This window comes from Streptomyces sp. NBC_00223 (genome assembly GCF_036199905.1).
GTDB lineage: Bacteria > Actinomycetota > Actinomycetes > Streptomycetales > Streptomycetaceae > Actinacidiphila.
In genome coordinates this window covers 1,833,962-1,891,632 of the sequence record NZ_CP108109.1, presented here as the reverse complement: position 1 = coordinate 1,891,632, position 57,671 = coordinate 1,833,962, and the positions used below count along the sequence as shown (strand labels likewise).

Annotated in this window: 44 protein-coding genes (2 of these 44 running past the window's edge); 22 read left to right on the top strand and 22 right to left on the bottom strand. The window is 72.4% G+C overall.

Translation table 11 applies throughout. From position 1 onward, the window contains the following. From OHA30_RS07930 to glnA, 10 genes are all read left to right on the top strand, one after another. Window positions 1-382 carry the end of an MCE family protein gene (locus tag OHA30_RS07930; RefSeq protein ID WP_328913093.1) on the top strand. 650 nt of this gene lie to the left of the window's left edge, so only the last 382 of its 1,032 coding nucleotides appear in the window; the start codon falls outside the window, past its left edge; the stop codon is at window positions 380-382. A gap of 65 nt (window positions 383-447) precedes the next feature. Next, window positions 448-1,527: an MCE family protein gene (locus OHA30_RS07925; protein ID WP_405786141.1), complete on the top strand. Its 1,080-nt coding sequence runs from the start codon at window positions 448-450 to the stop codon at window positions 1,525-1,527. After that, complete coding sequence (locus OHA30_RS07920; RefSeq protein ID WP_328913091.1) at window positions 1,524-2,648, top strand: MCE family protein; 1,125 nt, start codon at window positions 1,524-1,526, stop codon at window positions 2,646-2,648. Before OHA30_RS07925 ends, OHA30_RS07920 begins: the two co-directional genes overlap by 4 nt. Continuing rightward, entirely contained in the window at window positions 2,645-3,907 is a 1,263-nt protein-coding gene (locus OHA30_RS07915; protein ID WP_328913090.1) for an MlaD family protein, read from the top strand. Before OHA30_RS07920 ends, OHA30_RS07915 begins: the two co-directional genes overlap by 4 nt. Further along, window positions 3,907-5,202: an MlaD family protein gene (locus OHA30_RS07910; protein WP_328913089.1), complete on the top strand. Its 1,296-nt coding sequence runs from the start codon at window positions 3,907-3,909 to the stop codon at window positions 5,200-5,202. The genes OHA30_RS07915 and OHA30_RS07910 overlap by 1 nt, the downstream gene beginning before the upstream one ends. Next, complete coding sequence (locus tag OHA30_RS07905; protein WP_328913088.1) at window positions 5,199-5,732, top strand: hypothetical protein; 534 nt, start codon at window positions 5,199-5,201, stop codon at window positions 5,730-5,732. The genes OHA30_RS07910 and OHA30_RS07905 overlap by 4 nt, the downstream gene beginning before the upstream one ends. A 14-nt stretch (window positions 5,733-5,746) precedes the next feature. Continuing rightward, window positions 5,747-6,376 (top strand): hypothetical protein, encoded by a 630-nt coding sequence (locus tag OHA30_RS07900; RefSeq protein ID WP_328913087.1) that lies wholly within the window; start codon window positions 5,747-5,749, stop codon window positions 6,374-6,376. 20 nt (window positions 6,377-6,396) lie between these two features. Next, entirely contained in the window at window positions 6,397-6,978 is a 582-nt protein-coding gene (locus OHA30_RS07895; RefSeq protein ID WP_328913086.1) for a hypothetical protein, read from the top strand. 27 nt (window positions 6,979-7,005) lie between these two features. Continuing rightward, complete coding sequence (locus OHA30_RS07890; protein ID WP_328913085.1) at window positions 7,006-7,812, top strand: hypothetical protein; 807 nt, start codon at window positions 7,006-7,008, stop codon at window positions 7,810-7,812. A gap of 165 nt (window positions 7,813-7,977) precedes the next feature. Further along, complete coding sequence (gene glnA / locus OHA30_RS07885) at window positions 7,978-9,339, top strand: type I glutamate--ammonia ligase (protein ID WP_328913084.1); 1,362 nt, start codon at window positions 7,978-7,980, stop codon at window positions 9,337-9,339. Between the two features lie 45 nt (window positions 9,340-9,384). On the opposite strand, the gene OHA30_RS07880 is transcribed toward glnA, so the two are convergent. Then, on the bottom strand, window positions 9,385-9,600 hold the full coding sequence (locus tag OHA30_RS07880; RefSeq protein WP_328913083.1) for a DUF4287 domain-containing protein: 216 nt from the start codon (window positions 9,598-9,600) through the stop codon (window positions 9,385-9,387). 844 nt (window positions 9,601-10,444) lie between these two features. Here OHA30_RS07880 and OHA30_RS07875 point away from each other — a divergent pair. After that, window positions 10,445-13,522, top strand: coding sequence for a bifunctional [glutamine synthetase] adenylyltransferase/[glutamine synthetase]-adenylyl-L-tyrosine phosphorylase (locus tag OHA30_RS07875; RefSeq protein WP_328913082.1), 3,078 nt, complete (start codon window positions 10,445-10,447; stop codon window positions 13,520-13,522). 118 nt (window positions 13,523-13,640) lie between these two features. Here OHA30_RS07875 and OHA30_RS07870 read toward each other — a convergent pair whose 3' ends face one another. From OHA30_RS07870 to OHA30_RS07840, 7 genes are all read right to left on the bottom strand, one after another. After that, window positions 13,641-14,537, bottom strand: a complete 897-nt coding sequence (locus OHA30_RS07870) for a phosphatase PAP2 family protein (RefSeq protein WP_328913081.1) — start codon at window positions 14,535-14,537, stop codon at window positions 13,641-13,643. A gap of 37 nt (window positions 14,538-14,574) precedes the next feature. Then, window positions 14,575-15,666: a LacI family DNA-binding transcriptional regulator gene (locus OHA30_RS07865; protein ID WP_328913080.1), complete on the bottom strand. Its 1,092-nt coding sequence runs from the start codon at window positions 15,664-15,666 to the stop codon at window positions 14,575-14,577. A 34-nt stretch (window positions 15,667-15,700) separates the two neighbouring features. After that, window positions 15,701-17,458 (bottom strand): glycoside hydrolase family 13 protein, encoded by a 1,758-nt coding sequence (locus OHA30_RS07860; protein ID WP_328913079.1) that lies wholly within the window; start codon window positions 17,456-17,458, stop codon window positions 15,701-15,703. A gap of 67 nt (window positions 17,459-17,525) precedes the next feature. Then, complete coding sequence (locus tag OHA30_RS07855) at window positions 17,526-18,440, bottom strand: sugar ABC transporter permease (RefSeq protein WP_328913078.1); 915 nt, start codon at window positions 18,438-18,440, stop codon at window positions 17,526-17,528. Between the two features lie 13 nt (window positions 18,441-18,453). Continuing rightward, window positions 18,454-19,452, bottom strand: a complete 999-nt coding sequence (locus OHA30_RS07850; RefSeq protein ID WP_328913077.1) for a carbohydrate ABC transporter permease — start codon at window positions 19,450-19,452, stop codon at window positions 18,454-18,456. 165 nt (window positions 19,453-19,617) lie between these two features. After that, window positions 19,618-20,919, bottom strand: a complete 1,302-nt coding sequence (locus OHA30_RS07845) for an extracellular solute-binding protein (RefSeq protein ID WP_328913076.1) — start codon at window positions 20,917-20,919, stop codon at window positions 19,618-19,620. Window positions 20,920-21,217: 298 nt separating this feature from the next. Beyond that, window positions 21,218-21,754, bottom strand: a complete 537-nt coding sequence (locus tag OHA30_RS07840; RefSeq protein ID WP_328913075.1) for a hypothetical protein — start codon at window positions 21,752-21,754, stop codon at window positions 21,218-21,220. Window positions 21,755-22,068: 314 nt separating this feature from the next. Between OHA30_RS07840 and OHA30_RS07835 the strand changes: the two genes are divergently transcribed. The 3 genes from OHA30_RS07835 (at window position 22,069) to OHA30_RS07825 (ending at window position 30,014) form a co-directional block, all read left to right on the top strand. Further along, window positions 22,069-23,646, top strand: a complete 1,578-nt coding sequence (locus OHA30_RS07835) for a N,N-dimethylformamidase beta subunit family domain-containing protein (RefSeq protein WP_328913074.1) — start codon at window positions 22,069-22,071, stop codon at window positions 23,644-23,646. A gap of 204 nt (window positions 23,647-23,850) precedes the next feature. After that, complete coding sequence (gene pulA, locus OHA30_RS07830; protein ID WP_328913073.1) at window positions 23,851-29,307, top strand: pullulanase-type alpha-1,6-glucosidase; 5,457 nt, start codon at window positions 23,851-23,853, stop codon at window positions 29,305-29,307. 218 nt (window positions 29,308-29,525) lie between these two features. After that, window positions 29,526-30,014, top strand: coding sequence for a GNAT family N-acetyltransferase (locus OHA30_RS07825; RefSeq protein WP_328913072.1), 489 nt, complete (start codon window positions 29,526-29,528; stop codon window positions 30,012-30,014). 76 nt (window positions 30,015-30,090) lie between these two features. Here the strand turns inward: OHA30_RS07825 and OHA30_RS07820 are convergent, their stop codons facing one another. The 5 genes from OHA30_RS07820 to OHA30_RS07800 all read right to left on the bottom strand — a co-directional run bounded on the left by OHA30_RS07820 (window position 30,091) and on the right by OHA30_RS07800 (window position 39,300). Continuing rightward, window positions 30,091-35,070 carry a tetratricopeptide repeat protein gene (locus OHA30_RS07820; protein WP_328913071.1) on the bottom strand — a complete coding sequence of 1,660 codons (4,980 nt, stop codon included), beginning with the start codon at window positions 35,068-35,070 and terminating at the stop codon, window positions 30,091-30,093. Window positions 35,071-35,118: 48 nt separating this feature from the next. Then, window positions 35,119-35,478: a hypothetical protein gene (locus OHA30_RS07815; protein WP_328913070.1), complete on the bottom strand. Its 360-nt coding sequence runs from the start codon at window positions 35,476-35,478 to the stop codon at window positions 35,119-35,121. Between the two features lie 240 nt (window positions 35,479-35,718). Next, window positions 35,719-37,638 (bottom strand): hypothetical protein, encoded by a 1,920-nt coding sequence (locus OHA30_RS07810; RefSeq protein WP_328913069.1) that lies wholly within the window; start codon window positions 37,636-37,638, stop codon window positions 35,719-35,721. A 235-nt stretch (window positions 37,639-37,873) separates the two neighbouring features. Continuing rightward, window positions 37,874-38,893 (bottom strand): glutamine synthetase, encoded by a 1,020-nt coding sequence (gene glnII, locus OHA30_RS07805; RefSeq protein WP_328913068.1) that lies wholly within the window; start codon window positions 38,891-38,893, stop codon window positions 37,874-37,876. A gap of 104 nt (window positions 38,894-38,997) precedes the next feature. Next, the gene (locus OHA30_RS07800) at window positions 38,998-39,300 is read right to left on the bottom strand and encodes a hypothetical protein (protein ID WP_328913067.1); all 303 of its coding nucleotides are present in this window, start codon (window positions 39,298-39,300) and stop codon (window positions 38,998-39,000) included. A gap of 290 nt (window positions 39,301-39,590) precedes the next feature. Between OHA30_RS07800 and OHA30_RS07795 the strand changes: the two genes are divergently transcribed. Beyond that, a complete protein-coding gene (locus tag OHA30_RS07795; protein WP_328913066.1) occupies window positions 39,591-39,929 on the top strand; it encodes a hypothetical protein in 339 nt (112 codons plus the stop codon). A 74-nt stretch (window positions 39,930-40,003) separates the two neighbouring features. Here OHA30_RS07795 and OHA30_RS07790 read toward each other — a convergent pair whose 3' ends face one another. Further along, window positions 40,004-40,315, bottom strand: coding sequence for a hypothetical protein (locus tag OHA30_RS07790; RefSeq protein WP_328913065.1), 312 nt, complete (start codon window positions 40,313-40,315; stop codon window positions 40,004-40,006). Between the two features lie 77 nt (window positions 40,316-40,392). Here OHA30_RS07790 and OHA30_RS07785 point away from each other — a divergent pair, with 77 nt between their 5' ends. The 5 genes from OHA30_RS07785 (at window position 40,393) to OHA30_RS07765 (ending at window position 44,576) form a co-directional block, all read left to right on the top strand. Further along, the gene (locus tag OHA30_RS07785; RefSeq protein ID WP_328913064.1) at window positions 40,393-40,998 is read left to right on the top strand and encodes a hypothetical protein; all 606 of its coding nucleotides are present in this window, start codon (window positions 40,393-40,395) and stop codon (window positions 40,996-40,998) included. Window positions 40,999-41,007: 9 nt separating this feature from the next. Next, window positions 41,008-41,382, top strand: a complete 375-nt coding sequence (locus tag OHA30_RS07780; protein WP_328913063.1) for a 5-carboxymethyl-2-hydroxymuconate Delta-isomerase — start codon at window positions 41,008-41,010, stop codon at window positions 41,380-41,382. An 8-nt stretch (window positions 41,383-41,390) separates the two neighbouring features. After that, window positions 41,391-42,311: a Gfo/Idh/MocA family protein gene (locus OHA30_RS07775; protein WP_328917775.1), complete on the top strand. Its 921-nt coding sequence runs from the start codon at window positions 41,391-41,393 to the stop codon at window positions 42,309-42,311. A 213-nt stretch (window positions 42,312-42,524) separates the two neighbouring features. Next, window positions 42,525-43,532, top strand: a complete 1,008-nt coding sequence (locus OHA30_RS07770) for an NADPH:quinone reductase (RefSeq protein WP_328913062.1) — start codon at window positions 42,525-42,527, stop codon at window positions 43,530-43,532. 258 nt (window positions 43,533-43,790) lie between these two features. Then, complete coding sequence (locus OHA30_RS07765) at window positions 43,791-44,576, top strand: ArsR/SmtB family transcription factor (RefSeq protein WP_328913061.1); 786 nt, start codon at window positions 43,791-43,793, stop codon at window positions 44,574-44,576. Here the strand turns inward: OHA30_RS07765 and OHA30_RS07760 are convergent. The 3 genes from OHA30_RS07760 to OHA30_RS07750 form a co-directional block, all read right to left on the bottom strand. Next, window positions 44,573-45,043 carry a Clp protease N-terminal domain-containing protein gene (locus tag OHA30_RS07760; RefSeq protein ID WP_328913060.1) on the bottom strand — a complete coding sequence of 157 codons (471 nt, stop codon included), beginning with the start codon at window positions 45,041-45,043 and terminating at the stop codon, window positions 44,573-44,575. The two genes, OHA30_RS07765 and OHA30_RS07760, sit on opposite strands and share 4 nt — an antisense overlap. A gap of 7 nt (window positions 45,044-45,050) precedes the next feature. Next, window positions 45,051-45,245: a hypothetical protein gene (locus tag OHA30_RS07755; protein ID WP_328913059.1), complete on the bottom strand. Its 195-nt coding sequence runs from the start codon at window positions 45,243-45,245 to the stop codon at window positions 45,051-45,053. A gap of 286 nt (window positions 45,246-45,531) precedes the next feature. Continuing rightward, window positions 45,532-46,902: a serine hydrolase gene (locus tag OHA30_RS07750; protein WP_328913058.1), complete on the bottom strand. Its 1,371-nt coding sequence runs from the start codon at window positions 46,900-46,902 to the stop codon at window positions 45,532-45,534. Window positions 46,903-47,184: 282 nt separating this feature from the next. Between OHA30_RS07750 and OHA30_RS07745 the strand changes: the two genes are divergently transcribed. Next, a complete protein-coding gene (locus tag OHA30_RS07745; protein WP_328913057.1) occupies window positions 47,185-49,170 on the top strand; it encodes a discoidin domain-containing protein in 1,986 nt (661 codons plus the stop codon). 122 nt (window positions 49,171-49,292) lie between these two features. Here OHA30_RS07745 and OHA30_RS07740 read toward each other — a convergent pair whose 3' ends face one another. The 3 genes from OHA30_RS07740 to OHA30_RS07730 form a co-directional block, all read right to left on the bottom strand. Next, on the bottom strand, window positions 49,293-50,516 hold the full coding sequence (locus OHA30_RS07740; RefSeq protein ID WP_328913056.1) for a serine hydrolase domain-containing protein: 1,224 nt from the start codon (window positions 50,514-50,516) through the stop codon (window positions 49,293-49,295). A gap of 210 nt (window positions 50,517-50,726) precedes the next feature. Continuing rightward, window positions 50,727-51,257 carry a hypothetical protein gene (locus OHA30_RS07735; protein ID WP_328913055.1) on the bottom strand — a complete coding sequence of 177 codons (531 nt, stop codon included), beginning with the start codon at window positions 51,255-51,257 and terminating at the stop codon, window positions 50,727-50,729. A gap of 432 nt (window positions 51,258-51,689) precedes the next feature. After that, entirely contained in the window at window positions 51,690-54,101 is a 2,412-nt protein-coding gene (locus OHA30_RS07730) for a DEAD/DEAH box helicase (RefSeq protein WP_328913054.1), read from the bottom strand. A gap of 226 nt (window positions 54,102-54,327) precedes the next feature. On the opposite strand from OHA30_RS07730, the gene OHA30_RS07725 reads away from it, so the two are divergent. After that, entirely contained in the window at window positions 54,328-55,185 is an 858-nt protein-coding gene (locus tag OHA30_RS07725) for an NAD-dependent epimerase/dehydratase family protein (RefSeq protein WP_328913053.1), read from the top strand. A gap of 37 nt (window positions 55,186-55,222) precedes the next feature. Here the strand turns inward: OHA30_RS07725 and OHA30_RS07720 are convergent, their stop codons facing one another. Both OHA30_RS07720 and OHA30_RS07715 read right to left on the bottom strand, forming a co-directional pair. After that, complete coding sequence (locus tag OHA30_RS07720) at window positions 55,223-57,130, bottom strand: ABC transporter ATP-binding protein (RefSeq protein WP_328913052.1); 1,908 nt, start codon at window positions 57,128-57,130, stop codon at window positions 55,223-55,225. After that, window positions 57,127-57,671 carry the 3' portion of an ABC transporter ATP-binding protein gene (locus OHA30_RS07715; protein ID WP_328913051.1) on the bottom strand. 1,300 nt of this gene lie beyond the right edge of the window, so 545 of the gene's 1,845 nt are visible here — the last part of the coding sequence; the start codon falls outside the window, past its right edge; it ends in the stop codon at window positions 57,127-57,129. Before OHA30_RS07715 ends, OHA30_RS07720 begins: the two co-directional genes overlap by 4 nt.

Genomic DNA, 57,671 nt, shown 5'->3' with positions numbered 1-57,671 from the left:
CGGCTTCAACGACCTGATCACCACCCTCCAGGAACTCGTCACCGGCTTCTCCGGCGACCGCGAGCCCATCGGGCAGTCCGTCGCGGCGATCTCCCGGCTCACCACGAGCACCGCCGGGCTGCTCGACGACGGACGGCAGCCGCTCAAGGACTCCATCGCGCAGCTCGGCCGGGTCTCCACCACCCTCGCCGACGGCACACCGCAGCTGGAGAACTTCCTGACCAGGACCCCGCAGAAGTTCCGGGCCGTCGGCCGGCTGGCGTCCTACGGCTCCTGGCTCAACCTCTACCTCTGCCAGGCCACGCTCTCCGGCGCCACCACCGCGGACGGCAGCGCCCCGCCCACCGGCATAGCGATCACCGAAGCGAGGTGCCGGTCATGATCCGCCCCCGTCTGCCCCGTCTGCCCCGCCTGTCCCGTTCCGGCGTCCCGGCCGTACGGACACGGTTGCGCGCGCCCGACGGCCGCGGGCTGTTCCGGCGCGCCCCCGCCCGCCGCGGCCGCCCGCTCTTCCGCCCGACGCGCGAGCGCGACCCGGTCGCCGTCGGCGCCGTCGGCCTGCTGCTGCTCGCCCTGATCAGCGTGGTCGTGTACAACGCCGAGGCGCTGCCGCTGATCGGCGGCGGCACCACGTACTCCGCGAACTTCACCGAGGCCGCGGGGTTGCGCGGCGGCGACGAGGTGCGGGTCGCGGGCGTCAAGGTCGGCAAGGTCACCGGGGTCGCGCTGGACAGCGCCCAGGTGAAGGTCACCTTCAAGGTCCGGCACACCTGGATCGGCGACGCCAGCACCGCCGCCATCGGCATCAAGACGCTGCTCGGCGAGAAGTACCTCGCCGTCGACCCGCTGGGCAGCCGCCCGCAGGACCCCGGCCGGCGCATCCCCAGAAGCCGCACCACCTCGCCGTACGACGTCACCCAGGCGTTCGACGGGCTCGGGCAGACCCTCGGGGCGATCGACACCCGGCAGCTCGCGCAGAGCTTCCAGACCATCTCCGACACCTTCCGGAACACCCCGGCCTCGGTGCGCAGCGCCGCCACCGGACTGGCGGCGCTGTCCAGGACGGTCTCCAGCCGGGACACCCAGCTCGCCGACCTGCTCACCGGCAGCCGGCAGCTCACCAAGACCCTCTCCGACCAGAACGGCCGCTTCCAGACGCTGATCTCGGACGGCGACCTGCTCCTCGGCGAGGTGCAGAAGAGGCGGGACGCCATCCACGCGCTGCTCATCGGCACCCAGGATCTCGGTACGCAGCTCAGCGGCCTGGTCGCCGACAACACCCGCCAACTGGCCCCCACCCTGGACGCGTTGGACCGGGTCACCGGCGTTCTGCTGGCCAACCAGTCCAGCCTGGACCAGGTGCTGGCGCTCGCGGGCCCGTACTACCGGCTGGTCGGCAACACCCTCGGCAACGGCCGCTGGTTCGACAGCTATCTGTGCGGGCTCGTCCCCAAGAGCTATCTGCCGCCGGGCACCCCGCCGGCCACCGGCTGCATGCCGCCCAAGGCGACGGGAGGGCACTCATGAGGCGTCTGCGCACCGCGCTCAGCGGCTACGGACTCCGGCGGCTCGCCGTCCTGGTCACCGTCCTGGCCGTGGTCGCCGGGGCCGCCGTCACCGCGGGCCTGGTCGTGCTCGGCGGCCCCGACGGCAGCCGCGTCACCGCCTGGTTCGACCGTACGGTGGGTGTGTACGCGGGCTCCGACCTGCGGATACTCGGCGTCAAGGTCGGCCGGGTCGACGCCGTGACCCCGCGGGGCAAGCAGGTCGAGGTGACGCTCACCCTCGACCACGGGGTGAAGGTGCCGGCCGACGCGGGGGCCGTGGTGGTCGCGCCCAGCGTCGTCGCCGACCGCTACATCCAGCTCACGCCCGCGTACACCGGCGGCCCCCTGCTCAAGGACCACGCCGTCATCCCGGCGAGCCGCACCGCCACCCCGGTCGAGATCGACCAGCTCTACGACAGCGTCACCAAGCTCAGCGACGCCCTCGGCCCCAACGGCGCCAACGCCACCGGCGCTTTGTCGGATCTGCTCGACACGGGCGCGCGCAACCTCGACGGCAACGGCAAGGCGATCGGCGACAGCATCGACCAGCTCGGCCAGGCGTCCAAGACCCTCGACGGCCACAGCGACGACCTCTTCGCCACGCTGTCCTACCTCCAGTCCTTCACCACGATGCTCAAGGACAATGACGGCAAGGTGAAGGCCGCCGCCGACCAACTCTCCACGGTCACCGGCTTCCTCGCCGAGGACAAGCAGAACCTGGCCGGCGCGCTCAGCCAACTGTCCACCGCGCTGGGCCAGGTGAAGACCTTCATCCAGGACAACCGGGCCCGCCTCAAGAGCAGCGTCACCCGACTCGCGCCGATCACGCAGACATTGGTCGACCAGCGCGCCTCACTCGCCGAACTCCTCGACACCGCGCCCCTGGCCGCCGACAACCTCCTCAACGCCTACGACCCCAAGCACAGCACCCTCGACGGCCGTACGAACATCAACGAGCTGAGCACGGTCGGCGATACCGGTCCCGCTGACCTCACCCCGGTCACGGCGGGCGAGCGGTCCCTGCCACTGCCACTGCCCGCCGTCGGCACGGTCTACGGCGGCGCCCCGGACGCCGACCAGCCCGAGGGGGCGGCCCGATGAGGCTCCGACACGCGGCGACCGCCGCCCTGGTGGCCCTGCTGGCCACCGGCTGCTCCTTCACCGGGGTGCAGGGCATCCCGCTGCCCGGCGGCGCCGACCTCGGCGGCCACCCCTACACGGTCAAGGCCCGCTTCGCCGACGTCCTCGACCTCGTGCCGCAGGCGTCCGTACGCGTCAACGACGTGGCCGTCGGCCGGGTCACCAGGATCGGCCTCGCGCCCGACGGCTGGTCGGCGCTGGTCACCATGAAGGTCAACGGCAAGGTCCGGCTGCCCGCGAACGCGTACGCCCATCTGGCGCAGTCCAGCCTGCTCGGCGAGAAGTACGTGGAGCTGTCCGCGCCGCCGGGGACGGGGACGGGCGGGGGTACGGGTACGGAGGCTGCGACGGCTGCCGTGACCGGCTCGGGCCCTTCCGCGCCCGTGCCCGCCGCCGACACCCCCACCGGGCGGCTCGGCGACGGCGACGTCATCCCGCTGTCCCGCACCGGCCGTGACCCGGAGGTCGAGGAGGTCTTCGGCGCCCTGTCCCTGCTGCTCAACGGCGGCGGCGTCCAGCAGCTCAAGACCATCAGCGTCGAGCTGAACAAGGCGCTGACCGGCAACGAGCCGCAGATCCGCGACATGCTCACCCAGGTCGACACCCTCGTGACCGATCTCGACGGCCACAAGCAGGACATCACCGACGCGCTCGACGGCGTCGACCGGCTCTCCGCCACCCTCGCCGCCCGCGACCAGAAGATCGGCACCGTGCTGACCGACCTCAGCCCCGGTCTGAAAGTCCTGGAGCAGCAGCGCGGTTCACTCGTCACCATGCTCCGCTCGCTCGACACCCTCTCCGGTGTCGCGGTGGACACCGTCGACCGGAGCAAGGACGACATGGTCGCCGACCTCAAGGCCCTCGCGCCCACCCTGCAACGGCTCGCCGACGCCGGGAGCGACCTGCCGGACTCGCTCCAGGTGCTGCTGACCTACCCGTTCACCGACGAGGTGCTCAACGGCGTCAAGGGCGACTACCTCAATGTCTATCTCGATCTGACGGCCGCCCCCGGTACCCGGCTCATCCCCGAGATGCCCGCCGACGAGAACGTCTACCCGCCGCCCAGCGACGATCCTTCCGACCCGGGCGGCAGCGCGGCCGTCGCCCGCAGCGCCCGTACCGCCCGGGACCGGCTCGACAGCAAGCTCGCCAAGGCCGGAGTCCCGCTGCCACTGCCCGCCGTCACCGGCACCGAATCCGTCCGCGCGGGAGGCCGCTGATGCTGACCCGGGCCACCGTCGTCAAGAACATCGCCTTCCTGGTCGTCGCCGTGCTCGTCCTCAGCTTCATCGGCGTCCGATACGCCGACCTCGGCCGCTATGTCGGGCTGCGCGGCTACTACACCGTGAAGGTCGAACTCCCCGAGGCCGGTGGGCTGTTCGAGCACGCCGACGTCACCTACCGCGGGGTCTCGGTCGGCCGGGTCGGACCGATCCGGCTCACCGGCGACGGCGTCGAGGCGTCGCTGCGGATCAACGACTCCGCACCCCGTATCCCCTCCCGCCTCAAGGCCGTTGTCGCCAGCCTCTCGGCGGTCGGCGAGCAGTACATCGACCTCCGGCCGAGCACCGACCAGGGGCCGTATCTCAAGGACGGCTCGCACATCGACGAGGCCGACACCCACACCCCGGCGCCCGTCACCAACCTGCTGACCAGCGTCGACAATCTCGCGGGCTCCGTACCGCTGGACTCGCTGCGAACGGTGGTGGACGAGTTCGGGCAGGCGTTCGCCGGGCAGGCCGACAACTTGCAGTCGCTCCTCGACACCAGCGGCCGGCTCCTCGCCACCGCCGACGCCAATCTGCCGGTCGACACCACGCTGATGATCGACGGGCGGACCGTGCTGCGCACCCAGGCCGACGAGGGCGACGCCATCACGTCCTTCGCCGACAGCGCCAATCAGCTCGCCGCCCGACTCGACTCCTCCGACACCGATCTGCGCCGGCTGATCACCGCCGCGCCCGACGCGGCCGGACAGGTCAGCGCGCTGCTGCGCGATGTCGGCCCGCAGTTGAGCGTGGTGCTGGCCAATCTGCTGACCACCTCGGACATCGCGGTGACCCGGCAGCGCGGTATCCAGGAGTACCTGGTCAAGGCGCCCGCAGTGGCCGCGGCCGGGTCGACGGCGGTCGACCGGAGCGGGGTGCACTTCGGGATGGCGGTCACCTTCTTCGCCCCGCTGCCCTGTACTTCCGGCTACGGCGGCACGGCGTACCGCAACGGCCTCGACACCAGCGCGCCCGCGACCGCCTTCAACACCGCGGCCCGCTGCACGGCCCCGGCCTCCTCCGGCACCGACGTACGCGGCTCGGCCCACGCGCCGGGCGGCGGCGGGGTGCCGGAACCGGCGCGGCCCGGGTCCGTACTGCCGACCACGACCGCCCCGACCGACACCCCGGCCGCCGCCACGGGTGTCTCCCCGGCCGCGCTGCCCGGCGCCCTCGGGCTGCCCGCGCTCGCACCCGGCGGCCCCACCACGATGGCGGCCCTGTTCGGTCTGGAGGACGCGCGATGAGTTTTCCGACAAGCCTGCTCCGGAGCGCGGCCGGGCGCAGGACGGCCTGGGCCACGGCCTGGGTGCTCGCCGTCGTGCTGTGCGCGCTGGGAGCCCGGTCGTACGCCGACGCGCGCGGCGACGGCTCGCTGGGCTACGGCAAGGCGCGCGACACCGTACGGGCCACCGGGCAGCGGGAGATCGCCCGGCTGAACACCGTGGACGCCGCCCACGCGGCCCGCGACCTCACCGGGTGGCTGGACGCGACCACCGGCCCGCTGCACGACCAGCTGTCCCGTACCCACACCGCCGACGAGTCCGCGCTCACCGGTTCTGGCACCTCGACGCGCGGCACGGTCACGGACGCGGCGGTCACCGAACTCGACACCCGGGCCGGTACGGCGAAGCTCATCGCGACCGTCCAGGTACGGGTGGCCCCGAAGAGCGGTTCGGCACGCGTCGACCGCAAGCGGTTCGAGGCGAACCTGTCGCGCACGTCCGGTGGTTGGAAGCTCTCGGCGCTCACCGCGGTGCCGGTGGGCGCGAGTTGAGGGGGGAGACGGACATGGCGACGACGGACACGGGGGCCGACCAGAGCGCCGACCAGGACGCCGAGTCGGGGGCCGAGTCGGATGCGGTGGCCGTCGAACCGGTGGCGGCCCGGCGTCCTTCGCGGCTGCGCCGGCCCGCCTGGGCCCATGGCCGTCGGCGGGTGGTGAGCGCGGGCGTGCTGCTCGTCCTGCTGCTCGCGGCGGGCGGACTGCGTGACGCCGCACAGGAGTTGCGCGACCCCGCCGCGACCGCCAACCACGCGCTGACCGACACCGACGCCACCGACCAGGTCACCGGCGACATCAGCAGCGCGCTCAGCCGGATCTTCGCCTACACCCCCGACGACACCGAGTCCACCGACCGGGCCGCCCGCGAACTGCTCGACGGCACCGCCGCCGGCCAGTACCAGGCGCTGTTCGCGCAGATCAGGCAGCACGTCACCGAGCAGCGCCTCACCCTGACCACCCGGGTCGTACGAGCCGGGGTCGTCTCGCTCACCGCCGACCACGCCCGACTGCTGGTCTTCCTCGACCAGACCGCCCAGCGGGCCGGCGCACCCGCCACGGACGCGGCCGCGCAACTCGCGGTGACCGCCGAGTACAAGGCCGGACGGTGGCGGATCACCGACCTCAAGGCCCTTTGAGAGGAAGGAAGTTGACCCGTATGCCGTTCACCGTCCCGCGTCCGCGCCGCCCGCTGCTCGCCGTGGCCCTCGCTCTCGCGCTCGCCGCCGTCTGCGCCGCCGCCTGGACCGGCTGGTCCTGGTACGGCGCCGCGCACGACGACGACACGGCCTTCGCCCGCGCCCGCGACACCGTACTGGCCGCGGGGGAGCAGGCCGTGCAGAACATGAACACCCTGGACCACGACGACCTCGACCACGGCCTGGACCGCTGGGAGTCCTCGACCACGGGCGATCTGCACTCCCAACTCGTCCAGGGGCGGGCGGACTTCGAGAAGCAGGTACGGCAGGCGCAGACCGTCAGCACGGCGCAGGTGCTCTCCGGCGCGGTGACCGAGCTGGACACCAGGACCGGGCGGGCGAGCGTGATGATCGCGCTGCGGATCACCGTACGGGCGCCGAAGGCCGAGCCGTCGGTCAAGGAGAGCCGGCTGCTGGGCGAGCTCACCCGGACGGGCGGCGGCTGGAAGCTCAGCGCGCTCGGTCAGGCGCCGATGGGGGACAGCGCGGCGCCCGATGACCCTTCCGCTTCCGCCTCCCCGCAGCCCACCGCCGGCCGCTGACGCCGTACGCGAGAGGACGCCGTAGCCATGTCGACCACCCGTTATCTGATCAACCGGCAGCGCAGGCTGGCCGCGGCCGGAGGGCGGCGTACGGCCGTCCGGTCCGCGGCGCCCGTCGTCGAGCCGGACGCTGTGGGGCCGGACGTCGTGGAGCCGGACGTCGAGGAGCCGGACGCCGTGGAGCCGGACGCTGTGGAGCCGGACGCCGTGGGGCCCGATGTCCTGGAGTCGGTGGCCGTCGGGCCGGTGGCCGAGCCCGCCGCCGAGCCCGCCCCCGACCCGGCCCCCGTACGGTCGCGCCGCCCGCGCCGGCCCGCCTGGACCACCGTCGTGGTCGCCGCGCTGGCGGTCGTCACCGTCCTGCTCGGCGGCTTCGCCGCGCTCGCCGCCGGGAAGGCGTCCGCGCTGCGCGACACCGCCGCCACCGGCAACACCGCGTTGACCGACACCGCCCGTACGAGTGAGGTCAAGGGCGGTGTCGCCCAGGACGTCAACGCCGTCTTCTCCTACGACTGGGCCGACACCGCCCGTACCGACCAGGCCGCCGCGCGCGATCTCACCGGCAAGGCCGTACAGCAGTACGCGGACATGATCGCCCAAGTCAGGGCACAGGCCCCGGCGCGGAAGCTGGTGCTGACCACCACCGTCACCGACACCGGTGTGCAGATGATCGACGGCGACCGGGCCCGGGTGCTGGTCTTCGCCGACCAGCGCAACACCAGCACGGCGAAGGGCGCGGCCGCGGGCACGACCTACGCGGCGGCGATGTTCGCGGTGGACGCGGTCCGCCAGGACGGCACCTGGAAGATCGCCTCCATCGACACGTTCGGCTGACGAGGCGCGGGCCGAGCGGGTGAAGCCAGGCCCCCTGGCAGGCACTATGGGGGTGGGCCCCGCAACGCATGCGAAACGCCGAGATGGGATGCTCATGCTCGTGTACCCCCGATGTGTCCGGCTGGCGGGGGGAGCAGGTGGCCCGACCGGCGAGGATGGATGGTTATGGATAAGCAGCAGGAGTTCGTGCTCCGCACTCTGGAGGAGCGGGACATCCGCTTCGTACGGCTGTGGTTCACCGACGTGCTCGGCTATCTGAAGTCGGTCGCGGTCGCCCCCGCGGAGCTTGAACAGGCGTTCGACGAGGGCATCGGCTTCGACGGCTCAGCCATCGAGGGCTTCGCCCGGGTGTACGAGTCCGACATGATCGCCAAGCCGGACCCGGCGACCTTCCAGATGCTGCCCTGGCGTGCGGAGGCCCCGGGTACGGCCCGGATGTTCTGCGACATCCTGATGCCGGACGGCTCCCCGTCGTACGCCGACCCGCGCTATGTCCTCAAGCGCGCGCTGGCCAAGACCTCCGACCTCGGTTTCACCTTCTACACCCACCCCGAGATCGAGTTCTACCTGCTCAAGGACAAGCCGCTGGACGGCGCGCGGCCGACGCCCGCGGACAACTCCGGCTACTTCGACCACACCCCGCAGTCCGTCGGCATGGACTTCCGCCGCCAGGCCATCACGATGCTGGAGTCCATGGGCATCTCCGTGGAGTTCTCGCACCACGAAGGCGCCCCCGGCCAGCAGGAGATCGACCTGCGGTACGCCGACGCGCTCTCCACGGCCGACAACATCATGACGTTCCGGCTGGTCATGAAGCAGGTCGCGCTGGAGCAGGGGGTGCACGCGACCTTCATGCCGAAGCCGTTCTCGGAGTACCCGGGTTCGGGGATGCACTCCCATCTGTCCCTCTTCGAGGGCGACCGCAACGCGTTCTACGAGTCCGGCGCGGAGTTCCAGCTCTCCAAGGTCGGGCGGTCGTTCATCGCGGGCCTGCTCAGGCACGCGGACGAGATCTCGGCGGTCACCAACCAGTGGGTCAACTCCTACAAGCGGATCTGGGGCGGCTCCCAGCGCACGGCGGGCGCGGGCGGCGAGGCGCCCTCGTACATCTGCTGGGGCCACAACAACCGCTCGGCGCTCATCCGGGTGCCGATGTACAAGCCGGGCAAGACGGGCTCGACCCGGGTCGAGGTCCGGTCCCTCGACTCCGGCGCCAACCCCTATCTGGCCTACGCGGTGCTGCTCGCGGCGGGCATGAAGGGCATTCAGGAGGGCTACGAGCTGCCCGCGGGCGCGGACGACGACGTGTGGGCGCTGTCCGACGCGGAACGCCGTGCGCTGGGCATCGCGCCCCTCCCGCAGAACCTCGGCGAGGCGATCGACCTCATGGAGCGCAGTGAGCTCGTGGCCGAGACGCTGGGGGAGCACGTCTTCGACTTCTTCCTGCGCAACAAGAAGCAGGAGTGGGAGGAGTACCGCTCGGAGGTCACGGCCTTCGAGCTCCGCAAGAACCTCCCGAACCTCTGATCCGCGCCCGGCCCGGCGGGGGCGTTCCTCGCCGGGCCGGGCGGGTCACTCGGTCGCCGCGGACTCGGCGAGGGTGTGGGCGACGAGGGCGTTGGCGTGGCCGTGGCCGAGGCCGTGCTCGGTCTTGAGCCAGGCGACGAGTTCCGTGTGCCTGGTCAGGGGCGAGGCGCGGATGAGGTCTTTCCACTCCGCGACGGGACGACCGTACTTCTTCTCGATGGACGGGAAGTAGCTCGCCGGCCCCTGCACTTTTTCCGCCATGTCCACGTATCCGTTCTCTCCGTACGGGATGCTCCGCAAAGCGCGCAGCCACACATACGACCGCCCCAGCCGCCCAGTCTCATCGCCCACCCCGATGTGACCCCCGTCATATCGGATGGGCCCACCCGTTTACCGCCGCAGCGGCGGGGACGCGGGACGGCGGCATGCGGCGGTGCCGAGACGGGCCCGGCGGGTGCGCGTCGTCTCCTGCGCGGCGACATCCCGGCCGCGGTCGGGGCGCCCGGGTCCCCAGGCTGGGTGCCCCGGGGCCGGGTGGGTGCGCACGCACCTGTTTTCCGCCGCCGCGGCGGGACGCGGGACGGCGGCATGCGGCGGTGCCGAGACGGGCCCGGCGGGCGCGGGTCGCCTCCTGCGCGGCGACATCCCGGCCGCCGGTCGGGCGGGGTGGGTGCGCGGGCAACTGATCTGCCGCCGCCGCGGCGGGACGCGGGACGCCGCTGTCCGTCGGCGCCGGGCCGGGCCCGGTGGGTGCGGGTCGTCTCCTGCGCGGCGACATCCCGGCCGCCGGTCGGGCGGGGTGGGTGCGCGGGCACCTGATTTGCCGCCGCCGCGGCGGGACGCGGGACGGTGGTGTGCGGCGGTGCCGAGCGGGCTCGCGCCCGGCGGCGTGTCGGCCGTGCCGGGGCGGGCCCGAGGCCATGGGGAGGGGGCGTATCCGAATTACGCCCCGGTGGGGGCGGCACCGAGCCGGGCCAGGCTCGGGACTTGGGATTTCCGCCGCCCCGGAGGGCGTACGCGGCGGCGTCGGGAGGGGAGGCGGGGTGGGGGCCGCTAGCCTGGGGGTGTGCGGCCGTAGAAGCCGCCTGACCCGCCGGGAGGGCCGATGCAGGGACGCCGGAGCAGCACGTTCACACGTCTGCTGCGGCACGGCTTCACCGACGCGGCCGGCGCCGAACGACTGCTCGACGCCGAAGCCCTCGCCGGCGTCCGAGGCGATCCCGTCCTGCTGGAAGCCCTCGGCGCGACCGCCGACCCCGACCAGGCGCTGCACGGCCTCGTACGGATGGCCGAAGCCCTCGACCCGGGCGAGCGCCGGGCCCTGCTCGACACCCTCACCACCGCCAAGCCGCTCCGCGACCGCCTGCTGCGCGTCCTCGGCGCGTCCGAGGCCCTGGGCGACCACCTCGCCCGCCACCCGGCGGACTGGCACGCCCTGGTCACGTACGAGGCCACCGACCTGCACCCCGGCGTGGACGAGTTCGCGCACGGCCTGGCCGCCGCCGGCACCCCGGACGCCCTGCGCGTGGCGTACCGCCGCTGCCTGCTCGGCATCGCGGCCCGCGACGTGTGCGGCACGAACGACCTGGTCCGTACCGCCGCCGAACTCGCCGACCTGGCCACCGCCACCCTGCGTGCGGCCTTGGCCATGGCCAGCGAGGAGCAGCCGGAGGACGCCGCCGCCTGCCGCCTCGCGGTCATCGGCATGGGCAAGTGCGGCGGCCACGAGCTGAACTACGTCTCCGACGTGGACGTCATCTTCGTCGCCGAGCCGGCCGCCATGGCCGACCCGCTCAGCCCCCCGACGGGCGACGAGAGCGGCGCGCTGCGGGCCGCCACCCGTCTGGCCGCCCGGATGATGCGGATCTGCTCGGACACCACCGCCGAGGGCACCATCTGGCCGGTCGACGCCAACCTCAGGCCCGAGGGCAAGAACGGCCCCCTGGTCCGTACCCTCTCCAGCCATCTGGCCTACTACCGGCGGTGGGCCAAGACCTGGGAGTTCCAGGCGCTGCTCAAGGCCCGGCCGGTCGCCGGGGACCAGACGCTCGGCGTGGAGTACATGGCCGCGATCCACCCCATGGTCTGGCAGGCCGCCGAGCGCGAGCACTTCGTCGTCGACGTCCAGCAGATGCGCCGCCGCGTCATCGACAACATCCCGCTCGCCCAGCTCGACCGGGAGCTGAAACTCGGCCCCGGCGGTCTGCGCGACGTCGAGTTCGCCGTGCAGCTGCTCCAGCTCGTGCACGGCCGTACCGACACCTCCCTGCGCAGCGGCACCACGCTGACCGCCCTCGCCGACCTGGCCGCCGGCGGCTACGTGGGCCGCGCCGACGCCGCCGCGCTGGACGCCGCGTACCGCTTTCTGCGCCAGATGGAACACCGCATCCAGTTGCAGAAGATGCGCCGCACCCACCTCGTCCCCGACGACGAGGCGGGACTGCGCAGGCTCGGCCGCGGCCTCGGCTTCCGCTCCGACCCGGTCGCCGAGTTGAACCGGGAGTGGAAGCGGCACGCCATGGAGGTACGGCGGCTGCACGAGAAGCTCTTCTACCGCCCGCTGCTCGACGCCGTCGCCCAGCTGGAGTCCGCCGAGACCCGGCTCAGCACCGGCGCGGCCAGGGAACGCCTCCAGGCACTCGGGTACGCCGACCCGGCCGCCGCCATCCGGCATCTGGAGGCGCTGGCCAGCGGGGTCAGCCGCAAGGCCGCCATCCAGCGCACCCTGCTGCCCGTACTGCTCGGCTGGTTCGCCGACTCGGCCGACCCCGACGCCGGGCTGCTCGGCTTCCGCAAGGTCTCCGACGCGCTCGGCAAGACGCCCTGGTATCTGCGGCTGCTGCGCGACGAGGGCGCCGCCGCCCAGCGGCTGGCCCGGGTGCTGTCCTCCGGACGGCTCGCCCCCGACCTGCTGATGCGCGCCCCCGAGGCGGTCGCCCTGCTGGGCTCGACCGACGGACTGCTGCCGCGCGACCACATCGCCCTGGAGCAGGAGGTGCTGGCCGCCGTCGGCCGCGCCGACACCCCGGAGCAGGCCATCGCCTCGGTCCGCGGGGTACGGCGGCGCGAGCTGTTCCGCACCGCGGCCGCCGACCTCATCGACACCTACGGCGACGACGCCCAGGACCTGGGCCCGGACACCGAGCAAGCGGATCCGCGCAGCCCCGACGGCCGCGGCCACCCCCCGGCCACCGCGCCGGACGCCGCCGCCCTCGTCGACCGCGTCGGCACCGCCGTCTACGGTCTGACCTCCGCGACCGTGGCCGGTGCGCTGCGGGCCGCCGTCAACTCCGTGACCGCCAACGACACCCGGCCGCTGCCCACCCGGTTCGCGGTCATCGCGATGGGCCGCTTCGGCGGCCGGGAGCTGGGCTACGGCTCCGACGCCGACGTGCTCTTCGTGCACGACCCGCGCGAGGGCGCCGACCCCGGCGAGGCCGGGCGCGCCGCGACCGCCGTCGCGGACGAACTGCGCCGCCTGCTCCAGATCCCCACCGCCGACCCGCCGCTGCTGATCGACGCCGACCTGCGGCCCGAGGGCAAGAGCGGCCCGCTGGTGCGCACCCTGGCCTCGTACGCCGCCTACTACCGCCGCTGGTCGGTGACCTGGGAGAGCCAGGCGCTGCTGCGGGCCGCCCCGGTGGCCGGCGACGAGGACCTCGGCGCGCGCTTCATCGAGCTGATCGACCCGCTGCGCTACCCGACGGGCGGGCTGGACGAGGAGGCGGTACGCGAGATCCGCCGTATCAAGGCCCGGATGGAGTCCGAGCGGATGCCGCGCGGCGCCGACCGTACGACCCACGCCAAGCTCGGCCGCGGCGGGCTGTCCGACATCGAGTGGACCGTCCAGCTCCTCCAGCTCCAGCACGCCGACCGGCTGCCGGAGCTGCGTACGACGAGCACCCGGCGGGCGCTGGCCGCCGCGCGCGAGGCCGGGCTGATCGACGGCACGGACGCCACCGTGCTGGACGAGGCATGGGTGCTGGCCACCCGGGTGCGCAACGCGGTGATGCTGGTACGCGGCCGGTCCGGCGACACCTTCCCCGGCGACGGGCGCGAGCTGGCCTCGGTCGGCCGCTATCTGGGGTACGCCACCGGGCATGTCGGCGACATGCTGGAGGACTACCGGCGCCGCACCCGGCGGGCCCGCGCGGTCATGGAACGGATCTTCTACGAGGGCTGACGAGGGCTGCCCGGGGCTGAGGGGGCCGATACGGGGGCAACGCCACCGCCGGGGGAGCCGACCGCGAGCAGAGGGCCGGCCGCGTGCCCACGGGAACGCGGCCGGCCCCCTCCCGCTCCTACGCCTCCAGTTTCGGCAGCTTCGCGGGCCGCGTCTTCTGCGGATACCTCGGCAGCCGGTACACCCAGTGCCCGTACAGCGCGTACGCCACGCTGTAGCCGAGGCCCAGGCAGACCGCGCCGCCCACCGCGTCCATCCAGAAGTGGTTGCCGGTCGCGATGATCACCACCAGGGTGAACACCGGGTAGAGCGCGCCCAGCACCCGGACCCACAGCGGCTTGGCCAGCGTGGCGATGGTGATCCCGCACCACAGCGACCAGCCGATGTGCATCGACGGCATGGCCGCGTACTGGTTGGAGACATGCGCGAGGCTGCCCTGCGACATCGAGCCCCAGGTGTGGTGGACCTGCACGGTGTCGATGAAGCCGGCCCCGGCCAGCAGCCGCGGCGGGGCCAGCGGGAAGGCCCAGAAGCCGACCAGCGCCAGCCAGGTCGTGGTGAAGAGCACGAGTCTGGCCGGGCCGTAGCGCCCGGGATGGAAGAGATACAGCCACACCAGCACACTGATGGTGATGATGAAGTGCAACGTGGCGTAGTAGTAGTTCATCCCGACGATCAGCCACGTCACCGAGTTCAGCGCGTGGTTGACCGAGTGCTCGACGGCCAGGCCGAGATGGTGCTCGAAGGACCAGATCCAGCGGGCGTGCCGCAGGGCGACCTGCTTCTCCTCGGGGACCGCGTTGCGGATCTGGGAGTAGAGCCAGTAGCTCACACCGATGAGGAGTATCTCGAACCACAGCCGGGGGGCCCGGGGCGTGCGCGCACGCTCCACCAGCTTCTGCCGGACCGTCGCCGTACGGGTCGTGCCACCGGCGCGCACAGTGCCGGTCGGACCACTGGAGTCCCGCGGGGCGGTCTTGCGGCCGTTCATCGTCTTCGCCGTCGGTTCCCCCATAGGACATCAGTCTGCCAGATTCAGTACCTCAAGCAGCTCAGACTCCGGTCGGATCGGGCGCGTCGCGTGTCGTCCGCGAGGACGAGGGCTGGGCCGGCAGCCCGGTGGTCCGGTCCGCCGGACCGGCGGCGGTGGAACCGCGGACCACCAGCTCGGGCATGAAGACGAACTCGCTGTGCGGGGCCGGGGTGCCGCCGATCTCCTCCAGCAGCGCGTTCACCGCGGCCTGGCTCATCGCCGCCACCGGCTGCCGAATGGTGGTCAGCGGCGGGTCGGTGAAGGCGATCAGCGGCGAGTCGTCGAAGCCGACCACCGACACGTCGCCCGGCACCGACAGGCCCTGCTGCCGGGCGGCCCGGATCGCGCCGAGCGCCATCATGTCCGACGCGCAGACGATCGCCGTGCAGCCGTCGGCGATCAGCGCGGTCGCCGCCGCCTGACCACCCTCCAGGGTGAACAGCGAGTGCTGGATACGCGCCTGCGCCTCGTCCGCCGACAGACCGAGCACCTCGGCCGTCGACGTGATGAAGCCCTCGATCTTGCGCTGGACGGGAACGAACCGTTTCTGCCCGACGGCCAGCCCGATCCTGCGGTGCCCCAGCGCCGCCAGATGGGTGACCGCCAGTCGGACCGCGCTGCGGTCGTCGGGGGAGACGAACGGCGCGTCGACCTTCTCGGAGAAGCCGTTGATCAGCACGAAGGGCACGCCCTGGCCCTGGAGCCGGGCGTAGCGCTCCATGTCGGCGGTGGAATCGGCGTGCAGCCCGGAGGCGAAGATGATCCCGGCCACCCCGCGCTCCACGAGCATCTCCACCAGCTCGTCCTCGGTGGAGCCGCCCGGCGTCTGGGTGGCCAGCACCGGGGTGTAGCCCTGCCGGGTGAGCGCCTGCCCGATGATCTGGGCGAAGGCGGGGAAGATCGGGTTCTCCAGCTCGGGGGTGATCAGCCCGACCAGTCCCGCGCTGCGCTGCCGCAGCCGGACCGGCCGTTCGTAGCCGAGCAGATCGAGTGCGGCCAGCACGGATTCGCGGGTGGTCGCGGAGACCCCCGGCTTGCCGTTGAGCACCCGGCTGACCGTCGCCTCACTGACCCCCGCCTGGGCTGCGATGTCAGCAAGCCGTGCGGTCACAGCACCGGATGCTACGGGTCGGAATGCCACCACGTCAGATCGCCCACCAAATTGCCGTGTCCGCGGCGATCGTGACGGTCGGGGCGGAATCGCCATCAACCGCCGCATCGGTGTCCGCGCCCGCGTCCGCCGCCGTACCGCTGGAGAGCAGCACCCGGCCCGGACGCGGAATCGTCGCCGGGGCTCCGGTGACGTTCACCGTGCACACAAAGCCGCCGCCGGCGCTGTCCCGGCGGAAGGACAGCACGCCCTCGGGCGCGTCCAGCCAGGTCACGGAGGTGCCCGCGCCGAGCGCCGGGTGCTCACGGCGTACCGCGAGCGCCGCCCGGTACAGCTCAAGCGTGGAGTCGCGGTCGCCGGTCTGCGCCTCGACGCTGAGATCGGCCCACTCCGCGGGCTGCGGCAGCCAGCTCGGGCCGCCCTCGCGCGGACCGAAGCCGTACGGCGCCCGGGTGCCCGACCACGGGATCGGCACGCGGCAGCCGTCGCGGAAGCCGTCCTGCCCGGCCGCGCGGAAGAACGACGGGTCCTGCCGCACCTCGTCCGGCAGGTCGGTGACGTCCGGCAGGCCCAGCTCCTCGCCCTGGTAGAGATAGGCCGAGCCGGGCAGCGCCAGCATCAGCAGGGTGGCCGCCCGGGCCCGGCGCAGTCCCAGTTCGCGGTCGCCCGGCTCGCGCAGCTGGGTGCCGCCGGGCGGGTTGGCGAACCGGGTGGCGTGCCGGGTCACGTCGTGGTTGGAGAGCACCCAGGTGGCGGGAGCGCCCACCGCGCTCATCGCGGTCAGCGACTTGTCGACGACCTTGCGCAGCGCGGCCGCGTCCCAGGCGGTGCTCAGGTACTCGAAGTTGAACGCCTGATGCAGCTCGTCGGGCCGCAGGTAGAGCGCGGCCCGCTCGATGGTCGGCGTCCACGCCTCGGCGACCCCGATCCTCTCCCAGCCTCCGGCCGGGGGCGCCCCCACCGAGTACTCGTCGAGGATGCGCCGCCAGTCGCGGTAGATGTCGTGCACGCCGTCCTGGTCGAAGTACGGCATGGCGGCGGTGCCCAGCAGGGTCAGCTGCTCGGCGTGGCCGATGTCCGGCAGCCCCTCGGCCTTGACCAGGCCGTGGGCGACGTCGATCCGGAAGCCGTCGATGCCCAGGTCGAGCCAGAAGCGCAGCACCGAGCGGAACTCGTCGTGCACGGCCGGGTGTTCCCAGTTGAAGTCCGGCTGCTCGGGCGCGAAGAGGTGCAGATACCACTCGCCGGGAGTGCCGTCCGGGTTGTCCGTACGGGTCCAGGCCGGCCCGCCGAAGATGGACTCCCAGTCGTTGGGCGGCAGTTCGCCGTCGGCGCCCTTGCCCGGCCGGAAGTGGAAGCGCTCCCTGAGCGGCGATCCGGGGCCCTCGCGCAGCGCCTGCTTGAACCAGTCGTGCTGGTCGGAGCAGTGGTTGGGCACGAGGTCCACGATCACCCGCAGACCGAGGGTGTGCGCGGTCCGCACCAGGTCGTCGGCGTCGGTGAGGGTGCCGAACATCGGGTCGACCGCGCGGTAGTCGGCCACGTCGTAGCCCGCGTCGGCCTGCGGGGAGGCGTAGAAGGGGGACAGCCAGACCGCGTCCACGCCGAGGTCCCGCAGATACGGCAGCCGCGCGGTGATGCCGGGCAGGTCGCCCATGCCGTCACCGTTTCCGTCGGCGAAGCTGCGCGGGTAGACCTGGTAGATCACCGCGTCGCGCCACCAGTCTCTGCGCCCGGCGTCGGCGGCGGAGTCGGCGGCGGAGCTGGGCGCGTCGGTGAGGTGCTGGCTCATGAATTCCCTTATGGGGTGCGGGGGAACGACAGGTGGCAGACGTACGGGGGAAAGCGGGGGCGGGCGGCTAGCCCTTGGTGCCGCCGGCGGTCAGGCCGGTCACCAGGTGGCGCTGGACGAGCAGGAAGACGAGGGTGGCCGGGATCGCGATGATCACGGAGGCGGCGGTCATCGCACCCCAGTCGGCCCGCTGGTCGGACGCGAAGGTGCGGATGCCCGCGGCGAGCGTGTAGTGGCCCGAGCTCATGAACTGGCTGGAGTAGGCGACTTCGCCCCAGGCGGTCAGGAAGCTGTAGAACGCGGTGACGGCCAGTCCCGGGCGGGCCAGCGGCAGGATCAGCCGCCAGAACGTACCGAACGGGGTGAGGCCGTCCACCCGGCCCGCCTCGTCGATCTCGTGCGGGATGGTGTCGAAGTAGCCCTTGAGCATCCACGCGCAGAACGGCACCGCGATGGTGCAGTAGACCAGGATCAGTCCGGCGTAGCTGTCGATCAGGCCGAAGCGGGCCAGCAGGTTGTACAGCGGCACGATCAGCACCGCGACCGGGAACATCTGGGTGAGCAGGAAGGTCCACATCAGCGACTTGTGGCCGGGGAACTTCATGCGGGAGATGGCGTATCCGGCGCTGGCGGCGATCAGCACGCCGAGCACGGTGGTGGCCGCGGCGACGATCACCGAGTTGAGCATCCAGCGGGGGAAGTGGCTGTGCAGCAGGACGTACCGGTAGTTGCCCAGGCCCAGGTGGTGGACGACCTCGCCGGGCTGCTGCCAGGCGGAGTCGGGGCCGAGCGAGATGAAGACGATCCACAGCACGGGGAAGACCGCGACGGCGCTGGCGGCCAGCAGGGTGGCGTGCAGGGCGATCGAGGCGCCGGGGCCGCGTTCGCCCCGCCCGCGGGGGCGGCGGCCGGCTTCGGCCGCGGGGCCGGCGGGGACGTCGGCGGGCGCGGTGACGGAGCCGCTGTGAGTGGTGGCGCTCATGGGGATGCGGCTCCTAGCTCTGCTCGGACTTCAACTGGCGGCGGTAGAACGTGGAGAAGGCCACCAGGATCAGCAGGATGACGATGCCGTAGGCCGCGGCACCGGAATAGTCGGACACCCCGGTGAACGCCTTCTGGTACGCGTACGTCACCAGGATGTCCGTGTCGCCGGTCGTGTTGTTGCCGAGCAGCAGATAGATGATCGGGAACATGTTGAACGTCCATACGGTGCTGAGCAGGATCACCGTGCTGGTCACGGGCCGCAGTCCGGGCAGCGTCACATTGAGGAAGCGCTGCCGGGGCGAGGCGCCGTCCATTTCGCTGGCCTCGTACAGCTCGTTGGGGATGGACTGGAGGCCGCCGAGGATGGCGACCATCATGAAGGGCACACCGCACCAGATGTTCACCAGGATCACGGCGATCTTCTGGGCGAAGGGCGTGCCCAGCCAGTCCTGGGACGGCAGTCCGAAGGAGGTGATCACGTCGTTGAAGACGCCGTACTGCGAGTTGAACATCAGCCGCCAGGCGAAGACGCCGATGAACGCCGGGACCGCCCACGGCAGGATCAGCGCCAGCCGGTAGAACAGCCGGAACCTGACCGGGCGGTTGAGCAGCATCGCCATGCCGAGCCCGATGGCGTAGGTGATCGCGACGCAGGAGACCGTCCAGACGATCGTCCACTCAAGGCGCGGGTAGAAGTCGCCGTCCTGGCCGGAGAGGATCTGCCAGTAGTTGTGCAGACCGACGAAGTGGTACGTGGCGTCGATGTGCACCGGGCCGATGTTCTTGGCGACATTGGACTCGGTGGCGTTGGTGAAGGACAGATAGATCCCGTACACCAGCGGGTACATGACCAGGACACCGATCACGATGACGACCGGGGCGATCATGGCCCAGGCGTACCAGTGCTTGTCCCAGGACCGTCTGATCGACGTCAGAAGTCCCGGCCGGGGGGCCCGGGGAGCCCGGGGACCCTGGTCCCGGGCGGGTTTGTCGACGGTGGCGGTGGTCATCGCTCCTCGGCTCTTTGCGTGCTGGCGGCTACTGATGCGGCCCGGCCCGTCGGGGCCCGGCCCGGTGTGACCTGAGCTGACCGGACCGGCCGGCCGGGCGCGTGGGCCCCGTACGCCCTGAGTCGGGCGGGGCCCCGGCCGGCCGGTCCGGAGATTCGGGAGCGGTTACTGGACGGAGTAGTCGGGCAGCAGCTTGCCGAACTCCTTGGCGGCCGCGTCGAGTCCGTCCTGGACGGAGGTCTGGTTCTGGAGGATCTTGATGTACTGCTGCTGGAGCGGGGTGAAGAGGCTGCCGACCTGCGGGAGCGCGACGCGGGGCCGGGCGGTCTCCATGATCGGCTTGAAGCCGGCGATCTCCGGGTTGGCGGTGACCTCGGCGGTGTAGGCGGAGGTACGGGTCGGCAGGGTGCCGTTCTTCAGCGCGATCTGCTGCTGGCTCGCGGACGAGGTCATGAACTGCGTGAACAGGTAGGCCGCGTCCAGGCTCTTCGAGCCCTGGTAGACCGCCAGGTCGTGGCCGCCGGTCGGGGCCAGCGCCTTGCCGGTGGAGCCGGCCGGGACGGGCGCGTAGCCGAGGTTCGCCTTGTCGGTGAAGGCCGAGCCGGTCAGGTCGTCGCTGACGGACCAGGGGCCCTGGATCAGCATGGCGACCTTGCCGGTCTTGAACGAGGTCTGCATGTTGTCGTACGCGCTGGCGAAGTCGATCTTCAGACCGGAGGTGTCGTTGACCTTCTTCGCCTCGGTGACGGCCTTGACGGCCTCCGGCGAGTTGACGGTGACCTTCTTGGCCGACGGGTCGGCCAGGTCGGCGCCCTCGCCGAAGAGGAACGGCAGCAGGAAGTAGGCGTCGGGGTTCATGTACGTGCCGGCCACGCCGGGCACCTTCGCCTTGATCGCCGCGGAGTCCGCGATCAGCTCGTCCCAGGTGGTCGGCGGCGCGCTGATGCCGGCCTGGGCGAAGATCTTCTTGTTGTAGAGCAGGCCGAGGGTGTCGGTGACCGAGGGCACGCCGTAGGTCTTGTCCTCGTACTTGCCCGTGCTCAGCGGACCGGCCAGGAAGTCCGAGGTGTCGGAGAGGGCGGCGGTGCCGTCCAGCGGGGCGATGTAGTGCAGCGACGCGTACTCGGGGATCAGGCCGACATCGGTACGGATCACGTCGGGCGCGCCCTTGCCGCTCTGCGCGGCGGCCTTGAACTTCTGCTCGACGGTGGTGAAGTCCACGTTCTGGTAGTTGACCTTGATCTTCGGGTACTTCGCCTCGAAGTCCTTGATCAGCGCCTGGTACGTGGGGGCTTCGGTCTTGGCGTCCGAGGTGTCCCAGTAGGTGACGGTGCCCGACACCGCGGCCGGGTCCTTCGCCTCGCTCCCGCTGTCCTTCTTGTCGCCACTGCCGTTGCCGCCGCCACAGGCGGTGATCCCGAGAACGATGGCCGCTGCCATCGCCACGGCGGATATGCCGCGTCGCATACCTGACTCCTTGATGAGGGAAGTGCGCGTTCGCCCTGGTCTGCGTGGGGGCCGACCATCCCGTCCCCATGCGTCCGGTCGGGCTGGGGCAGAACGTAACAGCGATGCAATGTCTTGCGAAAGAGGCTGCAAGAAACTTTCTGCAAGATCCTGCAACCGTGATGTCCTCGTTACCGGCACGTGTACGTCATGTGTCCGAACCGGGTAGGGCGTCCCTCGATCGGGTGAGCCCGGCGGGTGTGCGGCGGCACACGAAGACGGCCCCCGGGTGTGTCCCGGGGGCCGTCCGCGAGAGGGGTCAGCGCGCGGCGAGAATGCGCCAGGCGTACGTTCCCGGGTCCGCCGGGTCGCCGTTGACGACGGCGTGGAATTGTCCGCTGAACGGGAAATCGGTGGAACGGTCACCGCAGGCGATGTTCTTTCCCGGTGAGCGGCCGGAAACTTTTACGGTGATCGGACCGGAACCGGAGCAGGCGATCTGGAAAAGGTGATGCCCCGGCAGCGTCTCGTCGATCTCCTGCCCGGCGCCGCTCGCCCAGTCGTAGCCGGACGCCGTGGGGGAGCCGCCGTAGCCGTCGGGCGTGTATCCGTCGACCAGCGCCACGGCGGGCTTCGCGGCCGCGTCCAAGTCCCGGGCGGCGGTGGTCGCTGACGCGGTGGCGGTACGAGCGGAGGGCCCGGACGGCGCCGGGCTGCCCGCTCCGGAGCACGCGGCCAGTCCGGCCAGTCCGGCCACTCCGGCCAGGGGGAGGGCGGCGAGGAGCAGGCCGCGGGAGCGCCCGGCGGCGCGGCGGAATCGGCGTACCGATATCACGATGAGGCCCCCACTTCTCATCCGGCGGAACCCGCGGAAAACGCCGTGGTGTCCGACGGGATTCCCCGTACGAAGGACCCTAGACCGCAGGGCGGCCGAATGAGCGAAAAGCGGGCGGAATTGAGGAAGACCTGAGGAAGACCTGAGGAAGACCTGAGGGTGCGCGCAATTTCCCGGCGCCCGCCGCGGGTCCGGCCGCCCGGCGCGGGTCCGGCGGCCGGCCGGGCCCGGACGGCGGTCGCCGGCTTGGGTGCCCCGGGTCGTCCGCGGCGGCGTGGCGGCGGAGGATCGGGGGCGAGGACACTTCGGCGGGCGGCCGGGACGGGAACGGTGGGATGGACGAGGACGCGGCACTGCGCGATCACCAGGAGGCGGGCGGCGAGGCGCTGGACCGCAGGCACTTCCTCGGCGCCGTCGCGGCCGGCGCCGCCGGTGTCGCCGCAGGGGCCGTGGCCGGGTGCGACCCGGGCGGCCACGGCGCCAAGCCCGGCACCGCGCCCCACCGGACCCCCGCCGAGCAACAGCGGCCGGGCGACGCCGACTGGCACATTCGTTCACTCGGCCCGGCCGACGCGGTCGAGGGCTACACCGACCGGGTCAGCGTCCTGCCGGGCGAGACCTTCGGGCTCCACGTGTCGACCACCGCGCCCGGCTTCCGGGTCTCCGCCTTCCGGATCGGCTGGTACGGCGGCGCGCAGGCCCGGCTGGTCTGGGCCTCGGACCGGGTGCCCGGCCGGACACAGCGCCGCGGGCGGCCGACCGCCGACACCCGTACCGTCCGGGCCGGCTGGGACCGCAGCCTGGAGGTCCGCACCGAGGGCTGGCCGGAGGGCGCGTACCTGCTGCGGCTCGACGCGGACAGCGGCCACCAGCGGTACGTCCCGATGGTCGTCCGCTCGGCGGCCGCCCACGGCCGCACGCTGCTGATGCACGCCCCCGCGACCTGGCAGGCGTACAACCAGTGGGGCGGTTACAGCCTCTACCAGGGCCGCGACGGCCGGTACTCGGTCCGCTCGCTGAGCGTCGGCTTCGACCGGCCGTACGACAGGAACGGCGCGGAGAAGTTCATGGTCTACGAGCGGGCCGCGGTGGTGCTCGCCGAACGCCTCGGCATCCCGCTGGCGTACACGACCGGCGTCGACGTCCACCTCGACCCCTCCGTGCTGCGCGGCGCCACCACGGCGGTCGCACTCGGGCACGACGAGTACTGGACGCCCGAGCAGCGGCGGCATGTCACCGCGGCACGCGACGCCGGGACCAATCTGGCCTTCCTCGGCGCCAACACCTGCTTCCGCCGGGTCCGCCTCGAACCCGGGCCGGACGGCGGGGGCGTCCGTACGGTCGTCTGCTACAAGACCGACTGGTCCGACGACCCGTATCTCGCCCACCACCCCACCATGGCCACCACCGACTTCCGGGTCCGCCCCGGCGCCGACCCGGAGTCCACCCTGACCGGCGTGATCTACGAGGGCTTCCCCACCGACGCCCCCTACGTCGTGCACAGCGCGGACCACTGGATCTTCGAAGGCACCGGGGTCCGGCCGGGCGAGTCCTTCGACCATCTGGTCGGGGTGGAGTACGACCGGGTCGACCCCGGCTACCACGCGCCCTCGGAGAAGCTGGAGATCGTCGCCCACTCGCCGCTGGTGTGCAACGGGCGCCGCAGCCACGCGGATTCGGCGTACTACACGGTGCCGAGCGGCGCGGGTGTCTTCGCGTCCGGGACGATGCGGTGGGTCGAGGGGCTGATGGCGGGCACCCGTGACGACGGCCGCGACCACGGCATGGACGCCCGTACCGGCGCCTTCGTCACCCGGGCCACCGAGAACGTCCTGCGCGCCTTCGCCGCCGGCCCCGCGGCGCACCACCACCCCGCGCCGCGCCCCAACGTCCGTACGGTCTACGGGGCCTGACCAGGACCCTTGGCGTCCCTTCCGGCAACTCCCGCTGGAATTCTTTACAGCGTCTTGCTGAAATCCTCTCCGGAGGGATAGCGTCCCGCCACAGGTCCGGCCACCGCGCCGGACGTGCGACCGGCTCATGCGCGTGGGTTCCGGCCGCGAGCGCACTCCCTCATACGTCCGTCCCGTGGACGGAGAACGCAAGGAGCCCTGCCCGTGGCCCAGCAGTTCAGGCTGCCCGCGTCGAGAACGCGGACGCGCGTCAGACGTATCGCCGCCGCCACCGCCTTCGCCGCACTCGCGGCCCTGGCCGTGCCGACCGCCTCCGCCCAGGCGCACACCACGCCGAAACCGCCGTCACCGCCGTCGGACAGCGCGCTCGCCGGGCAGGCCGCGCGGCACGACGCCACCCGTGAGCAGTTCTACTTCGTGATGCCCGACCGGTTCGCCGACGGGGACCGGGCCAACGACAGGGGCGGCCTGACCGGCACCCGGCTCACCACCGGCTACGACCCCACGGACAAGGGCTTCTACCAGGGCGGCGACCTCAAGGGCCTGACGCGGAAGCTCGATTACATCAAGGGCCTGGGCACCACCGCGATCTGGATGGCGCCGATCTTCAAGAACCGGCCCGTCCAGGGCACCGGCAAGGACGCGAGCGCCGGCTACCACGGTTACTGGATCACCGACTTCACCCAGGTCGACCCGCACTTCGGCACCAACGCCGATCTGAAGAAGCTGATATCGGCCGCCCACGCCAAGGGCATGAAGATCTTCTTCGACGTCATCACCAACCACACCGCGGACGTCATCGGCAACACCGACAACGCCTACACCTACCTGTCCAAGGGCGCCTTCCCCTATCTGTCCACGGACGGCACGCCGTTCAACGACGACGACTACGCCGACGGCGGGCGGACGTTCCCGAAGGTCGACGCCTCCTCCTTCCCGCGCACGCCGACGGTCGCCGCGGACCAGAAGAACGCCAAGGTCCCGGCCTGGCTCAACGACCCGACGATGTACCACAACCGCGGCGACTCGACCTTCGCCGGGGAGAGCGCGGACCAGGGCGACTTCACCGGCCTGGACGACCTGTGGACGCAGCGCCCCGAGGTCGTCCGGGGCATGGAGAAGATCTACGAGAAGTGGGTCGGGGACTACGCGATCGACGGCTTCCGGATCGACACCGTGAAGAACGTCGACCTGCCGTTCTGGACCCAGTGGGCCACCGCCCTCGACACGTACGCCGCACAGCACGGCCGGAAGAACTTCTTCATGTTCGGCGAGACCTACGACGCCGACCCGGCCGTCACCTCGCCGTACGTCACGCAGGGGCGGCTCGACGCGACGCTCGACTTCCCGTTCCAGGACGCGGCCCGCTCCTACGCCTCGCAGGGCGCCCCGCCGAGCAAGCTCGCCCATGTCTACGCGCAGGACTACCGCTACACCACCGACAAGGCCAACGCGTACGAGGAGGTCACCTTCCTCGGCAACCACGACATGGGCCGCATCGGCAGCTTCCTCGCGCAGGACAACCCCGGGGCGGACGACGCCGAACTGCTCGGGCGCGACAGGCTCGCCAACGAGCTGATGTTCCTCGGCCGCGGCAACCCGGTGGTCTACTACGGCGACGAGCAGGGCTTCACCGGCGCCCCCGGCGGCGACAAGGACGCCCGGCAGACGATGTTCGCCTCCCAGGTCGCCGACTACCTGGACGACGACGAGATCGGCACCGACCGCACCGCCGCCAGTGACGCGTACGACCCGACGCACCCGCTCTACCGCGCCATCGCCGCCCTGTCGAAGCTCACCAAGGACCACCCGGCGCTGCGCGACGGCGTGCAGACCCAGCGGTACGCCGACACCGGCACCGGCCCGGGCGTCTACGCCTACTCCCGCACCGACGCCGGGAGCCGCGACGACTACCTGGTGGCCGTCAACAACGCGACGGCCGCGCGGACCGTGACCCTTCCGACCGGCAACGCCAAGGGCGCCGCCTACCGGGGGATCTACGGCGCCACGGGCAGCGTCACCGCCTCCGGCGACCGGGCCACCGTGACGGTCACCGTCCCCGCGCTCTCCTCCGTCGTCTACCGGGCCGCGAAGCCGCTGCCCAAGGCCGGCGCCAAGCCCGTGATCGCCCTGACCGCGCCCGGCGCCGGAGCCACCGGCACCGTCGAGATCTCCGCCGACGTCACCGGAGGCGGCCTGAACCGCGTGGTGTTCGCCGCGCAGGTCGGCAACGCCCCCTGGCAGGTGCTCGGTTCCGCCGACCACGCGCCCTACGAGGTCACCCAGGCCCTGGCCGCGAAGACCCCGGCCGGAACTCCCGTGCGCTACAAGGCCGTCGTGATCGACTCGGCCGGCCGTACGGCGTCGGACGCCGCCGCCACGACCACCGGGACCCCGCCGGTCACCGCGCCGCCGACCGCGATCAGCCACGACTACGCGATCGTGCACTACCGGCGCACGGACGGGAACTACGCCGACTGGGGGCTGTACACCTGGGGTGACATCGCCGACGGCGAGGCCACCACCTACCCCGCCGGCCACCCCTTCACCGGCCGCGACGCGTACGGCGCCTTCGCCTACGTGAAGCTCAGGCCCGGCGCGTCGAGCGTCGGCTTCCTCGTGGTCGACAAGAACGGCGTCAAGGACACCGAAGGCGACCGCGCGATCGACCTCACCATCAGCGGCGAGGTCTGGATCACACAGGGCAGCCCGGACGTCGCCACCGCCGCGCCCGACGGCGCCTACCCGCCCCAGGACACCACGAAGGCCGTTGTGCACTACCACCGCGCCGACGGCCAGTACACCGGCTGGGGTCTGCACGTCTGGAACGGCGCCGCGAACCCCACCGACTGGACCGCCCCCGTCCAGCCGTCGCGGATCGACTCCTACGGCGCGGTGTACGAGGTCCCGCTCGCCGCCGGCGCCACCTCGCTCAGCTACATCCTCCACAACGGCGACACCAAGGACCTGCCCAGCGACCAGTCCCTCGACCTGACCGCGAACGGCCACGAGGTCTGGCTGCTCGACGGCGCCGCGAACCACCTGCTGCCGCAGCCCAAGGGCAGCGGCGCCGACCTGGACCTGAGCACGGCCGAGGCGCAGTGGATCGACAAGGACACCGTCGCCTGGCAGACCACCAGCGCGGCCGCGTCACAGCAGTTGGTGTACGCGCCCGACGGCGGCCTCGCCGTCGAGGACGGCGCCCTGTCCGGCGCGGGCCACTGGCTGCGGCTGACCAAGGTCACAGGCGGCCCCACCGCTGCCCAGCTCGCCAAGTTCCCCCAGCTCAAGGGCTATTCCGCCTACAGCGTCGACCCCCGCGACCGGGGCCGGGTCCGCGACGCCCTCAGCGGCCAGATCGTCGCCACCCAACGCGCGGCGACCGGCGCCCTGTTGGCCGCCACCGGCGTTCAGACGCAGGGCGTCCTCGACGACCTCTACGCCAAGGCGGCGCAGAAGGCCGTCCTCGGGCCGGTGTTCAGCCACGGCACCCCGAGTCTGTCGCTGTGGGCGCCCACCGCCCACAAGGTGGCCGTCGAGATCGGCGGCCGTACCGTGGCCATGAAGCGGGACGCGGGCAGCGGTGTCTGGTCGGTGACCGGCAGCCGGTCGTGGACCGGGCAGCCGTACCTCTACGACGTGACCGTCTGGGCGCCCAGCGTGCGCCGGCTCGTCGTGAACAAGGTCACCGACCCGTACTCCGTCGCCCTCACCGCCGACTCCGCGAAGAGCCTGCTGGTGGACCTGGACGACCCGAAGCTCGCGCCCAAGGGGTGGGCGGGGGAGAAGAAGCCCGCGGCCGTGCCGATGAGCCGGGCCGAGATCCAGGAACTGCACATCCGGGACTTCTCCGTCGCCGACACCACCGTGCCGGCCAAGGACCGCGGCAAGTACACCGCCTTCACCGACACCGGTTCCGCGGGCATGACCCACCTGAAGGATCTGGCGAAGGCGGGCATCAACTACGTCCATCTGCTGCCCGCGTTCGACTTCGCGACCGTGCCCGAGAAGGCCGCGAACCGGACCACCCCGGCCTGCGACCTGGCGTCGTACGCCCCGGACAGCGACCGGCAGCAGGCGTGCGTCACCGCGCAGCAGGCCACCGACGCGTACAACTGGGGTTACGACCCCTTCCACTTCACCGTGCCCGAGGGCTCCTACGCCACCGACCCCGACGGGACCGCGCGCACCACCCAGTTCCGCCAGATGGTCCAGGGGCTCAACGGCGCCGGGCTGCGGGTCGTGATGGACGTCGTCTACAACCACACCTCCGCCGCCGGGCAGGCCGACACCTCGGTGCTCGACAAGATCGTGCCCGGCTACTACCAGCGCCTGATGCCCGACGGCTCGGTCGCCAACTCCTCCTGCTGCGCCAACACCGCGCCGGAGAACGCGATGATGGGCAAGCTCGTGGTCGACTCGATCGTCACGTGGGCCAAGGAGTACAAGGTCGACGGCTTCCGCTTCGACCTCATGGGCCACCACCCGAAGGCCAACATCCTCGCCGTCCGCAAGGCGCTCGACGCGCTCACCCCCGCCAAGGACGGGGTGGACGGCAAGAAGATCATCCTCTACGGCGAGGGCTGGAACTTCGGCGAGGTCGCCGACAACGCCCACTTCGTACAGGCCACTCAGGCCAACATGGCCGGGACCGGCATCGCCACCTTCTCCGACCGGGCCCGTGACGCCGTACGCGGCGGCAGCCCCTTCGACGCCGACCCCGGTGTGCAGGGCTTCGCCTCCGGACTGGCCACCGACCCCAACTCCTCGACCGCGAACGGCACGGCCGCCGAGCAGAAGGCCCGGCTGCTGCACTACCAGGATCTGATCAAGGTCGGACTGACCGGCAACCTCAAGGAGTTCGGCTTCACCGACTCCGCCGGCCGGAAGGTCACCGGCGCCGAGATCGACTACAACGGCGCCCCCGCCGGATACGCCGACGCCCCCGGCGACGCCCTCGCCTATGTCGACGCGCACGACAACGAATCGCTCTACGACGCCCTCGCCTACAAGCTCCCGGCGGGCACCTCGGCCGCCGACCGGGCCCGTATGCAGGTCCTCGCCGAGGCCACGGCCGCGCTCTCCCAGGGCCCGGCGCTCTACCAGGCGGGCTCCGACCTGCTGCGTTCCAAGTCCCTCGACCGCAACTCCTTCGACTCGGGGGACTGGTTCAACGCGATCCACTGGAGTTGCGCGCAGGGCAACGGCTTCGGGCGCGGACTGCCGCAGGCCGCCGACAACCAGGACAAGTGGCCCTACGCCAGGCCCCTGTTGACCAACCCGGCGCTCACCCCCGGCTGCGCGCGGATCAACGCCGCCTCGGCCGCGTACCAGGATCTGCTGCGCATCCGCACTGCCGAGCCCGCCTTCCACCTCGGCACGGCGGCGCAGGTGCGGCGTGAACTGTCCTTCCCGCTGTCCGGGACCGGCGAGACGCCCGGGGTGATCACCTTGAAGACCGGCGACCTTGTCGTCGTCTTCAACGCCACCCCGGACACGCGGAAGCAGCGTGTCGGGTCCCTCGCGGGTGCCCGGTACGCCCTGCATCCCGTCCAGGCGCGCGGTGCCGACCCGGTGGTCAGATCCGCCGCGTTCGCGCCGTCCACCGGCACCTTCACCGTGCCTCCCCGCACGGTGGCGGTGTTCCGGGCGGCCGGCTGACCCCGGCCGTACCGCCCGTCGGGCCGGACCCGGACCTTGTCCCCGGGGCCGGCCCGACGCGTGACGGGGTCCTTCGGGCGTGGGCGTGGCCGCGGGAACGGCCGCTGCGTAGGGTCGGTTCCGGCCGGGCGGACACCCGGACGGGTGTTCTCGGACACGTTTGCCCCGACGCGCCCACGGACGGGAACCAACCCGGCACGCCGCGCGTCCATGTACCCATGAGCACCCAGCACGTCGTGATCAGACCTGCCGTCATCGAGGACCTGGACGCCATTTGTGATGTCCATGCCCGCGCGCGGGCGACGTACTACAGGGGTCATCTGGCGACCGAGGCGTACGGCGGCCCCGAGGAGCTGGAACGCCAGCGGCAGGGGACCGAGCGGGCGATCCTCTCGCGCGAGTACACCGTGCTCTGCGCCACCCGCCGCGATCACGTCGTCGGCTTCGCCGTGGTCGGGGCCAGGTTCGACGGGGACAAGCTGATGCACTTCCACATCGACCCCGAGGTGTGGCGCACCGGCACCGGTACGGCGCTGCACCGGGGATGCGTCGCGGTGTGGCACGCCGCCAAGCTCACCACCGCCCGCCTTGAGGTCTTCGCCCCCAACGCCCGCGCCCGCGCCTTCTACGTCCGTCAGGGCTGGGAAGAGGACGGGCGCGAGGACGACCACGTCAAGATGCTTCTGCGCATCCCGGCCACGCTCTGAGCGACTGAGCGTGGCCGAGCGGCTGCTGCCCTGCGGGTTGTGGGTGGGCGCCGCCTCGGTGCGGGCGGCGCCTCCTTCACCCCTCCCGCCACCGGTCCAGGCGCGCGCGTGCCTTCTTCGGGATCGGGTGCGACTCGCCCAGCGCGCGTACCGCGTCCGCGAGAAGATCCTCGAAGGCGGTGACGGCTCCCGCGGTGTCGCCGGCCCGGCCCCGCAACTCCGCGAGGCTGTGCCGGCTGCTGAGGGTGTGGGGGTGATCGGCGCCGAGGACGCGTACCAGATCCCCGACGAGGGGGACGAACAGATCGACGGCCCGGTCAGGCCCGACCGTCGTGCCGTGCAGCACCGCGATCAGATTGCGGACCGAGAGGGTGGGCACGGCGTCGGGGCCGAACACCGCGGTGAACGGGCCGACCACGGCGAGGAGTTCCGTCAGCGCCTCGGCGTCCTCACCGCTCCGCCACCGGAGTTCGGCCGCGTGGGCACGTTCCGTCAGGGTGGCCGGATCGTCCGGGCCGCGCAGCCGGGTCAGATCCTCGACAAGCGGGAGCGCGGCGGCGTACGCGCCCGCCGGGTCGTCGGCGTTCTCCCGCCGGGTGACCAGCGCCTGCCGGATCTCCACCACGCTCGCGGGGGAGGTGCCCGGACCGTCCAGGGCCGCCCGGAGCAGCGCCGCGGTCACCCGTGCCGCCTCGGCGTGCTCGCCCAGGACGTCCAGCCGCCTCGCCAGCAACGCGCGGGCCGCGACCACTGCCGAGTTCCGCTCGCCGAACACCTCTACGAGATCGGCGAGCAGCGCCTCGTTCACCTCGGCGGCCCCTCGGACGTCACCGGCCGCGTCGCGCCACCGGGCCAGGTCCGCCCTGATGTCGAAGGTGCGCTCGTCGCGGGGGCCGAGCACCGCCAGGCTGTCCGTCAGCAATTCCTCGAACAGGTCCCGGGCCCCCGCCGTATCCCCCGATTCCCCCAGACGGTGGGCCAGATCGCCGCGGCAGACCAGGGTCTCGGGGTGAGTGGGCCCCTGGAGCGCGATCCGGTCGGCCAGCAGCGCCCGCAAGGTGGCGAGCGCCCGCTCGGTGTGCCCGGCGCCACCCTGCGCCGCGGCGAGCGTGTCGCGGGCGTCGAGCGTCGCCGGATGGTCGGCGCCGAGGGTCTCCGTGCTCTCCGTGACCAGCAGGCCCGCCTGTTCCACGGCCGCGTCGTGCTCCCCGGCCGCCCTGAGCAGCGCGACGAGTGACGCGCGGGCCTTCGGTACCTCCTTGTCCCGGGGACCACGGGACCGGATCAGGCCGTCGAGCCGCAGCCGCGCCTGGACCGCCGCCTCTCCCGGCTCCCCGGCCTTGCGCAGCGCGCGGGCCAGCCGGCCCCGGGTCACCAGGGTGCTCTCGTGGTCGGGGCCCAGCGCGCACGACTCGATGTCGAGCAGGGTCCGCAGCGCGGAGACGGCCCCCGCGAAGTCACCGGACCGGAACCTCCACCAGGCCTCGTGCCCACGCAGGCGCAGCACCGCGGGGTGTTCCGGACCGATCGCCTTCTCCAGGGCGGGCAGCGCGGCGGCGGTGATCTCCAGCGCGCGTACGTGGTCCCCGGCGTCGGCGTACATCTCCGCGAGCCGCGACCGCAGGGAGACGAGTTGCTTGTCGTCCGGACCCGGCGCCGCCGCCAGCCTGTCCAGCAGCTCCGTCAACTCCCCGATGGCCGCGCGCTGTTCCTCCCCCGGCGGGTAGATCCCGCAGGAGAGGGCGATCGCCCGGACGAGCAGGGTCTTCGGGTGGTCCGCGCCGTGCAGCGCGATCCGGTCGCGCAGGGCCTCCTGGGCGAGGGCGGCGGCGGTCTCCCGGTCACCGGCCTGGGCATGGCACGCGATCAGCGCCATTCTGATCCCCACCACCCGGCCGAGGTCGGCCGGTCCGGTCCGCGCGAGACCGTCGCGCAGCACGCGGAGTTCGGCGGCCGCCTCCCGTGGCCCTCGGGTGGTGCACAGCAGCCGGACGAGTTCGCCGCGCGCCTCCAGCGTGGCCGGATCATGGTCACCTTGGACGCGGCCCAGATCCGCCACCAGCGCCGTCCACGCCGGTATCGCGCGTTCGAACTCCCGCCCGGCCTCAAGGAATCGGCAGACATGAACGGCGCTCTGCAGGGTGTCACGGGCGTCCGGGCCCAGCACCCGCTTCTGTGTGTCGTGCAGTTCGGCCATCCGCGCCGCGGCGTCGAGCGGATCGCCGTCCCGCGCCTGCCAGAAGAGCCGGCGCATCCTGGCGTACAGGGTGTAAGGATTCTCCGGGCCCATGACCCGGCTCAGTTCGGCCACGGCCGTCTCCGACGTCCGTAGTGCCGTGGTGAGATCACCGGACTCCGCCTGCATCTCGGCCAGGATCACCCGGGTCTGGAGGGTGTGCGGATGCTGCGCTCCCAGTACGCCCAACCGGTCGGCGAGCAGGGCCTCCAGCGCGGCGGCGGCTCCGGCGGGGTCCCCCGTGTTGCCGCGGAGCAGGGCCAGATTGTTACGGGTGACCATGGTCTGCGGATGCAGAGGGTCGAGCAACCGCCGTTGGTCGGCGAGGAGTTCCTCGAACTCCATGACGGCCCGCTCGTCGTCGCCAGCGTGCCTGCGCCGCTCCGCCAGGTTGGCCCGGGAGCGCAGGGTGGCCGGATGGGCGGGACCCATGGTGCGCACCCGGTCGGCGACCACCTGCTCGTACACGGCCACCGCCTGGTGCGCGTCACCCGCCTCGCCGAGGAAGTAGGCCATGTTCCCCCGGGCCGACAGGGTGGTCGGGGCATCGGGTCCGAAGACCCGTTCCAGGGCGGGCAGCAGTTCGGCGTACGCGGTGGCGGCCTCGGACGGGTTCTCGCACTGGCCGCGGCAGCTCGCGAGCACGAAGCGGGTGACCAGGGTCAGTTCGTGGTCCGGGCCGAGCAGCCGTTCCGCTTCGGCCAGCACCTCCCGCGCCACGCGGACACCCTCGGCCGCGTCCCCCGCCGCGTTCAACGCCTCGGCCAGCAGGGTCCTGGCCTCCAACGCGCCGTAACCCTCCGGACCGTGCACCCGCGCCGCGTCCTCGGTGAGGGCACGGCGTTCGGCCAGCGCCCCTTCGACGTCCCCGGCCTGACCTTGCCAATAGGCGTGCAGGCTGCGGACGGTGAGGACTTCCGGATCGTCGTCCCCCAGGGTCCGCCGGGCGGGAGTGACGAGGGCGGCGCAGGACCGGGCGGCCGCCCTCGGCTGGCCGAGCGAGCCGAGACTCGTCACCGTGCGGTACAGCACCGCGCGGACCTCCGGCGGACCCACCCACAGCGCCCAACCCGCGTTCCCGTAGAGGGCGTTCGTCGCCGCGCGCAAGTAGGAGGTCTCCGGCGCGAATTCGTCCTTCGGCCAGACGAGATAGAGCGCGCCGGCGAGAGTGCCGGCCGCGACGGCGAGGGTCTTCTCGGCCAGCGTGTCCCGGGTGGCGCGCTGGGTGAGCTGGTGGACACGGACGGTGGGCGGGGTACGGGTCGTGTGGTCCACCAGGCTGAGCCGGTGCAGGGCGCGCAGGGCGCTTCTGGCCTCCTCCTGGCTGACGGGGACGATGAGCGGCGGTGCCTGGTGGTCCGGCTCCTCATGGGCAGCCGGTTCCTTCCGGTCGGCGGGTGCCAGGGGTTTCGTCGGCGGCTCCGGCGCGGCGGGGTCGGCGGGTACGGCGGGTGCGGCGGGCTGCTCGGGTGCGGCCGGTTGCTCGGGTGCGGTCGGCAGCATGCCGAGGTAGCGGCGGACCGGCAGGCTGGTGAGCACCGATTCGAGGATGCCGTCGGAGCCGAGCAGGGAGCAGAGGTGCAGCATCGGACGGGCCAGCCCGCGCGGCACCAGCGTGTCGGCCTGGTCCACCGACAGCGACCACACCGCCGCCACGGTGACCCGCTGCTCGTCCGGCAGACCGCTGTCGTCCGGCAGCACCTCCACCAGGGGACGGCGTTCGGCCAGGCGCGCGCGGTACTCCCGGGGGCTGAGCCCTTCGTCCATGAGATAGGCGGCGGCCTGGGACAGGGCGAGCGGCAGATGGCCGAGGTCGTCGGCGAGGGCGGCCAGTTCGGGATCGGGGGGCGGGTCGGCGTCGCCCGGTCGGGTGTCGTCCTCGGTGCCGGCGCCGGTGCCGGTGCCGGTGCCGGTGCTGGTCTCCGGTCCGTCGGCGTACTCCGTGACGGTGCCGGGCTCTGTTGCGGTGCCGGGCTGTGGGCCGAGCTTCTCCGCCAGATAGCGCACCGACTGGGCCGGGGTGAAGAGTCCCACCTCCAGGGTCCGACGGGCGTGGCCCCGCAGCGCGGACTCCCGGCGCCGGGTGGTGATCAGCGTGTGCCCGTACGCGGTGGCGGGCGGCCACAGACCACGCAGGTCCGCCGGGTCGGACACGTCGTCGAGCACGATCAGCCAGCGCCGTTCGCAGGTCTGCAAGTAGCTGAGGAACGCCTCCGCGGCAACTTCCTCCGCCGCGCCGTCCGCGCCGCAGATGTCCACGGCCGCGCGGGCGTACACGGACACGATGCCGTCCCGGGTGGCGCCGCTCGCCCACACCAGGAGATCGACCCGGCCCCGCGCCGACATCTCGTGGGCGAAGCGCGCGGCCACCTGCGTCTTGCCGACCCCGCCGCCACCGGTGAGGACATGGCACGCGACCGCCGGTTCCGTCGCGGTGGAGGGCGGTTGGGCGGCGCCGGTCGTCTCCGGGACTGTGGACGAGGGCAGTTGGGGTGTCGCGGCTGTCTCTTGTGCCGTGCTGGACCGCAGTTGGGCAGCGCCGGACGGTCTGCTCGTTCGGGCCGATCCCCGTAGGACCGCCATGGCGTCGCGGTGTTGAAAGCAGCTCGCGGGTGGCGGGATCCTGCCGATCTGATAGGGCCAGGAGACCGGCTGCCGGGGCTCGGGTGCGACGCTGACCTGGTTGATCACGCCGATCCCGGAGATGGCGATGCCGTGGGAGGAGGCCGTGGCCGGACCTGTGCCGCTCAGATCGATTCGTCCGAGGAGCAGCGATTCGGCCGACCCGTCCGCGCCGCCGCGGCGCTTCGGCCACTTCACCGCGCGCTGCCTTCCGCCGCCCCGCCCGTGGTGTTCATGGCCGCCGGATCAGTCGGTGTACTCGATGCCGGTGTGCGCGCGGGAATCGGGGCCGTCAGCCGTCGCGGCCCCGCTGCGCCGTACGGTCGCCGATCCGCCGCCGGCCGCCCCGCGCTGCCGACGGATGCCCGTACCGGCCTTTCCGCCGTTGGTCGCCTTCGCCTCGCCGCTGTCCTCGACCTGATCCGTGGACCCGGCCGGGGACGGGAGGAACCAGGGTACGAGGACGGCCGCGAGACCGAGGAGTATCTGGACCGTGGCGGCGATCAGCTGGCCGGTGTCCGGCCCGCTCAGCAACCACGCGAAGGGCGCACTGGCCACGACGGCCGCACCCAGCGTCACCGCGACGATCTTCCAGCCCAAGCTCATGACCCCACCCTGCTCTCAGGTTGTTCCGGGTGCCCGTCAGCGTGCCGTCAACGGTGGCTTGCACCCTCATTGATAGCAGGTTGTCCGCTTGTGCCGAAAACAATCAGCGAGGGTAAGGGCGCCTGAAACCAGGGGCCTTGGGACGTGTTGGCAGGTGGCGGCCGGTGCGGCCTACGGGTACTCGTACGGGTTCGCGGTGGGCGCGCGTACGGGGTTCGCGGCCCGGGCGGGCCGGTGAGCCTAGTCGCCGCTCAGCGGGGAGAGCGTGCCGCCGTCCGCGAGGTGGCCGGTGAGGGTGGGCCGGGCGCCGCGCGGTGCGGGAACGCTGAGGAAGGGCGCGTCGGCGGAGGCCGTCACCCCGTCGGTCGCGGTGATCCGGGACACGCCGTAGTCACCCGCCGCCAGCACGTACCAGTGCCCGGCGGCCGACTTCCACATCACCCCGGCCAGCACATGCGGCCCGTAAGGGCTGCACGCGTTGCCGTCGGCCTGCTGCCCGGCCGGGGTGCCGGGCGCGCCCGTCTTCGTCGCGGGCGGCACGAACTGCACGGTGGCCACGCCGGGTCCGCGCCAGGTGTCCGCCCGGTCGCAGGTCCAGGACGCCTCACCGCCGTCCTCGGGCAGCGAAGTGCGGGCGAACTCCCAGTTGTTGGCGGATTTCACGCTCTGGCCGCGCAGTTCGCCCAGTCGGCAGGCGCTGTGCGCCCAACTCGCCCGCGCCTGCGGCCCGGTGGCCTCCATCGGCCCCGACTGTGCCCCGGCGTCCGGCGGTGGCGGGGTGTAGGTCAGATGGACCGGCGCGAGATCGCCGAGGTCGGTGAGCAGAAAGGTCCGCTGCCCGCCGAGCTTCGCCGACGGCCGCAGCTGGAGCGCGGGCCAGGCCGTACCGCAGCTGCCCGCCGCCGCGCCCGCGCCCGGCGTCCGTACCGGATCGGTCACACCGTCCGCCGTCCGGTGCAGCGGCTGGGCGTCCTGGTCGGGGCGCAGCAGGTCGACGGTCTGCGCGTCGGTGACCCAAGGGGCGGTCAGAAAACGCGCGTTGCCGTCCACCCGGTCCACCAGAACGGCCGCCGAGGTGGTCAGATCCGCGTTCTGCACCTGCGAGAAGTCCAGCGCGGCCCGTCCGGTGCCGTGCCGCAGCTGGGCGTAACGGATCACCCGCAGGCCGTCGTAGAAGATCACCACGGTGGCGTTGTCGACGTCGCCCGCGAAGAGCAGCTGCGGGGGCTGCGAGGGGCCGGTGCGCGGGGTGCCGGGGGTGCTGCTGACGTCCACCGACGAGCCCGGGTTCGCCCACACCGCGAGCGCCCGGCCGAGCAGCGCGGAGTCCGACGTACGGTCGCCGCGGGTCGGCCACGCCGTGAAGTCCAGCCGCGTGGTGGTCTGCCACGCGTCCGCCGAGGGGTGGACGAGCGCGGTCGGGTCGAGCGTACGGGGGTTGGCGCCGGGCGTACCGGCGGCCGCGTACGACTGCGGGGAGCCGCTGCCGCCGCCGACGGACACCAGCAGCGTGCCGACCGCCACGGTCACCGCCGCGGTGAGCCCCACCCGGGCGCGCCTGCGACGGCGCAACAGGTCGGTGGGCTCGGCCTTGAGCGTGCAGGGGTCGAAGTCGCCTTCCGTGAGCGGTGGTTGCACCTCGGCCCGGGCGGCGGCCGTCTGCACGGCCTGCGCGGCGCCGCGCGCGCCCACCGCTTCGAGCACGGCCCGCGCCTCGCGTGCCCCCAGCCCCTCGACGCCCAGCAGCGCGTACGCCGCCCGGGCCGCGGCGGGCATACGGTCCGGTGTGGGCTCCTCGGCGCCGGTCGCGGTCGGGTGCACCCGCAGGCCCATGACCCGCGGCAGGGGCAGCGCGTCCTCGGCGGCCCTGCGCACCCGCCCGCGCCCGGCGTACGCCAGCGCGCCGCGCAGCACTTCCTGCCGCAGCAGCCCGTACGCGCCCCCCGGCGCCTGCGACGGCCGGGCCGAGCGCGGCAGCGAGCGCTGGGCGAGCCGGTGCGCGGCCAGCACTCTGCGGTGGCGGCCGAGCGCGGCGGGCAGCGTCAGATAGGCCAGCCGTACCAGCCGCGGGTAGTGCGCGACGAGGGCGGCCTCGGCCTGCTCCACGGTCACGGAGTCGTCGGCCGGTGCGGGGGTGGCCGGTACGTGCGGGGTTTTCACGCACGGTCAAACGAGCGGTGGGGGCGTTGGTCACCCCTGGGACGGCGGAGGGGCCGGGGAATGGGGGCGGGAATGGGGGCGGGAGCGGGAACGGGGGCGCCCGTCGGGTGACGGGCGCCCCCGGGGGGCTTGACGTAGGGGGGCGGGGGCGCTCGCGTACTCGGCCTCGCGCAACGGCCCTGCGGCCGGGAGGGTCGGCGCGGAGGCCGGGACCGTACGGCTCGGCCCCGCCGGCTCAGACCAGTCCGGCCTTCTCCAGCGCGCTGCCGCAGGTGTCGACGATCAGCCGGGTGACGACGTACGGGTCGACGTTCGCGTTCGGGCGGCGGTCCTCGATGTAGCCCTTCTGGTCCACCTCGACCTGCCACGGGATGCGCACGGACGCGCCGCGGTTGGAGACGCCGTAGCTGTACTCGTTCCAGGGGGCGGTCTCGTGCGCACCGGTGAGGCGGGCCTCGACCCCGGCGCCGTAGTGCTTGATGTGCTCCAGCGGCTTGTCGTCGCGGCCCAGTGCCTCGGCGGCCTCGATGATGGCCTCGTAGCCCTCGCGCATCGCCTTGGTGGAGAAGTTGGTGTGCGCGCCGGCGCCGTTCCAGTCGCCCTTGGCGGGCTTGGGGTCGAGGGTCGCGGAGATGCCGAAGTCCTCGGCGGTGCGGTAGAGCAGCCAGCGGGCGACCCACAGGTGGTCCGAGGCGTCCAGCGGGCTCAGCGGGCCGACCTGGAACTCCCACTGGCCGGGCATGACCTCGGCGTTGATGCCGGAGATGCCGAGGCCGGCGGCCAGGCAGTTGTCGAGGTGCTTCTCGACGACGTCGCGGCCGAAGATCTCGTCGGCGCCGACGCCGCAGTAGTAACCGCCCTGCGGCGCGGGGAATCCGGCCTCGGGGAAGCCGAGCGGGCGCGAGCCCTTGAAGAAGGTGTACTCCTGCTCGATGCCGAACAGCGACTCCTGCGCGGCGAACCGCTCGGAGACCTCGCGCAGCGCGGCGCGGGTGTTGGACTCGTGCGGGGTGCCGTCGATGTTGAAGACCTCGCACAGCACGAGGAGGTCGTCGCCGCCGCGGATCGGGTCGGCGAAGGACGCGACGGGCTTGAGTACGCGGTCCGAGGCGTGCCCCTTGGCCTGGTTGGTGCTGGAGCCGTCGAAGCCCCAGACCGGCAGCTCGGCGCCGTCCGCGAGGATCTTCGTCTTCGAACGGAGCTTGGCGGTGGGGGCGGTGCCGTCTATCCAGATGTACTCAGCCTTGTAGGTCACGGTGACGCCATCCTTAACGAACGTGATCGCGGGTGCGGCCGAGCTGCGCTGATCGGACCGAGGGCAGTGTCCCAACCCGCCTTTTCCCGCCTGTTGCCCTCGCGTTAACCCCACGTAACGCTCTCCCCTCGACCCCGCGCGGGGCCGGACCGGAAGGCGAGCGGCCGCCCATGGTTCTGGCCGAGCTGAATGAGCGTCGGGTTGTCCTCGTCCAGGTCGGCCACCGAGGCGGCGGACAGGGCCGAGGGGGAGCGCCGGACGTCGCTGACAGAGGCGCCGGCGTAGCCGGTCGCGCCGCCGAGAGCACTGTCGCCGGTGACAGTCGGGAAGGCGCAGGAGGGCGAGCGGTCGACGTCGTCGGCAAGCGTGACGAACGGAACCGTCGCCGCGGGAGCGCATACGTTCAACGACAGAATGCTTATATCCGAGAGGTTGAAGCTGACTTGAAGGGCGCTGTGCGGGGCGGATATGGCACACCTTGGGAGACGAGCGTTGTTGGGCGAAACGCCTACCTGAATAGTGTGGACAGCGAGTTCGGTAGGCCTTGGTCGTCCATTCAGTTCCACTGGAGAGGCGCGCCAGTCGGTGTTGAAGAACCTGACTGGTTCGCTCCGAGAGGTTTGGCAAGTCAGTAGTGTCAGCGTATGAGTCGGACAGACTGTTCGAGATCTGGAGCTTCAGTCCTTCGCATCGCACGATGCTGCTGCACGGCAACCCGAGTCCCGGTGATGAGTTCGGCACTAGGGTTGAGATCTACGCCGACAATGTAGAGGTGATGTTCCTCAGGCCGAGAATGAAAGGGGTGAAGATTTGGCGACCTTCGTCTCGGGAAGCCGCCGAGGTTGCTAAGAAGTTCGACATCGGCGATAAGCAGCAATCGCTCTATCTGGTTTCGAGCGAGAATTTTTGCGGTTTCATCGTAGGCGGCCGTCCATCTTGGCGTGAAGCTGTTCGGGACTTCGACGATGAGACCCTGTTCGACTTTGGGCAGGAGTGGCCACCCGGTCCGGAAATGAACTGGGGACAGGTCGACTGAGGCAGTAAAGCTGCCGCGCATTATTGGGTAGGGCCGTTTTAGAGGCCCCACCGGAATCCGATTCCGGTGGGGCCTCAGTGGCGTCTGACGGCGGTAGTTGACGGCAACGTCAGCGAACGGGACCGTACAGAGCGGCGGTCGTTGCCTTCGTCGCTCTCGGCGAGGCTTTCGAGGGCGTGTCCGAGGAGGTCGATGGCATCGCGTGGAGGCAGCGATGGACGTTGGGGGTACACCGTCGCGGTGACGCCGATGTGGGCGTGGCCGAGGAGTTCCTTGATGACGACGAAGTCGACGCCCTCTGCCATAAGGGCGGCTCCCTCGATCGGGCAACTGTCGCGCCAGACGGAGACGTAGCCGCTGTCCTTCCAGTCGGTGACCGCTGCCACGCGCTCCCGGGTTTGTCGGTCGTGATGATCCTTTGGGGACCGCAGGCAGTCGGCGGGCAGGACGGGATGGGGATGAGATGGAACTGAAGGAATCTCTTGCCGCAGCGGGTCTCCTGGTGCTGGAGGAAAGCGGTGACCTGAGTGGGCTCGTTCCCTCCCTCGTCACCGGCCAGGCGCCTAGCTGTCCTCCTGGGGACCGCCGGACCGAGTCCCAGGTGGACAACGAGGATCCGCTGCTGCACGAGAAGGCGAACGCGGACTGGTATCGGCTGTCGGTCGAAGCAGGTCTTTTCGCTGAGGCCGATCCCCGGTTCCTGGTCGCGCTCACCCCTGAGGAGGACGGCCCTTCGCAGTGGATCCGCGTGGAATTGCAGGACTCATGGGACATCATGGGGACAGGTGCTTCAGGCCTTCTCGGCAGCGGATACTGCCGTCCTGAGTTTCGTATGCTCTCGCTTGACGGCTCAGTTCTTACCTGCGGTACCACCTGGGAGTCCGCGATCAGTACGTTCGTACTGAAAGAACCGGGCAATTCGCAAGTCCTTCACAAGTTCGCCGAATGGGTGGCGACAGGTGAGATCGGGCACCCGGCGGAGAGCGCCGCGGCACGGCGGTGGCTTGACGGTCTGTGGACCCGGGGCCGGGCGGCCGGTGGTCGCAGTGCTGGCGGTGGGGGTGGGTAGGGTGCGGGGATGCCGCATACGACTGTTGAGTACTCCGGATCGATCGCCGACGCCTTCGACCGGACCGCGTTCGCCCAGGATCTCCACGACACCCTTGTGAGCCTCGCGGACGTGCGGGCCGCGGGGTGCAAGACCCGGTTCGTACGCCGGGACGACGTCTACATCGGAGACGGTTCGCCGCACTACGCGCTGCTCCACACCGAGATCGCGGTGGTGGCCGGCCGTACGACGGAGACCAAGCGCGCGGTCAACGAAGCCGTACTCGCGCTGCTGCGCAAGCACACCGCGCCCATCCCGGAGCACGAAGTCCAGTTCTCCGTCACTCTGCGCGACCTCGACAGCGAGACGTACGTCAAGCACGACGAACCGCGGACGGCGTCGTGACCACGCCCTTGCGCTTCGGGCTGCTCGGCACGGGTCCCTGGGCGCGCCTCGCCCACGGGCCCGCGCTCGCGGCGCACCCGGGCGTCGAGTTCGTCGGGGTGTGGGGCCGCAGGCCCGAGGCGGCGGCCGAGGTCGCGGAACTCTTCGGCACCCGGGCCTACGACGACGCGGACGCCCTTATCGCCGACGTGGACGCCGTCGCGATCGCCCTGCCGCCCGCCAGCCAGGCGCACTTCGCGACAATGGCCGCGAACGCCGGACGGCACCTCCTGCTCGACAAGCCGCTCGCGTCGACCGTCGAGGACGCGCGCGCCGTGGTCGACGCGGTGGAACGGGCCGGCGTGACCTCCGTCGTCTTCTTCACCATGCGTTTCGACGCAAAGGCCGCGAAGTGGATCGAACAGCAGGCGGCCACAGGGGAGTGGTACACCGGACGGGCCGACTGGTACGGCGCCGTGTTCGGCACCAAAGGCGTCGAAAGTGTCGAAGGCGTCAAGGGCGCGGACGGTACGGCGGACGAGGACGCGAGCCCGTTCGCGGCCTCGCCCTGGCGCCAGGAGAAGGGCGGCCTGTGGGACGTCGGCCCCCACGCCCTGTCCGTACTGCTGCCCGTGCTCGGCGACGTCACGGACGTACGGGCGGCGCGCGGACCGCGCGACACCGTTCATCTGACGCTACGTCATGAAAGCGGCGTGTCCAGCACGGCCGTGCTCACGCTGTCCGCGCCGGCCGCCGCGGCCGGGATCGGCATCGAGTTCCGCGGTACGCACGGGGTGGCCGCGTACCCGGAGGAGTGGAGCGGTACGGCCACGGACGCGTTCGCGCGGGCGATCGACGCGGTCGTCGCGGGCCGACCTCACCCGTGCGACGCGCGCTTCGGGCTGCGGGTCACGGAGATCCTCGCGGCGGCGGAGAAGGCGCTGGGGTAGGCGCCCGGGGGACAGCGGGCGTACGGCCTTACGCGCGCGGGGAGTTCGGGCGCAGAAGTACGGCAAGGTCGGCGCGTTCGACTACGGCCCTACGCGCGCGGGGAGATTCGGCGGGTGCGGCCCAGCTGAGCCGGGCGGCACCCGCGCGAGAACCACTCGAACGGAGCAGCGGAAGCAGGGAAGAAATCCGCCGCCACGCCACTTGTACCGATCATGAAGGCGATCATCTACACCACCAACGGCAGCTCCGACGTCCTGACCCTCGCCGAGCGCCCGGTGCCCGAGCCGGGCCCCGGTGAGGTGCGGGTCGGGATCCGGGTGTCCGGTGTCAACCCGACGGACTGGAAGTCACGGCAGAGCACCGCGCCGACCGGGGAGCAGGTGCCCAACCAGGACGGTTCGGGTGTCATCGACGCGGTCGGCGAGGGCGTGCCGGAGAGCCGGGTCGGTGAGCGCGTCTGGCTGTGGGAGGCGGCCTTCCAGCGGGCGGACGGCACCGCGCAGGAGTACGTCACGCTGCCCGCGCGCCAGGCGGTCGCCCTTCCCGAGCACGCCTCCTTCGACCTCGGCGCGAGCCTCGGCATCCCCGCGCTGACCGCACACCGGGCGCTGACGGTGGCGGACGGCGGCCCGGAGCGGCTGGCCCCCGGCGCGCTCGACGGCCGTACGGTCCTGGTCGCGGGCGGCGCGGGCGCGGTCGGCAACGCGGCGATCCAGCTGGCGCGTTGGGCCGGCGCGACCGTGATCACGACGGTGAGCAGCGCGGAGAAGGCGACGCTGGCCACGGCGGCGGGCGCGCACCACGTCGTCAACTACCGTGAGCAGGACGCGGCCGCGGAGATCCGCCGTGTCGCGCCGGACGGTGTGCACATCGTGGTGGAGGTCGCCCCCAACGCGAACAGCGAACTCAACGCCGCGGTCGCCGCGTTCAACGCGGTGGTCGCCTTCTACGCCGACGACGGCGAGGCGTTCAACCTGCCGGTACGCCCCTCGATGGTCCGCAATATCCGCTGGCAGGGCCTGCTGGTCTACACGGTGCCGGCCGCCGCGAAGGACCACGCGGTCGCGGCGGTCACCGCGGCGGTGGCCGATCGCGCGATCCGGGTGGGCACGTCGGCGGGGCTGCCCCTGCACCGCTTCCCGCTCGCCGGGACGGCCGCGGCACACGACGCGGTGAGCGCGGCGACGGTGGGGAAGGTGCTCATCGACGTTACGTCGTGACCGTGGGGGCGGCCGGGTGGTGTGCCCGGGGTGCGCCCGGACTTGTCGCGCGCGTAGGCCGGGCCGTCCCGCACCCGGGCTCGGGGTACGCCCGTGTGCCTCGAGGGCGACACCCCGGGGTGCCGCGCGCGGCCGGGCTCGGGTGCGCGCCTTGGGCGGCCGGCTGCCGGGACGCGCGGGGTGACCGCCGGAGGGCTCGGCCGGGCGTCCGCCGACGGTTCGGCGGGGGCCGAAACGTGCCGGGTGCAGGATGGAGCCATGACCTCAAGCGATGGCTCCGGCGGCGGCCCGCGAGGCGCGGGGCTCGCCGCGTTCGCCGGGCTGCTGGCGGACGAGACCCGCGCCGCGGTCTGCCTCGCGCTGCTCGACCGGCGCGCCTGGACCGGCGCCGAACTGGCCCGGCACTGCGGTGTCGCGCCCTCCACGATGAGCGAGCACCTGACCCGTCTGGTCGACGGCGGCGTCCTCGTCCGGGAACGGCAGGGCCGCCACGCCTATGTACGGATCGCCGACCCCGAGGTGGCCCGGCTCCTGGAGGAACTGGGCGCGCGGGCGGTGTGGCCCGGTCCGGCGGACTCCGGAGCGCCGTCACGCCGGGCCGGCGGGCTGCGCGCCCACAGCGCGGGACGCGCGCTGGCCCGGGGCCGCACCTGTTACGACCACCTCGCCGGCCGGCTCGGCGTGGCGATCACCGACGCGATGACCGAGTGCGGGCTGCTCCGCCAGGACGCAGGTTTCGCGCTCACCGACGAGGGCGTCGCCTGGCTCACCGGCCTCGGCGCCGATCTCGACGCCCGCCCCTCCTCCCGCCGCCCGACGGCCCGCCCCTGCCTCGACTGGACCGAGCGCCGCCACCACCTCGCGGGCACCGCGGGCGCGGAACTCTGCCGTCTGGTCCTCACCCGGGCCTGGGCCACCCGGATCGGTACGAGCCGCGCGGTGAAGGTCACCGCGCTGGGCGAACGCGAACTCCAGCGGACTCTCGGCATCCCCGCCGGCTCCCTGAGCCTGCCGGACCCGTCGGACCGACCGGGGCTCGGTTAGCAGGCCGCGAGCCGTTCCCGTACGGCGGGCGCGGAGAGGCCGAGGGCGGTCAGCAGGTCCGCGGCGGGGTCGGGGTGGCGGGCGGTGAGCAGCGCGAGCAGGAGATGGCGGGGCTCGATACGGCGGCCCTTGTGGTCGTGCTCGGCCTCCCGCTTGGCCGCTCCGACGGCGGCGCGGGCCGCGGAGTTGAACGGCAGCCGGCGGTGGCCGCGTACCGGCGGAGGCGCCAGGGGCGCGTCCAGCACGATGCCGAGGGAGGCGAGGGCCGCGCGGTCCAGCGAGTCCAGCGCGGTCCGGCCCTCCGCGACGGTGACGCCGAGGGCGCGGGCGGGCGGCGCGGTGTCGTCGCGCAGCAGCGCGAGCAGCAGGTGGTCGGTGCCGATTCGGCGGTCGCCGCGCAGATCGGCCTCCTCCCGGGCGAGGTCGAGCACGGGCTTGAGCCGCGCGGGCGATGCGGTGTCGTTCATGACAGCCTCACTTTCCGTACTTCGCGTGTACCGACTGACGTGACACCCCGAGGGCGTCGCCGATCTGCTCCCACGACCAGCTCTGCCGGCGGGCCAGCGCGACATGCGCCGCCTCGACCTGCTCGGCGAGCCGGTGCAGGGCGCCGACGGCACGCAGGCCGACGGCGGGGTCGTCCGTGTTCATGACCGCGGTAAGGTCCATGTCTGTCAGCCTAGACTGACGACAGTGTGGGCGTCAACGCAGACTGACAAAGTCGCCGCGAGTCGGCCCGGCGGGCGGTGGCGGCGGGGGGGGGCTCGCGTTTGTTAGAGCCTCTAGCAAACGCGAGGGTCTGCGTCGTTCGCTCGCGCGAGGGCCTTTACGTTCCGTGACACCTTCTAACGAACGTGACGCCGCTCGTGTCCGCCCGCCCCCCCGGTCCGGCGGTCTCGCGTTCGTTACACCCTCTAACGAACGCGAGCCCACATCACCGTCAGCGCTTCCACCCTCACCCCGCCGCGCTCGACACGTACGCCTTGGCCGCCGCCTTCGCCACCGCTTCCACCCGGTCGATTCCGGCCTGCTCGGACTGCTGCCCCGACGTCAGAACGGAGATCAGCAGGCGGTGGCCCTCGTACGTGACCTCGCCGATGCTGTTGATGTCCCACAGGCCCGTGGCGCTGCGCTGCAACCAGCCGTTCTTCAGCGCGAACCCCGCGCCGTCCGAGTCCGCCGCCGACACCCCCCACCGCTGCCCCGCCGTGATCGACCGCATCAGCCCGGAGATGTACGTCCGTGAGGCCGGGGACAGCGGCGAGGTGGCGCCGAACACCGCCCGCAGCAGGGTGATTTGGTCGCTCACCGTGGTCTGCGTGAGCCCCCACAGGTCGCCCGGTCCGCCGGTCGTGTGGGACAGCCCCAGCGTACGGTTGGCCGTTGCGAGGCCCGAGCCGCCGCCGATGGTGTGCCACAGCGCGAGCGCCGCGTCGTTGTCGCTGCGCTCTATCATCGACTCGACCAACGTCCGTTGCTCCGAGGTGAGTTGCGTCCCCGCGCGCTGGTCGCGCAGCAGCAGGGCGGCGAGTATGTCGACCTTGACGATGCTCGCCGTGTCGTACGCGGTGTCGCCGCCGCTGTCGTACGTCACGGCATCCCCGCCCGCACCGGAGCCCGCGCCCGCACCGGAGCCCGCGCCCGCGCCCGAGCCCGAGCCCGCGACCGCCACCGACAGATTCCCGCCACCGGGCACGGCCGCCACCGCCGACCGCACGGCCGCCTTCACCGCCGACGCAAGCGCCTTGCTCGAATCCAGGGTCGCCGTCGCCACCGCCGAGGGGGAGGGGGAGGCGGACGACGACGGCGACCCGGTCATGGGGGCGGAAACGGCAGCCGAAGCGGTGGCCGAACCCGAAGGCGACGTGAGGACCCCGTCCGCGGCGGCTGTCCCCGTCGGCGCGGCCGACCGCTCCGACGTGACCTCCGCGGCCGGCGTCTCGTCCGACCCCGCCTTCGCCGACGGCGACTGCACGATCGTGGCCAGCGTGAGGACGGCGATCGCGGACAGCGTCGTCACGGACACGAACAGAGGCCGCGCCCACCATCGCGGCCCGAGCCCGAAGCCCGGCGGCACCTCGTCCTTCCCGCCCGTGTCGAGCGGCATCGCGCCCTCCCCACCTGCGGTGAAGACGTCCCCGACCTCCTGGTCCGCACCGAGCTGCGGCACGCCACCAACGCCCACGCCACCAGCGCCCGCACAGCCCGTGTCCGGCGACAGCTCCTCGCCGCCGGACGGCACATTCTCCTCCGCCGGAGCCACTTTGCCCCCGTCCTGCGGCGGCGTCTTCTCGCCACCGCCCACCGGCGGCCGTTCCCGTTCCATGCCGCAGACCGTAGGAACCGTTTCTGGGGTTCTTCTGAGAACGGCGTAGCAATCGTCTGAGAGCGGGACGAAGCGCCGGGACAACTCGCCCGCAGTCGGGACAGCCCGCCCCACGGACCTCTCCGCCCCCACATGGGCATTTCTTGCAGTCTCTACGTAAATTATTTCGCCTAATGCACGAAGTATTGCGCGTACGTAACCACGTCGTTACGATCCCCCGCACCAGACTTCCAACCCGCAGTTGCGGCGCGGGAGTTGACAGCCGATCGGAGGAGCGTCCAGATGGGTGTCACACGCCGGGTGTTCGTACAGGCCGCGGTCGCGGCAGGTGCGTTGGGGGCGATAGGTGTCACGGAGACCGCGACAGCCGGGAGCGCGGCCGCGGCCAGCGGCCCCGGTGACGTGGTCGGCAAGGTGACGGTCGGCTATCAGGGGTGGTTCGCGTGCATCGGCGACGGTGCTCCGATCAACGCCTGGTGGCACTGGAGCCCCAACTCCAGCCAGCCGCCGTCCCCGTCGAACACGGGCATCGTCGCCTGGCCGGACGTGCGCGAGTACACGAAGACGTACAACACCGCGTACGCGAACCTCGGCAATGGGCAGCCGGCGGCGCTGTTCTCGTCGTACGACCAGCAGACCGTCGATACCCACTTCCTGTGGATGCAGCAGAACAACATCGACACGGCGGCGTTGCAGCGGTTCAACCCGACCGGGGGCGAGGGCCCGACCCGCGACGCCATGGCGGCGAAGGTGCGCAGCGCCGCCGAGTCGCACGGGCGCAAGTTCTACATCATGTACGACGTCACCGACTGGACGAACATGCAGTCGGAGATCAAGACCGACTGGACCAACAAGATGAAGGCGTACACCGCGTCCTCGGCGTACGCCACCCAGAACGGCAAGCCGGTGGTGTGCATTTGGGGCTTCGGCTTCAACGACGACAAGCGGCCGTGGGCCCCGGCGCCGTGCCTGGACGTCGTGAACTGGTTCAAGGCGCAGGGGTGTTACGTGATCGGCGGGGTGCCGACCTGGTGGCGTACCGGGGACCGCGACTCGCGCCCCGGCTTCAGCGACGTCTACCACGCCTTCCACATGCTCTCGCCGTGGATGGTCGGCCGGATCGGGAACGTCGGCGACGCCGACAACTTCTACAACGTCGCCACTGTCCCCGACCTGGCCGAATGCGCCGCCCACGGCATCGACTACCAGCCCTGCGTGCTGCCCGGCGCCGTCACATTGCGCCAGCGCGCGCACGGCGACTTCATGTGGCGGCAGTTCTACAACATGACCCGCGCCGGGGTGCAGGGCATCTACATCTCGATGTTCGACGAGTACAACGAGGGCAACCAGATCGCCAAGACCGCCGAGACGCAGGCATGGGTCCCCACCAACTCCGGTTTCCTCGCCCTCGACGAGGACGGCACCCCCTGCTCGTCGGACTACTACCTGCGGCTGACCGGCGACGGCGGCCGGATGCTCAAGGGCCAGATCGCCCTGACCGCCACCAGGCCCACCCAGCCGGTGGTGTCGGGCGGCGGCGACACATCCGCCCCCACTGTGCCGGGAAACCTGCACGTCACCGGCCACACCGATACCACCGTCTCGCTCGCCTGGAACGCCTCCACCGACAACGTCGGGGTCACCGGCTACCGGATCCTGCGGGTCAGCGGCTCCACCAGTACGCAGGCGGGCTCCACCAACGGCAGCACCACCGCGTACACGCTCACCGGTCTCAGCCCCTCCACCGCCTACACCTTCGATGTGCAGGCCGTCGACGCGGCCGGGAACGTCTCGCAGCCCTCGAACCAGGTCAGTGTCACCACCGACGCGGGCGCCGGCTCGGGGACCACCAACCTCGCGCTGCACAAGGGAACTTCGGAGAGCAGCCACACCCAGGTCTACGGCTCGGGGAACGTCACCGACGGCGACCCCAACAGCTACTGGGAGAGCAACAACAACGCCTTCCCGCAGTGGGTGCAGGTCGACCTCGGCGCCGCCACCGGCATCAAGCGGATCGTGCTCAACCTGCCCCCGGCGACGGCATGGAACACCCGCAGCCAGACCATCGCCGTCTCGGGCAGCCCGGACAACGGCACCTTCACGACGCTGCTGTCCGCCGCGAGTTACACCTTCAACCCGGCGTCCGGGAACACCGCCACACTCACCCTGCCGTCGACGGTGACGACGCGGTACGTGCGGCTGACCTTCACCGCCAACACGGGCTGGCCGGCCGGCCAGATCTCCGAGTTCCAGATCTTCAACGCCTGACCCGGGGCGCCCCGAAGCCGGTCCCGAACTCACCGGTCCACGGGCGGACTTCGCAGACCGACCCCGGGGTGCCCGACCCCCGCGGCCCCGGGGTCACCGCTCACCGGCCACACGTCGGCGCCTCACCGGGCGCCGTCGCACAGCGCGTGGTCGGTGAGCGCCTCCACCGCCCGGTTCAGCCGGTCCTCGTCCACCAGCGCGGTCGTGGACGTGACCGACACCGTCACCGCGCGGCGGCCGTCCGCGCTCACCGCCGGCCGCCCGTACACCCCGAAACCGTCGCCCTCGTGCATGTAGTACGCGCCGCCGCAGGTCAGCGGCACGACCCGCAGCCCGAGACCGTAACCGCCCGGCCGGCCGGACGGCGGCACCGGCAGATCGTCGTACGGCACCGTCCGCCGCATCTCCCGCCACTGCCCGGCGGGCAGCAACCGCCCCGCGGCCAGTGCCCGGAAGAACGTGTTGAGGTCGGACGGCGTGCTGACCACCCCCGAGTCGGCGGTGTGCTGGAAGCTCTCCTCGGTCAGGTCGACCGGAACGCCGCCGGGCCCGTCGATCGTCACCCGCTCGTGCGGACCGACGAGGAACGGGTTCTCGCCCGGGATGTACGTGTGCCGCAGCCCGAGCGGCGCGATCACCCGGTGCTCGACCAACTCCCGCCAGCCCACGCCCGATGCCTTCTCCGCGATCATCGCGGCGAGCAGGTAGTTGGTGTTCGAGTACGCCCAGCGCCGGGGCGTGCCCGCGGGTCCGGGCGTGAACAGCGGCGGACGACTCACCGCGAGCGCGACCAACTCCCCTGGCGGAGTGGCGTCGTCGCGGTTCTCCTCGAAGTGGTTCAGCAACCGGTCCTGTACGCCGGGGTCGGTGATGTAGTCGTACAGCCCGCTGGTCTGCTGGAGCAGATCCCTTACGGTGATCCGCGCGCCGTCGTTGCCGTGGCCGCGCACGACGCCCGGCAGCCAGTGTTCCACCGTGTCGTCGAGTGACAGCCGTCGCTCGGCGGCCAGTTGGAGCACGACCACCGCCGTGAACGTCTTGCTGGTGCTCGCCGCCCGGAACTCCGGGTCCCACGGCACGGGCGCCTGCGAACCGACGCCCTCGGTGCCGTACCGGGCGCGCAGCGGGGCGGCGCCCTGGCGGTCCACGCGGGCGACGACGTTCACCTGCCCGCCGCCGGCCGCCCGTACCGCGGCGAGGTCCCTGCGCAGGGCGGCGTCCGTGTAGCCGTGATCCGCGCCGCCCGTCCGCGCCCCCGCCGGGACGGCCGCCAGTGCGGAGGCGGCCAGCGCGGAGGCGGCGAGCGCGACCGCCCACGCCACCACGACCGTACGTATCCCCGTCATCGCTGCTCGCATCGTTCTTCCCCGTCGACTCGCTCCGATGTGTCACGTCCGCTTCGCCTTCACCGGACGGGGCAAGTCAACGCGGCAGGCGCGCGAGGGTCGATGGAGCGGACGCCCGGTGCGGGGGTGGGGAAAACCCCAGGGGGAGGCCCACTTGGGCGTTTCCTGGGGACAACTCCCGCACCGGGTAGATGCGTTCGGGGCTGGGGGTCAGGAGCCGTCGGGCACGTACGTTTGGCTCAGATACGTCACCGGGACGGTGGCCGCGCGGGCGGTGTCACTGCTGGGCGCGGGCACGAAGGACACCTTGCCGGTGCCGGAGCAGGGCAGCGTGAGGGAGGTCGGGATGGCCACCTTGACGCCGTAGTTGGACAGGGTGACGATCCGGCCGACGGTCGGCCCGGACTCGAACTGCACGATCACATGGTCGCCGACCTCCCCGGTGAAGCCGGTGTTGGAGTTCGACACGGGGGAGGGCGCCACATAGACCACGTCGACGGTCTGGCCCGCGGCGGGGTGGCCGGTGAGGGGGACGGCGGAGGACTCGGGGACGGGGGTCGGGGGCGGCGGGAAGGAGACCGGGCAGTCGACCTTGATGACGGCGCCGGACGTCACGCCGTTGACCTGGCCGTCGAAGAGCTGCTTCGGGCCGATGAGCGAAGGGCTGATCTGCGCGGCGGAGGCGGCCGGAATGCCGACCGCCCCACCCGCCAGGGTGAGGGCCGCGAGGGTCCCTAACACGCGTGAACGGTAGTGCTTGCTGCGCATGGCTACCTCCGGAACGGGGACCGGAGCCGTCGGCGGCTCCGGTGGTGAAGGTGCGGGCTGTGCGGGAGCATGCAGCATGCTAGCGAGCGGGGTGCGGCCTGGCGCCGGCCGCAACGGAATTGGCCCGCGCGGGGTGGGGCGGGGGCCGGCGGCCGGGCGGGTCTCGCGTTTGTGAGACCCTCTCACGCTTGCGAGTCGGCGGGTGGCGGCTGGAACGGCTCGCGTTCGTTAGACCCTCTCAGGTTCGCGAGCCGGCGTACGGCTGGAGAGTGCCGCATTCGTTAGACCCTCTCGCGTAAGCGACTCGGGGTGTGCCCAGCCTGGGGGAGCGTCATGTTCGTTAGACCCTCTCACTTTCGTGAGGTGCTCACCGTCGGCGAGAGGGCCTAGCAACCGTGAGACCCTCTAACTCGCCGCCTCCGGAGAGGCTTTCGCAAGCGTGACACCCTCTAGCGCCGCGCCCGCCGCGCCCGCCGCGCCCGCCGCGCCCGCCGCGCCCGCCGCGCCCGCCGCGCCCGCCGCGCCCGCCGCGCCCGCCGCGCCCTCCGCGCCCGCCGCGCCCGCGCCCCCTGCCCCGTCCGGCGAAGCGAGCCGCCGCTGCTCCGCCTCCACGATCCGCCGCGCGAGCGACTGCTCCGAGACGTCCACCGCCTCCGGCGCCGACTCCGCCGTGTCGCTGTGCCGCGCGTACGCGTCGAACTCCCGCCGCTTCCCCGCCAGAATCTCCAGCAGCCGCTGATCCACACTGTCCGCCGCCAGCAGCCGGTGCACCTGCACCCGCCGCACCTGCCCCATCCGGTGTGCCCGCCCGATCGCCTGCTCCTCCGTCGTCGGCTTCACCTGCGGTTCGCACAGCACGACCACCGACGCCGCCTGGAGGTTCAGTCCCACCCCGCCCGCCTGGATCTGCGCCAGCAGCACCGCGTGCCCGCGCGCCGCCGTGAACTCGTCGGCCAGCCGCTGCCGTTCCCCCGCCGCCGTACTCCCGGTGATGACCCCCACCACCGCCCCCGCCCTCGCGCCCGCCCCGCCCCCGCCGGAGGCCCCCGTACCCCCGCCGGAGGCGCCGAGCTCCGCCCCCACCACCTCCAGCACACTCCGGAAGTAGGAGAAGACGACCACCTTCAACCCGTTCTCCGCCGCCTCCCGCACCACCTCCCGCAGCCGCCGCAGCTTCGCCGAGTGCGCCGGATCGGCGTAGGCCGCCCGCCGCATCGCCATGAAGTTGCCCGCCGCCACCGCCTCCCGGTACGCCACCAGGTCGGACGGGGACAGTTCGTCCCAGGTGTCCACCCGTACCAGCTCGGGCAGTTCGGTCAGCACATCGCACTGGTTGCGCCGCAGATACGCCGGCGCCACCGCCTTCCGGAACGCCCGCGGCCCCGCCGCCGTCAGACTCCGCCGCACCTGCGGCAGCAGTTCGGGGCAGACGTACCCCACGAGGTTGCGGAACTCCTCGACCCGGTTCTCCATCGGCGTACCCGTGAGCAGCAGCACATGCCCCGCGTGTCCGATCCACTCCGCCAGCGCCCGCGACCGCTGCGCCTCCGGGTTCTTCACGTAGTGCGCCTCGTCGGCGATCAGCATCCCCAGCGGCGCGGCGGGCCCGTCGTCCGCGACGTCCAGCGTCCGCAGCCCGTCGTACGTCGTGACCGCGACGTCGCCCGCGTCCAGCCACTCCTCCAGCGCCAGCCGGCGGTCGGGCCCGTGCACCCGGTACGCCCGCAGAGTGCTGCGCGACTCGATCTCGCGCACCCAGTTGACCAGCACGCTCGCCGGGCACACCACCAGGAAGTGGGTCTGCCCGGCCGCCTTGAGGTGCGCGATCGCCGCGATGGCCTGCACGGTCTTGCCGAGCCCCATCTCGTCCCCGAGCACCACCCGCCGCTGGGCCAGCGCGAAGCGCGCCCCGAACGCCTGGTACCCGCGCAGCGAGACCCGCCGGTGGGTGTCGTCCAGCGGCTGGGCGCGGACGCGTTCGACCAGCTCCGTCGGCAGAAAGCCCTGGGCCGCCTCCGCGTCGGGCGCCGGCCCGCCGAACTCGCCCAGCAGCCCGTGGAATTCGGCCGCCCGCAGCTCGAAGTCGATCCACGCCTCGGGCGCGGAGCCGGGCGGGCGCAGCAGGTCGACCGACGCCTGCGCGAAGAGCAGCGCGGTGTCGTCCGCCTCCGCCGCGCGCGTCACCTCGTCGATCCGGGCCAGCGCCGCCAGCGCGGCCGCCCGCTTCGCCCGCCCGGCCATCAGCATCCGCAGTCGCCCCCGGGCCGGCCGGGCCGCGGCCACGAGCGGGGACAGCTCGCCCTCCACCGCCTCGGCCGTCCGCCGCGCCCGCGCCGCTTCGGGCCCCGCCTCCACCAGCCGGTGCAGCGCCAGCACCAGCGCGGTACGCCGGGGGTCGTCCCGGTGGTCGGCCTCCAGCGGTACGGCGACGTTCTCCTCGACCGCAGCGGCGAGTTGCGCGGCCGCGGCCTGCGCCTGGGCGACGGTCGTACGGCCCACGCCGGGCAGTTGCTGCAAGGTGTACGCGCTCGCCCCGTACACCTGGCCGACGGTGGTGTATCCGGCCCGTTCCAGCGCCGAGACCCGCAGCCGGCCCTCGGTCGCGTCCGCGAGCCGCGCGACGGGCATCGCGTCCAGGTCCCGTTGGACCAGCTCCCGCCGGATCGGCCCCAGTGCCTCCAGGACGGCCGTCCGCGCCGCCTCGTGATCGGCCACGACCGTACGGGCGGCGGTACGCAGCCCCTCGGCCCGCGCCAGCACCTCCCGCGCCCGCCGCCCGGCCCCCACGTCGGCCGTGTCCGCGTCGGCCGCCGTCACGTCCACCGGTCCCGCGCCCGTCGTTCCTGCCCCCGCGCCCGCCGCCACCTCGCCGTACCCCCCTCGCCGCCGCCCGGCCCCCACCCTACGGCGAGCCCCCGTCCCGTCCCCGGGCGGCCGACCGTACGGCAGGATGGGGGACCGCGAGCCACGGCGGTACGCCCTGTGCGCCGCGAACGGACCGTAAACGTATCCGTGACCGAAGAGTCGAGTGAGGAGCACCCACATGACCACAGTCGCCGTCACCGGGGCCACCGGGAAGACCGGCCGGGTCGTCGTAGCGGAATTCGTGGCGCAGGGCCTGGACGTTCTGGCCGTGGACGTCGTCGCGGGCCCCGCCGACCGCGCCGCGATGTCCGGCCTCGGCGTGGAGTTGCTGTGCGCGGACCTGACCGACTACGGGCAGGCCGTCGACGCGCTGAGCGGGGCCGACACCGTCGTCCACCTCGCCAACATCCCCGCCCCCGGCCTCTTCCCGGCCGCGCACACCCTCAACACCAACCTGGCGATGAACAACAACGTCTTCCTCGCCGCCGCCCACAACAAGCTCTCCCGCGTCGTGTGGGCCTCCAGCGAGACGACGCTCGGTCTGCCCTTCGACGTCCCGCCGCGCTACGCCCCCGTGGACGAGGCGCACTACCCGTTCCCCACCTCGACATACGCCCTGTCCAAGGTGGCCAGTGAGACGACCGCCGGGCAGATCGCCGAGTGGTCCGGCATCCCCTTCGTGGCGCTGCGGCTGTCGAATGTGCACGTCGAGCGGGACTACGACCAGGTCCCCGGCTACTGGTCCGACCCGCACCTGCGCAAGTGGAACCTGTGGGGGTACATCGACGCCCGGGACGTGGCCCTGGCCTGCCGCCTCGGGCTGACCGCCGAAGTGACCGGCGCGCAGAGCTTTGTCATCGCCGCGGCCGACACGATCATGGACCGGCCCTCCGCCGAACTCCTCCACGAGGTCTTCCCCGGCGTCGAGTTGACCCGCGAGATCGGTGTGTACGAGACGCTGCTGAGTATCGACCGGGCCCGCGACGTGCTCGGCTTCGTACCCCAGCACTCGTGGCGGGACGCCGTGAAGCACTGAGCCCGCCGCGCCGAAATCCCGTGCACCGCCCGGCACTTCACCCCGTACGCGACCACGCCCCCCACAGCGCCGCGTACGGGCCGCCCGCCGCCCGCAGTTCGTCGTGCGTACCGCGTTCCACCACGCGTCCCGCGTCCATGACGAGGATCGTGTCCGCGCTCGCGGTCTGCGACAGCCGGTGCGCGACGACGAGGGCGCCGCGGCCCTCGACGACCGTACGGGCCGCGCCGTCCAGTACCCGGGCGGTGTCGCTGCCGCCCTCGGCCGTCGCCTCGTCGAGGATCACGACGGCTGGGTCGAGCAGCAACAGCCGGGCCAGCGCGAGGTGTTGGGCCTGTCCGGCGGTCAGTGGGTGGCCGCCCGCGCCGATCGGGGTGGCCAGGCCGTCGGGCAGGGTCGAGACCCATCCGTCCGCGCCGACCTCGGCGAGCGCCGCCGTGATCGCGTCGTCCGGCGCGTCCGGCCGCGCGAGCCGCAGGTTGTCGGCGACGGTCCCCGCGAACAGGTGGGTCTCCTGCGTGACCAGGGCGACCGTACGGTGCAGGTCCCGCCCGTCGATACCGGTCAGCGGCACCCCGCCGAAGGTGATCCGGCCGCGCCGCGGCTGCCGTATCCCGGCCATCAGCGTGGCCACCGTGGACTTGCCCGAGCCGGTCGTGCCCACGATCGCGACGTGGCGGCCGGGTTCGAGCCGGATGTCCACGTCGTGCACGACATCGGCGCCGTCGCCGTAACCGAAGCCGACCGCCGCCATGTCCAGGACGGGTTCGGGTCCCGGGGGCGGCCCGGCCTCGGCGGGGGCCGGGCGCGCGGCGGTGACGCCGATCAGCCGGGCCAGGCCCGCGCCCGCCTGCTGGATGCTGTCGAAGGCGCCGAGCACCGCGTTGATCGGGTCGAACAGCCCGGCGAAGAACAGCGCGGCGGTGGTCGCCGCCCCGACGCTCGCCGTACCGCTGTGCACAAGGACGTACGCCACCAGCAGGATCGCGCCCAGCCCGATGTACTCGGCCACGTTGAGCCGCCCGGAGAAGCGGGTCGCGGTGCGCGTGGCCCGGAACTCGTACTCCATCGCCTGCAGCGAGCCCTTCTCGACCCGCGTGTACTGTCGGCCGCCGAGCCGCAGCGCGCGGACCGTCGGCAGCGCGGCGAAGGCGCCGAGCAGGGCGGAGGTGCGGTGGCCCTCGGCGGTGCGGCCGGCCGCGTAGACCGGGCGGGACGTGCGCAGGTACCAGCGCAGCGCGAGCACCTGGAACGGCACGGCCAGCAGTCCCGCGACCGCGAACCGCCAGTCCAGCGAGGCGAGTCCGACCAGCGTGGCGAGGATGGCGAGCCCGGCCGAGACGAAGGTGCCCAGCGCGCCCTGGGCGGCCTCGGTGACGCGTTCGACGTCGCCGGAGACGCGCGAGACGAGGTCGCCGGAGCCGCCCGCCTCGACGGTGTCCACCGGCAGGGTGAGCGCCGTGGCGACCACGTCCTCGCGCAGCCGGGCGACTTCGGGCAGCACGACCCGGGCCAGCATGACGCCGGACGCCCAGACCGTGAGGGCGCCCAGTACGGCGGCGACGGCGAGCAGCACGACCGGTCCGACGAGCGCGGACCTGCCCTGACCGGTGACGACGGCCTGCGTCAGCCGCCCGATCGCGATCGGCCCGACCAGGCCGAGCGCGCTCTCGCCGACCATCACGGCCACGGTCGCCGCGGGCAGCCCCCACCGGCCGCGCAGGGCGTCGCGCAGATACGCCCTGATCTGCCGCCCGTCGGCGACGGGCAGGAGGGGGAGCGGGGTCATGGGGTTGTCCTCGGGGTACGTGCCGCTGCTCGCGGGGCCGGGTTCGGTGGTGGTCAACGGCTTTGCGGCCAAAGGGAGTTCGGGCGTCGTCAACGGCCCGGCGGCCAACGGGAGTTCGGGGGTCGCCGACGCGGACTCGCGCCGCTCGGCGGTCACTTGGTCAGCAGTTCGCGGTAGGCGGGGACGTCCCGCATCAGCTCGGCGTGCCCGCCGGTCACGACGTCGGCCGCGCTGTCCGCCGCCGTGGCCTCGCCGCTCACGCCCGCGTCGCGGACGAACACCACCCGGTCGCAGCGCGACAGCAGCGCCGGGCTCGTGGTGACGAGGATCGACGTGCGGCCGGCCCGTACCTCCCGCAGCCGCTCGGCGATACGGTCCTCGGTGGCCGCGTCCACGGCGGTGGTCGGGTCGTGCAGTACGAGGACGGGCGGCTCGGCCGCGAGCGCCCTGGCGAGGGCGACGCGCTGGCGCTGGCCGCCGGACAGATTCTCGCCCCGGTCGCCGACCGGGGTGCGCGGGCCGTCCGGGACGGTGGCGATCACCTGGTCGGCGAAGGCCGCCCGGGCGCCGCGCCCGGCCGCGGCGTCGTCCGGCGCGAGCAGGCCGATGTTCTCGGCGATCGTGCCGGGGAAGAGCACGGCGTCGTGCGGCGAGACCAGCACCCGGCCGCGCAACTCCTCCAGCGGAAGGGCGGCGA

Excerpts from the sequence above, each read along its gene's own strand:
- OHA30_RS07920 (WP_328913091.1), top strand. The coding sequence starts at position 1,524 with ATGAGGCGTCTGCGCACCGCGCTCAGCGGCTACGGACTCCGGCGGCTC.
- OHA30_RS07915 (WP_328913090.1), top strand. The coding sequence starts at position 2,645 with ATGAGGCTCCGACACGCGGCGACCGCCGCCCTGGTGGCCCTGCTGGCC.
- OHA30_RS07910 (WP_328913089.1), top strand. The coding sequence starts at position 3,907 with ATGCTGACCCGGGCCACCGTCGTCAAGAACATCGCCTTCCTGGTCGTC.
- OHA30_RS07905 (WP_328913088.1), top strand. The coding sequence starts at position 5,199 with ATGAGTTTTCCGACAAGCCTGCTCCGGAGCGCGGCCGGGCGCAGGACG.
- OHA30_RS07900 (WP_328913087.1), top strand. The coding sequence starts at position 5,747 with ATGGCGACGACGGACACGGGGGCCGACCAGAGCGCCGACCAGGACGCC.
- OHA30_RS07895 (WP_328913086.1), top strand. The coding sequence starts at position 6,397 with ATGCCGTTCACCGTCCCGCGTCCGCGCCGCCCGCTGCTCGCCGTGGCC.
- OHA30_RS07890 (WP_328913085.1), top strand. The coding sequence starts at position 7,006 with ATGTCGACCACCCGTTATCTGATCAACCGGCAGCGCAGGCTGGCCGCG.
- glnA (WP_328913084.1), top strand. The coding sequence starts at position 7,978 with ATGGATAAGCAGCAGGAGTTCGTGCTCCGCACTCTGGAGGAGCGGGAC.
- OHA30_RS07880 (WP_328913083.1), bottom strand. The coding sequence starts at position 9,600 with ATGGCGGAAAAAGTGCAGGGGCCGGCGAGCTACTTCCCGTCCATCGAG.
- OHA30_RS07875 (WP_328913082.1), top strand. The coding sequence starts at position 10,445 with ATGCAGGGACGCCGGAGCAGCACGTTCACACGTCTGCTGCGGCACGGC.
- OHA30_RS07870 (WP_328913081.1), bottom strand. The coding sequence starts at position 14,537 with ATGGGGGAACCGACGGCGAAGACGATGAACGGCCGCAAGACCGCCCCG.
- OHA30_RS07860 (WP_328913079.1), bottom strand. The coding sequence starts at position 17,458 with ATGAGCCAGCACCTCACCGACGCGCCCAGCTCCGCCGCCGACTCCGCC.
- OHA30_RS07855 (WP_328913078.1), bottom strand. The coding sequence starts at position 18,440 with ATGAGCGCCACCACTCACAGCGGCTCCGTCACCGCGCCCGCCGACGTC.
- OHA30_RS07850 (WP_328913077.1), bottom strand. The coding sequence starts at position 19,452 with ATGACCACCGCCACCGTCGACAAACCCGCCCGGGACCAGGGTCCCCGG.
- OHA30_RS07845 (WP_328913076.1), bottom strand. The coding sequence starts at position 20,919 with ATGCGACGCGGCATATCCGCCGTGGCGATGGCAGCGGCCATCGTTCTC.
- OHA30_RS07840 (WP_328913075.1), bottom strand. The coding sequence starts at position 21,754 with ATGAGAAGTGGGGGCCTCATCGTGATATCGGTACGCCGATTCCGCCGC.
- OHA30_RS07835 (WP_328913074.1), top strand. The coding sequence starts at position 22,069 with ATGGACGAGGACGCGGCACTGCGCGATCACCAGGAGGCGGGCGGCGAG.
- OHA30_RS07825 (WP_328913072.1), top strand. The coding sequence starts at position 29,526 with ATGAGCACCCAGCACGTCGTGATCAGACCTGCCGTCATCGAGGACCTG.
- OHA30_RS07815 (WP_328913070.1), bottom strand. The coding sequence starts at position 35,478 with ATGAGCTTGGGCTGGAAGATCGTCGCGGTGACGCTGGGTGCGGCCGTC.
- OHA30_RS07795 (WP_328913066.1), top strand. The coding sequence starts at position 39,591 with ATGCTGCTGCACGGCAACCCGAGTCCCGGTGATGAGTTCGGCACTAGG.
- OHA30_RS07785 (WP_328913064.1), top strand. The coding sequence starts at position 40,393 with ATGGAACTGAAGGAATCTCTTGCCGCAGCGGGTCTCCTGGTGCTGGAG.
- OHA30_RS07780 (WP_328913063.1), top strand. The coding sequence starts at position 41,008 with ATGCCGCATACGACTGTTGAGTACTCCGGATCGATCGCCGACGCCTTC.
- OHA30_RS07770 (WP_328913062.1), top strand. The coding sequence starts at position 42,525 with ATGAAGGCGATCATCTACACCACCAACGGCAGCTCCGACGTCCTGACC.
- OHA30_RS07765 (WP_328913061.1), top strand. The coding sequence starts at position 43,791 with ATGACCTCAAGCGATGGCTCCGGCGGCGGCCCGCGAGGCGCGGGGCTC.
- OHA30_RS07760 (WP_328913060.1), bottom strand. The coding sequence starts at position 45,043 with ATGAACGACACCGCATCGCCCGCGCGGCTCAAGCCCGTGCTCGACCTC.
- OHA30_RS07755 (WP_328913059.1), bottom strand. The coding sequence starts at position 45,245 with ATGGACCTTACCGCGGTCATGAACACGGACGACCCCGCCGTCGGCCTG.
- OHA30_RS07750 (WP_328913058.1), bottom strand. The coding sequence starts at position 46,902 with ATGGAACGGGAACGGCCGCCGGTGGGCGGTGGCGAGAAGACGCCGCCG.
- OHA30_RS07745 (WP_328913057.1), top strand. The coding sequence starts at position 47,185 with ATGGGTGTCACACGCCGGGTGTTCGTACAGGCCGCGGTCGCGGCAGGT.
- OHA30_RS07740 (WP_328913056.1), bottom strand. The coding sequence starts at position 50,516 with ATGACGGGGATACGTACGGTCGTGGTGGCGTGGGCGGTCGCGCTCGCC.
- OHA30_RS07725 (WP_328913053.1), top strand. The coding sequence starts at position 54,328 with ATGACCACAGTCGCCGTCACCGGGGCCACCGGGAAGACCGGCCGGGTC.